Origin of the sequence: Arthrobacter sp. HY1533 (assembly GCF_027568515.1) — a bacterium.
In the GTDB taxonomy this organism is placed as follows: Bacteria; Actinomycetota; Actinomycetes; order Actinomycetales; family Micrococcaceae; genus Specibacter.
Genome location: NZ_JANKZF010000020.1, coordinates 1 through 57671, shown reverse-complemented (window position 1 = coordinate 57671; position 57671 = coordinate 1). Strand labels below are relative to the sequence as shown.

50 protein-coding genes (1 of these 50 running past the window's edge) are annotated in these 57671 nt (G+C 66.3%); 20 read left to right on the top strand and 30 right to left on the bottom strand.

All coding sequences use genetic code 11. From position 1 onward, the window contains the following. A protein-coding gene (gene trpD, locus PCK14_RS15005) for an anthranilate phosphoribosyltransferase (protein ID WP_269939314.1) crosses the window boundary here: on the bottom strand, positions 1-365 show its beginning. It extends 700 nt beyond the left edge of the window; the window shows 365 of its 1065 coding nt (coding positions 1-365); it begins with the start codon at positions 363-365; the stop codon falls past the left edge of the window. 186 nt (positions 366-551) lie between these two features. Here trpD and ctaE point away from each other — a divergent pair, with 186 nt between their 5' ends. The 4 genes from ctaE to qcrB all read left to right on the top strand — a co-directional run bounded on the left by ctaE (position 552) and on the right by qcrB (position 4864). Beyond that, entirely contained in the window at positions 552-1190 is a 639-nt protein-coding gene (gene ctaE, locus PCK14_RS15000) for an aa3-type cytochrome oxidase subunit III (RefSeq protein WP_442864739.1), read from the top strand. An 88-nt stretch (positions 1191-1278) separates the two neighbouring features. Beyond that, positions 1279-2067: a cytochrome bc1 complex diheme cytochrome c subunit gene (gene qcrC / locus PCK14_RS14995; RefSeq protein ID WP_269939312.1), complete on the top strand. Its 789-nt coding sequence runs from the start codon at positions 1279-1281 to the stop codon at positions 2065-2067. A 95-nt stretch (positions 2068-2162) separates the two neighbouring features. Continuing rightward, positions 2163-3191 carry a cytochrome bc1 complex Rieske iron-sulfur subunit gene (gene qcrA, locus PCK14_RS14990; RefSeq protein WP_269939311.1) on the top strand — a complete coding sequence of 343 codons (1029 nt, stop codon included), beginning with the start codon at positions 2163-2165 and terminating at the stop codon, positions 3189-3191. 2 nt (positions 3192-3193) lie between these two features. Next, a complete protein-coding gene (gene qcrB / locus PCK14_RS14985) occupies positions 3194-4864 on the top strand; it encodes a cytochrome bc1 complex cytochrome b subunit (protein ID WP_269939310.1) in 1671 nt (556 codons plus the stop codon). Between the two features lie 135 nt (positions 4865-4999). Here the strand turns inward: qcrB and PCK14_RS14980 are convergent, their stop codons facing one another. After that, on the bottom strand, positions 5000-5779 hold the full coding sequence (locus tag PCK14_RS14980; protein ID WP_269939309.1) for a GntR family transcriptional regulator: 780 nt from the start codon (positions 5777-5779) through the stop codon (positions 5000-5002). Positions 5780-5859: 80 nt separating this feature from the next. Between PCK14_RS14980 and PCK14_RS14975 the strand changes: the two genes are divergently transcribed. Next, positions 5860-6156, top strand: a complete 297-nt coding sequence (locus PCK14_RS14975) for an HPr family phosphocarrier protein (protein WP_269939308.1) — start codon at positions 5860-5862, stop codon at positions 6154-6156. 153 nt (positions 6157-6309) lie between these two features. Here PCK14_RS14975 and PCK14_RS14970 read toward each other — a convergent pair whose 3' ends face one another. From PCK14_RS14970 to PCK14_RS14950, 5 genes are all read right to left on the bottom strand, one after another. Further along, complete coding sequence (locus tag PCK14_RS14970) at positions 6310-6711, bottom strand: cytochrome c oxidase subunit 4 (RefSeq protein WP_269939307.1); 402 nt, start codon at positions 6709-6711, stop codon at positions 6310-6312. Continuing rightward, positions 6708-8414 carry an aa3-type cytochrome oxidase subunit I gene (gene ctaD / locus PCK14_RS14965; RefSeq protein ID WP_269939306.1) on the bottom strand — a complete coding sequence of 569 codons (1707 nt, stop codon included), beginning with the start codon at positions 8412-8414 and terminating at the stop codon, positions 6708-6710. Before ctaD ends, PCK14_RS14970 begins: the two co-directional genes overlap by 4 nt. A 14-nt stretch (positions 8415-8428) precedes the next feature. After that, positions 8429-9310, bottom strand: a complete 882-nt coding sequence (gene ctaC / locus PCK14_RS14960; protein WP_269939305.1) for an aa3-type cytochrome oxidase subunit II — start codon at positions 9308-9310, stop codon at positions 8429-8431. Positions 9311-9494: 184 nt separating this feature from the next. After that, positions 9495-9881 (bottom strand): HesB/IscA family protein, encoded by a 387-nt coding sequence (locus PCK14_RS14955; RefSeq protein ID WP_269939304.1) that lies wholly within the window; start codon positions 9879-9881, stop codon positions 9495-9497. A 95-nt stretch (positions 9882-9976) separates the two neighbouring features. Further along, positions 9977-11419, bottom strand: coding sequence for a dipeptidase (locus PCK14_RS14950; protein ID WP_269939303.1), 1443 nt, complete (start codon positions 11417-11419; stop codon positions 9977-9979). Between the two features lie 70 nt (positions 11420-11489). Between PCK14_RS14950 and PCK14_RS14945 the strand changes: the two genes are divergently transcribed. Together PCK14_RS14945 and PCK14_RS14940 are read left to right on the top strand one after the other, a co-directional pair. Further along, positions 11490-12110, top strand: a complete 621-nt coding sequence (locus tag PCK14_RS14945; RefSeq protein ID WP_269939302.1) for a DUF3043 domain-containing protein — start codon at positions 11490-11492, stop codon at positions 12108-12110. A gap of 100 nt (positions 12111-12210) precedes the next feature. After that, positions 12211-13215 (top strand): aldo/keto reductase family protein, encoded by a 1005-nt coding sequence (locus PCK14_RS14940; protein ID WP_269939301.1) that lies wholly within the window; start codon positions 12211-12213, stop codon positions 13213-13215. Between the two features lie 128 nt (positions 13216-13343). Here the strand turns inward: PCK14_RS14940 and PCK14_RS14935 are convergent, their stop codons facing one another. Then, on the bottom strand, positions 13344-14411 hold the full coding sequence (locus PCK14_RS14935; RefSeq protein WP_269939300.1) for a quinone-dependent dihydroorotate dehydrogenase: 1068 nt from the start codon (positions 14409-14411) through the stop codon (positions 13344-13346). 95 nt (positions 14412-14506) lie between these two features. Here PCK14_RS14935 and PCK14_RS14930 point away from each other — a divergent pair, with 95 nt between their 5' ends. Further along, positions 14507-16180 carry an FAD-binding dehydrogenase gene (locus PCK14_RS14930; protein WP_269939299.1) on the top strand — a complete coding sequence of 558 codons (1674 nt, stop codon included), beginning with the start codon at positions 14507-14509 and terminating at the stop codon, positions 16178-16180. Continuing rightward, positions 16177-17250, top strand: coding sequence for an alpha/beta hydrolase (locus PCK14_RS14925; RefSeq protein ID WP_269939298.1), 1074 nt, complete (start codon positions 16177-16179; stop codon positions 17248-17250). The genes PCK14_RS14930 and PCK14_RS14925 overlap by 4 nt, the downstream gene beginning before the upstream one ends. A 13-nt stretch (positions 17251-17263) precedes the next feature. On the opposite strand, the gene PCK14_RS14920 is transcribed toward PCK14_RS14925, so the two are convergent. From PCK14_RS14920 to leuA, 3 genes are all read right to left on the bottom strand, one after another. Next, positions 17264-18082, bottom strand: coding sequence for an isoprenyl transferase (locus PCK14_RS14920; protein ID WP_269939297.1), 819 nt, complete (start codon positions 18080-18082; stop codon positions 17264-17266). 5 nt (positions 18083-18087) lie between these two features. Further along, positions 18088-18840: a DNA repair protein RecO gene (gene recO, locus PCK14_RS14915; protein ID WP_269939296.1), complete on the bottom strand. Its 753-nt coding sequence runs from the start codon at positions 18838-18840 to the stop codon at positions 18088-18090. Positions 18841-18952: 112 nt separating this feature from the next. Continuing rightward, positions 18953-20695 (bottom strand): 2-isopropylmalate synthase, encoded by a 1743-nt coding sequence (gene leuA, locus PCK14_RS14910; RefSeq protein ID WP_269939295.1) that lies wholly within the window; start codon positions 20693-20695, stop codon positions 18953-18955. 242 nt (positions 20696-20937) lie between these two features. Here leuA and PCK14_RS14905 point away from each other — a divergent pair, with 242 nt between their 5' ends. Next, the gene (locus PCK14_RS14905; protein ID WP_269939294.1) at positions 20938-22902 is read left to right on the top strand and encodes a M13 family metallopeptidase; all 1965 of its coding nucleotides are present in this window, start codon (positions 20938-20940) and stop codon (positions 22900-22902) included. An 86-nt stretch (positions 22903-22988) separates the two neighbouring features. Here the strand turns inward: PCK14_RS14905 and PCK14_RS14900 are convergent, their stop codons facing one another. The 5 genes from PCK14_RS14900 to PCK14_RS14880 form a co-directional block, all read right to left on the bottom strand. Continuing rightward, the gene (locus PCK14_RS14900; protein WP_269939293.1) at positions 22989-24563 is read right to left on the bottom strand and encodes an LCP family protein; all 1575 of its coding nucleotides are present in this window, start codon (positions 24561-24563) and stop codon (positions 22989-22991) included. 156 nt (positions 24564-24719) lie between these two features. Beyond that, complete coding sequence (gene era, locus PCK14_RS14895; RefSeq protein ID WP_269939292.1) at positions 24720-25685, bottom strand: GTPase Era; 966 nt, start codon at positions 25683-25685, stop codon at positions 24720-24722. Beyond that, positions 25678-27009: a hemolysin family protein gene (locus PCK14_RS14890; RefSeq protein WP_269939291.1), complete on the bottom strand. Its 1332-nt coding sequence runs from the start codon at positions 27007-27009 to the stop codon at positions 25678-25680. The genes era and PCK14_RS14890 overlap by 8 nt, the downstream gene beginning before the upstream one ends. Next, positions 27006-27479: an rRNA maturation RNase YbeY gene (gene ybeY / locus PCK14_RS14885; protein ID WP_269939290.1), complete on the bottom strand. Its 474-nt coding sequence runs from the start codon at positions 27477-27479 to the stop codon at positions 27006-27008. Before ybeY ends, PCK14_RS14890 begins: the two co-directional genes overlap by 4 nt. Next, positions 27476-28549, bottom strand: a complete 1074-nt coding sequence (locus tag PCK14_RS14880) for a PhoH family protein (protein ID WP_269939289.1) — start codon at positions 28547-28549, stop codon at positions 27476-27478. Before PCK14_RS14880 ends, ybeY begins: the two co-directional genes overlap by 4 nt. A 313-nt stretch (positions 28550-28862) precedes the next feature. On the opposite strand from PCK14_RS14880, the gene PCK14_RS14875 reads away from it, so the two are divergent. Together PCK14_RS14875 and PCK14_RS14870 are read left to right on the top strand one after the other, a co-directional pair. Then, positions 28863-29900 (top strand): GerMN domain-containing protein, encoded by a 1038-nt coding sequence (locus tag PCK14_RS14875; RefSeq protein ID WP_269939288.1) that lies wholly within the window; start codon positions 28863-28865, stop codon positions 29898-29900. 174 nt (positions 29901-30074) lie between these two features. Next, positions 30075-30677: a dihydrofolate reductase family protein gene (locus tag PCK14_RS14870; protein WP_269939287.1), complete on the top strand. Its 603-nt coding sequence runs from the start codon at positions 30075-30077 to the stop codon at positions 30675-30677. 30 nt (positions 30678-30707) lie between these two features. On the opposite strand, the gene PCK14_RS14865 is transcribed toward PCK14_RS14870, so the two are convergent. From PCK14_RS14865 to hrcA, 3 genes are read right to left on the bottom strand one after another with little or no spacing between them, the layout of a single operon-like run. Beyond that, positions 30708-31484: a 16S rRNA (uracil(1498)-N(3))-methyltransferase gene (locus tag PCK14_RS14865; protein WP_269939286.1), complete on the bottom strand. Its 777-nt coding sequence runs from the start codon at positions 31482-31484 to the stop codon at positions 30708-30710. Positions 31485-31487: 3 nt separating this feature from the next. Beyond that, a complete protein-coding gene (gene dnaJ, locus PCK14_RS14860) occupies positions 31488-32624 on the bottom strand; it encodes a molecular chaperone DnaJ (protein ID WP_269939285.1) in 1137 nt (378 codons plus the stop codon). 34 nt (positions 32625-32658) lie between these two features. Continuing rightward, on the bottom strand, positions 32659-33672 hold the full coding sequence (gene hrcA / locus PCK14_RS14855; RefSeq protein WP_269939284.1) for a heat-inducible transcriptional repressor HrcA: 1014 nt from the start codon (positions 33670-33672) through the stop codon (positions 32659-32661). 208 nt (positions 33673-33880) lie between these two features. Here hrcA and PCK14_RS14850 point away from each other — a divergent pair, with 208 nt between their 5' ends. Continuing rightward, positions 33881-34729: a DUF3097 domain-containing protein gene (locus PCK14_RS14850; RefSeq protein ID WP_269939283.1), complete on the top strand. Its 849-nt coding sequence runs from the start codon at positions 33881-33883 to the stop codon at positions 34727-34729. 56 nt (positions 34730-34785) lie between these two features. Further along, the gene (locus tag PCK14_RS14845) at positions 34786-35172 is read left to right on the top strand and encodes a DUF4870 domain-containing protein (RefSeq protein ID WP_269939282.1); all 387 of its coding nucleotides are present in this window, start codon (positions 34786-34788) and stop codon (positions 35170-35172) included. Between the two features lie 62 nt (positions 35173-35234). Here PCK14_RS14845 and hemW read toward each other — a convergent pair whose 3' ends face one another. Both hemW and lepA read right to left on the bottom strand, forming a co-directional pair. Then, a complete protein-coding gene (hemW, locus tag PCK14_RS14840; RefSeq protein ID WP_269939281.1) occupies positions 35235-36464 on the bottom strand; it encodes a radical SAM family heme chaperone HemW in 1230 nt (409 codons plus the stop codon). Beyond that, positions 36461-38317, bottom strand: coding sequence for a translation elongation factor 4 (gene lepA / locus PCK14_RS14835; RefSeq protein WP_269939280.1), 1857 nt, complete (start codon positions 38315-38317; stop codon positions 36461-36463). Before lepA ends, hemW begins: the two co-directional genes overlap by 4 nt. 203 nt (positions 38318-38520) lie before the next feature. On the opposite strand from lepA, the gene PCK14_RS14830 reads away from it, so the two are divergent. Beyond that, entirely contained in the window at positions 38521-39096 is a 576-nt protein-coding gene (locus PCK14_RS14830; RefSeq protein WP_269939279.1) for a type II toxin-antitoxin system PemK/MazF family toxin, read from the top strand. Positions 39097-39275: 179 nt separating this feature from the next. Then, positions 39276-39536 (top strand): 30S ribosomal protein S20, encoded by a 261-nt coding sequence (gene rpsT, locus PCK14_RS14825; protein WP_269939278.1) that lies wholly within the window; start codon positions 39276-39278, stop codon positions 39534-39536. A 106-nt stretch (positions 39537-39642) separates the two neighbouring features. On the opposite strand, the gene holA is transcribed toward rpsT, so the two are convergent. From holA to PCK14_RS14785, 8 genes are all read right to left on the bottom strand, one after another. Next, the gene (gene holA, locus PCK14_RS14820) at positions 39643-40668 is read right to left on the bottom strand and encodes a DNA polymerase III subunit delta (protein ID WP_442864738.1); all 1026 of its coding nucleotides are present in this window, start codon (positions 40666-40668) and stop codon (positions 39643-39645) included. A 99-nt stretch (positions 40669-40767) separates the two neighbouring features. Beyond that, positions 40768-42426: a ComEC/Rec2 family competence protein gene (locus PCK14_RS14815; RefSeq protein WP_269939276.1), complete on the bottom strand. Its 1659-nt coding sequence runs from the start codon at positions 42424-42426 to the stop codon at positions 40768-40770. A gap of 125 nt (positions 42427-42551) precedes the next feature. Beyond that, a complete protein-coding gene (locus PCK14_RS14810) occupies positions 42552-43421 on the bottom strand; it encodes a ComEA family DNA-binding protein (RefSeq protein WP_269939275.1) in 870 nt (289 codons plus the stop codon). Between the two features lie 117 nt (positions 43422-43538). Next, positions 43539-44534 carry a DegV family protein gene (locus tag PCK14_RS14805; protein ID WP_269939274.1) on the bottom strand — a complete coding sequence of 332 codons (996 nt, stop codon included), beginning with the start codon at positions 44532-44534 and terminating at the stop codon, positions 43539-43541. A 93-nt stretch (positions 44535-44627) separates the two neighbouring features. Then, positions 44628-47132 carry a leucine--tRNA ligase gene (leuS, locus tag PCK14_RS14800; protein WP_442864741.1) on the bottom strand — a complete coding sequence of 835 codons (2505 nt, stop codon included), beginning with the start codon at positions 47130-47132 and terminating at the stop codon, positions 44628-44630. A gap of 240 nt (positions 47133-47372) precedes the next feature. After that, complete coding sequence (gene glpK / locus PCK14_RS14795; protein ID WP_269939272.1) at positions 47373-48887, bottom strand: glycerol kinase GlpK; 1515 nt, start codon at positions 48885-48887, stop codon at positions 47373-47375. Between the two features lie 52 nt (positions 48888-48939). Beyond that, positions 48940-49680, bottom strand: coding sequence for an MIP/aquaporin family protein (locus tag PCK14_RS14790; RefSeq protein ID WP_269939271.1), 741 nt, complete (start codon positions 49678-49680; stop codon positions 48940-48942). Positions 49681-49768: 88 nt separating this feature from the next. Then, entirely contained in the window at positions 49769-51499 is a 1731-nt protein-coding gene (locus PCK14_RS14785) for a glycerol-3-phosphate dehydrogenase/oxidase (protein WP_269939344.1), read from the bottom strand. Between the two features lie 212 nt (positions 51500-51711). Between PCK14_RS14785 and PCK14_RS14780 the strand changes: the two genes are divergently transcribed. The 4 genes from PCK14_RS14780 (at position 51712) to PCK14_RS14765 (ending at position 55629) form a co-directional block, all read left to right on the top strand. Next, positions 51712-52674 carry a sugar-binding transcriptional regulator gene (locus PCK14_RS14780; protein ID WP_333474364.1) on the top strand — a complete coding sequence of 321 codons (963 nt, stop codon included), beginning with the start codon at positions 51712-51714 and terminating at the stop codon, positions 52672-52674. 82 nt (positions 52675-52756) lie between these two features. After that, positions 52757-53590, top strand: a complete 834-nt coding sequence (locus PCK14_RS14775) for an aldo/keto reductase (RefSeq protein ID WP_269939269.1) — start codon at positions 52757-52759, stop codon at positions 53588-53590. A 6-nt stretch (positions 53591-53596) separates the two neighbouring features. After that, positions 53597-54523: an alpha/beta fold hydrolase gene (locus PCK14_RS14770; RefSeq protein ID WP_442864737.1), complete on the top strand. Its 927-nt coding sequence runs from the start codon at positions 53597-53599 to the stop codon at positions 54521-54523. Between the two features lie 53 nt (positions 54524-54576). After that, entirely contained in the window at positions 54577-55629 is a 1053-nt protein-coding gene (locus PCK14_RS14765; RefSeq protein WP_269939342.1) for a glycosyltransferase family 4 protein, read from the top strand. A 129-nt stretch (positions 55630-55758) separates the two neighbouring features. On the opposite strand, the gene PCK14_RS14760 is transcribed toward PCK14_RS14765, so the two are convergent. Further along, a partial coding sequence (locus PCK14_RS14760) for an HNH endonuclease signature motif containing protein (RefSeq protein WP_269939268.1) occupies positions 55759-57671 on the bottom strand: 1913 nt, incomplete at its 5' end.

The following is a 57671-nucleotide window of genomic DNA, read 5'->3' as shown; positions in this document are numbered from 1 at the left end:
TTGCCGTGCTTGACCACCGTGGCACCGGCACCGGCACACACGAGTGCCGCCATGGTGGAGATGTTCACGGTGTTCAGGCGGTCCCCGCCGGTCCCCACAATGTCCAGGGCATCGCCGGGCACATGCAGCGGGCGGGCGTTGGCAAGCATGGCCTCCACCAGGCCCGTCACCTCCGCCACGGTCTCCCCCTTGGCGCGCAGGGCAACAAGGAATCCGGCGATCTGAACGTCAGTTGCATTGCCGGCCATGATGGTGTTCATGGCCCACTCCGTTGACTCCTGGCTCAGGTCCTCCCCCGCGATCAGCGCGGCGATCAGGTTGGGCCAGGTGCGGGCGGCTGCGGGTGCGTTTTGGAGAGGATTCACCCTGTTGATGTTAGACGAAACAGCGCCCCGAACGGCCTTTGTGACCATTGACACGCGCACCGTGTTGTGCATACGCATCTGGGTTTAAGCTGTGAATCCGCCGGAATTTCGCAAGTTTGTAGAAAAAGATCCCGCAAACGGCATTTCGCATTGGGAACTCTGGCCGTTTATAGACATAATGTCTATGTGACAACTGCGACCCATGCCCCCAGTACCCCGGCGCATCCGACGCTGAACCGGCCGAACATGGTTTCTGTAGGAACCGTTGTTTGGCTGTCCAGCGAGCTGATGTTCTTTGCCGGCCTTTTTGCCATGTACTTCACCCTGCGTTCCACCACCGGTGGAATGTGGGCGGAAGAATCGGCCAAGCTGAACTTCCCGTTCGCCCTGGTTAACACCCTGATCCTGGTATCCAGCTCATTCAGCTGCCAGATGGGCGTGTTTGCCGCGGAGAACCTTCGGCCCCGCCGCACCGGGCGCCTCTTCGCGTTCTCCAAGTGGGGAATGACGGAGTGGTTCCTGTTGACGTTCGTTCTTGGTGCCATCTTCGTTGCCGGTCAGACGACCGAATACGTCATGCTGACCTCCGAGCACGTAACCCTGAACTCAAACCCCTATGGCTCTGCCTTCTACATGACCACCGGCTTCCACGGCCTGCACGTCATTGGCGGACTCATCGCATTCCTCCTCATCATTGGACGCGCCTACGCCGCCAAGAAGTTTGGACACTTCGAAGCCACCAGCGCGATCGTGACTTCTTACTACTGGCACTTCGTGGACGTCGTGTGGATCGGCCTCTTCCTGGTCATCTACGTGCTGAAGTAGGCTCCCGAAGCCTTCTTCCATCCCGGTAAGAATTAGCATTTGCGGCCCCTGTCAGGGGCTGCTGGATATAGATCAAAGGAACCACCAAGTGAAGGCACTTTCGCAGAAGCGACGTCATCCGCTGGCTGCACTAGCGTTGCTGGTGCTGGGGCTCATGCTGACAGGTGGGCTGTACGCCGTTGTCACAACCGTGAATGAGGCCAAGGCTGAGACCACCACCTACACGGCGCATGAAGTCGAGGAGGGCGAGAAGCTCTTCGTGGCCAACTGCGCCACCTGCCACGGCCTCGGCGCCAGCGGCACGGACGCAGGACCCTCCCTGGCCGGCGTCGGCGCTGCCGCCGTTGACTTCCAGGTCGGCACGGGCCGCATGCCCATGCAGATGCAGGGACCCCAGGCCAAGCAGAAGCCCAAGCAGTTCAACACCGAGCAGACCCGCCAGATGGCAGCCTATGTTGCCACCCTTGGCGACGGCCCGGCCCTGCCCGCCGAGGAATACCTCGACGGCAAGGGTGACGCCGCTGTTGGTGGCGAGCTGTTCCGCGTCAACTGCGCCATGTGCCACAATGCGGCAGCTGCCGGCGGCGCCCTGACCCGCGGCAAGTTTGCCCCGCCGCTGGACGGCGTCTCGGAGAGCCACATCTACAGCGCCATGGTCACGGGACCGCAGAACATGCCGGTCTTCAACGACGCGAACATCACCCCCGAGGGCAAGCGCGACATCATCACCTTCCTGAAGACCATTGAGAACCAGGGCGCACCTGGTGGAGCAAAGCTTGGCTCACTGGGACCCGTATCCGAGGGCCTGTTCCTCTGGACCGCCGTCCTGGGTGTCATCATCGGCTTCACCATCTGGCTGACGTCCCGCACCTCCTAGGCTTCAGAAAGCCGCAGATTTTGGCTGCCACGCAGCCGTGAAACATACATTACGACCCCGGGAACGTACCGGGATAAGAGAAGGATGAGGGGATTATGGGCAACCATAGTGACGGCACGCCGACAAGCTCGGACGCCGTAGCTAAGGCTGGTCGCGAAGAGGTGGACAAGTTCCAAGATCCGGGACTGCCTCCACATCGCCTGCGACTGGCCGATACCGACCCCAAGGCGGCCAAGCGTGCCGAACGCCAGGTGGCATGGCTATTTATCATTTCCATCGTGGGCACCCTGGTGTTCATGGTTGGCTACTTCGGTGTGCGCCTCGATGACACCATCGGCACCCTGCGCATCCAGAACACGCTTCTGGGCCTGGGCGTGGCATTTGCCATGCTGGGCATTGGCACGGGCATTGTGCACTGGGCCCGCGCCCTCATGCCTGACCACGAAGTTGCCGAGGAACGCCACGAGATCCGTTCCGAGGAAGACCGCCAGGCCGCCGTCAAGATCGTCGATGACATTCTCGACGAGACCGGCATCAAGCGCCGTCCGCTGATCCGCAACACCCTCATCGGAGCCGTTGCACTGGCCCCGCTGCCGGCAATTGCCATCTTCCGCGACCTGGGCCCGCTGCCCGGCGACGCCCTCCGCCACACCCTGTGGAAGGAAGGCGAGCGTCTGGCCCGCGACCCCGACGGAACACCCATCAAGGCCGCAGATGTCACCATCGGCTCCGCCTTCCACGTGATCCCCGAGTCGCTGAACGAGCTCGAGCACGGCAAGCTGAACGCGAAGGCCAAGGCAGTTGTCCTGCTCATGCGCCTGAACCCGGAAGACCTCAACCCCTCCGAGGGCCGCGAGGACTGGGGCTACAACGGCATCGTTGCCTACTCCAAGATCTGCACCCACGTGGGCTGCCCCGTTGCCCTCTACGAGCAGCAGACGCACCACCTGCTGTGCCCCTGCCACCAGTCGACCTTCGACCTGACGCAGGAGTGCAAGGTCATCTTCGGACCGGCCGTACGCCCCCTGCCGCAGCTGCCGATCACGGTTGACGCCGATGGCTACCTGGTCGCCCAGAGCGACTTCCACGAACCTGTCGGACCGAGCTTCTGGGAGCGTGGCTAATCATGAGCACTGCAACGCAAACACCGTTCGAACCCACCACCTCCACCGGACGCATCACCAATTTTGTTGATGAGCGCGTCGGCGGATCGGGCATGCTGCGGGAATTTGGCCGCAAGGTCTTCCCCGACCACTGGTCATTCATGTTCGGCGAGGTGGCACTGTACTCCTTCGTCATCCTGCTGCTCTCGGGCACCTTCCTGACGTTCTTCTTTGACCCGTCCATGGCGGAGACCCACTACGCAGGCCCGTACGTCCCGCTCAAGGGCGTGGAAATGTCCGTGGCCTACGACTCCGCACTGCGCATCTCCTTCGAGGTCCGCGGCGGCCTGTTCATGCGCCAGGTCCACCACTGGTCGGCACTGCTGTTCGTGGCCGCCGTGTCCGTGCACATGCTGCGCGTGTTCTTCACGGGTGCTTTCCGCAAGCCCCGCGAACTGAACTGGGTTGTGGGCGGCGTGCTGCTCATTCTCTCCATGGCTGCCGGCTTCACCGGCTACTCGCTCCCCGATGACCTGCTCTCCGGCAACGGCCTGCGCATCATCGACGGCGTGGTCAAGTCCATCCCCGTGGTTGGAACGTACATCTCGTTCTTCCTGTTCGGCGGAGAGTTCCCCGGCACCATGATCATCGGCCGCCTGTACATGATGCACATCATGCTGGTTCCGGCCCTGATCCTGCTCATGATTGCCATCCACCTGTTCATGGTGGTTGTCCACAAGCACACGCAGTACCCCGGCCCGGGCCGCAACGACCGCAACGTCGTCGGCTACCCGCTCGGCCCGGTCTACGCTGCAAAGGCCGGTGGCTTCTTCTTCATCGTCTTCGGCATCATCGCCTTCATCTCGGCGTTCTTCCAGATCAACCCGATCTGGAACTACGGCCCGTACGACCCCTCCCCCGTGTCCGCAGGCACCCAGCCTGACTGGTACATCGGTTGGGTTGACGGCGCCCTGCGCCTGATGCCGGGCTGGCTGTTCAACATCCCGATGGAATGGCACATCCCGTTCCCCTGGGGCGTCAACACGCTGACGTTCAACGTTCTGGGCCCGGCCCTGATCCCCGCAGGCCTGGTGTTCACGCTGCTGTTCACCTACCCCTGGATCGAAAGCTGGGTCACCCGCGACAACCGCGAGCACCACGTGCTGGACCGCCCGCGCAACGCACCGACACGCACCGCCATTGGTGTTGCCGGCTTCATCTTCTACTGCGTCATGTGGGCAGCTGCCAGCTCCGACCTGATCGCAACGCACTTTGAAGTCTCGCTCAATGACGTGACGTACTGGCTGCGTGCACTGTTCTTCATCGGCCCGATCGTCGGCTTCATCGTCACCAAGCGCGTGGCCCTGGCGCTGCAGCGCAAGGACCGCGAGATCGCCCTGCACGGCCGCGAGACGGGACGCATTGTGCGCCTGCCGCACGGTGAGTTCCAGGAAATCCACGCACAGGTGGACGACTACAAGCGCTACAAGCTTGTTGGCTACGAATCCCCCGTTGCCGAGGAAGGCATCCCGAACGAAAACGGGATCGTCACCCGGAAGGAAAAGCTGCGCTCCAAGCTCAGCGGATTCTTCTTCGAGGACCGCGTTGCCCCGGCATCGCCGTCCGAACTCGAGGCGGGCCACCACCACGAGGCAGTGGAGGCCGGCGAAGGCGACAAGGCCATCTCGCACTAGTCCCCACGCCCGAGGGCCCAGGTAGGACAAGCAAGCAAAAAGCCAGGAGGCGGTTCCCCACGGGGAGCCGCCTCCTGGCTTTTCTTGTGCCCTGCGGCCCGTCAGCGGGCTGCTGGCGGCCTGGCAGGCCCGGTACTAGTACATGCGCCTCGCGCGGACGCCGGGGCGCTGCAGGGGCACACGCAGCTTGTAGCGGTCGGCCCGGTAGAAGGACACCGAGTAGTCCACTGTGGAACGGGCCACGAAGGCGTGGCGTTCGGTGCGCAGGACGGGAGCCCCCATGTCCACCTTCAGCAGCCTGGCGATGGAGGGTGTTGCCGCATTGGCCTCGATGATGTCCTCGCCCCACTCGATGACAAGCCCGTACCGCTCCCCCAGGATGTTGTAGAGGGACGACGGCGGCCCCTCCTCCAGGATGCCGGGCACCCGCCAGGCGGGGATGAAGTTTTCATCGACGCTCATGGGCTCATCGTCGGCCAGCAGGAGTCGGCGCAGGCGGATGACGCCCTGGCCCTCGTCCAGCTGCAGTTCGCGGGCCAGGCGGGCCGTGGCGGGGATTTGTTCGAATGCCAGCGTCCGGGCGGAGGGGCGCATGCCGCGGCGGGCCATTTCCTCCGAGTAGGAGGTCAGCTTGAGTGTGACATCGAGCTTGGCGCGGGCCACAAAGGTGCCCACACCCACCACCCGCTCCAGGAGCTCCTCCTCCACGAGGGCCTCGACTGCATGGCGCAGGGTCATGCGGGCAACCCCGAACCGCTCCGCCATGTCGCGTTCGGACGGCAGCTGGCGCCCGGCCTTGCTGTGGTTTTGAATATAGTCTCGCAGCAGCTCCCGCAGCTGGATGTGCACGGAGACAGCCGAGTCCCGTTCGAGCTCGCCGGGGATGTCCGCGGCCGGGGGCACCAAATAGCCCATGAAACTCCTTTAGTTGACCGGTACCAGCCTAAAACACGACTACTCTCTATACAGAACATCTACGCACCTAGGAGTCAACCATGTACACCCGGAAAGCCACCGTGGCTGCCAGTGTCGGCCTGCACGCCCGGCCGGCCGCTGTCTTTGTCCGAGCAGTCAATCGGACCGGCTTGCCCGTGACCTTGGCCAAGGAAGGCTCCGAGCCCGTGGATGGCCGCTCGTTGCTGGCCGTCATGAGCGCCGACTTCCAGCACGGATCCGAGGTTGAGATTGGCGTGGCCGAATGCGGCGCGGGCGAGAGCGACATTTCAGCGGCCGTGGACGCCCTGGCGGAGCTGCTGGGCACGGACCTGGTGGATCCCTCAAAGGAGTCCTGAGAAAGAGGCCTCCGGGCCCCGCGCAGTCGATAAACTTCCGCGCAGGCCCGGGCACGGCAAAAGGGAGTGGCCCCCACCATTTGGTGGGGGCCACTCCCTTTTGCTTGTTGTCACCCCTTGCGGGCGACCGGGCCATGAAAGGCCCGGGTCTTGCTAGTGTGCGTGGTCTCCGCGGCTGTATTCGTAAACCCAGCCAACCAGTGCGATGACGGCCAGGCCGGCACCGAACATGAAGACCCACCAGCCCACGGCCAGGCCCAGGAAGCCTGCTGCGCAGGACAGGCCCAGAACCAGCGGCCACCAGCTCCAGGGGCTGAAGTGCCCCTGTTCGCCGGAGCCTTCGTGGACCTCGGCGTCGAGGCGGTCCTCGGGACGGGGGCCGACGCGGTTGCCGGTGTAGTACAGGTACACACCAACCATGAGGCACAGACCGGAGAGGAGGTACATGGCCAGGAAGCCAACGTGCTCACTCCAGTTCGACATGAAGCCGTAGACGGTGGCTACCGGGATGAAGAACAGTCCCGTCAGAAGGAACAGCCAGGATTCTACCTTCACTTCTGTGCTCCCTTCGAGGATGCGACTGCCGGTGCGGGCTGGTGGTGCGGGGCCAGCTCCGGGTGGTGGAGGTCCAGTGCCGGACGCTCCGAGCGGATGCGGGGCAGAGAGGTGAAGTTGTGACGCGGCGGCGGGCAGGAAGTTGCCCACTCCAGTGAGGCACCGAAGCCCCAGGGATCGTCAACTTCAACCTTCTTGCCGTTGCGCCAGGTGATGTACACGTTCCAGAACCACGGAATCATGGACGCGCCCAGGACGAACGAGGAGATGGTGGAGAACTGGTTCATCCAGGTGAAGTTGTCTTCCACCATGTAGTCGGCGTAGCGGCGCGGCATGCCCAGGACACCCAGCCAGTGCTGGATGAGGAAGGTGCCGTGGAAGCCCAGGAACAGGAGCCAGAAGTGGATCTTGCCGAGGCGTTCGTTGAGCATCCGACCCGTGAACTTGGGCCACCAGAAGTAGAAGCCGGCGAACATGGCGAACACCACGGTGCCGAACACCACGTAGTGGAAGTGTGCAACCACGAAGTAGGTGTCGGAGACGTGGAAGTCCAGCGGCGGCGAGGCCAGGATGATGCCTGTCAGGCCACCGAACAGGAAGGTGACAATGAAGCCCAGGCTCCAGAGCATGGGGGTTTCAAAGGTCAGCGAACCGCGCCACATGGTGCCAATCCAGTTGAAGAACTTCACACCGGTCGGAACCGCGATCAGCATCGTCATGAAGGAGAAGAACGGCAGCAGGACCTGGCCGGTGACGTACATGTGGTGTGCCCACACGGTCACGGACAGGGCAGCAATGGCGATCGTGGCGAAGACCAGGCCCTTGTAGCCGAAGATCGGCTTGCGGCTGAAGACCGGGAAGATCTCCGAGACGATGCCGAAGAACGGCAGGGCGATGATGTACACCTCGGGGTGGCCGAAGAACCAGAACAGGTGCTGCCACAGCATGGCACCGCCGTATTCGGCATCAAAGATGTGAGCGCCGAAGCGGCGGTCCGCACCCAGGGCGAACAGTGCTGCTGCCAGGGGCGGGAATGCCATGAGGACCAGGATGGCCGTGACCAGCGTGTTCCAGGTGAAGATCGGCATGCGCCACATGGTCATGCCGGGGGCACGCAGGCAGATGATGGTGGTGATGAAGTTGACGGCACCGAGGATGGTTCCGAAACCTGACAGAGCCAGGCCGAACACCCACAGGTCGCCACCGACGCCGGGGCTGAACGTGGTGTTCGACAGCGGGGCGTAGGCGAACCAGCCGAATGCCGCAGCACCCTGGGGGGTGATGAAGCCGGATACGGCGATGGTGCTGCCGAAGAGGAAGAACCAGAATGCCAGTGCGTTCAGTCGCGGGAACGCAACGTCGGGTGCACCGATCTGCAGGGGCATGATCACGTTGGCGAAGCCGGCGAACAGCGGTGTTGCAAACATGAGCAGCATGATGGTGCCGTGCATGGTGAACAGCTGGTTGTACTGGTCCTTGGTCTGCAGGATCTGCATACCGGGCTCAAAGAGTTCGGCCCTGATGATCAGCGCCATGACGCCGCCGAGGCAGAAGAAGATGAACGATGCGATCAGGTACATGTAGCCGATCGTCTTGTGGTCGGTTGAGGTGATCCAGTTGACGACGATGCGCCCCTTGGAGACCGGAACAACCTTAGGTGCAGCCGAATTCACTTCGGTTGCCGAGTACTCGAGTGTTGACACTTTCCTCTACCCCCCTACTTCTCAGTCGCCGCGTCGGCGGCGTTGGGATTGCGGTCGTACTCTTTGCCAATCGAGCCGGTCTGGCCCTTGGCCTTGAGTGCGGCCAGGTGTGCATCAAACTCGGCCTGCGTGACAACCTTGACGTTGAACAGCATCTCGGAGTGGTACTCGCCGCAAAGCTCGGCGCACTTGCCGTCGTACGTGCCCAGCGCCGTGGGCGTCAGGGTCATGTAGTTCGTCTTGCCGGGCAGCATGTCCTTCTTGTCAAGGAATGCGGGCACCCAGAAGGAGTGGATCACTTCGCGGGAGTTCAGCTGAAGCTCAACCGAGCGGTTGATGGGCAGGTACAGGGTGGGCAGCACCGACTTGTCGAACGGCTTGCCGTCCAGCTCTGCCTGCACGCCGACGTCGTAGACGGCGTCCTTTACGTCGTTGCCTTCAAGGTAGTTGAAGTCGAACGACCACTGCTTGGCGCGGACGTCGATGGTGACATCCGGGTTGTCCACGCGTGCGTTGATGGATTCCTGCTCCACGTTGGTGAAGTGGAAGAACACCAGCACCATGAACAACGGCACCAACACATAAAAAACCTCCAACGGGAGGTTGTAGCTGGTCTGGCGCGGGAAGCCCGTGGCGCCCTTGCGGCGACGGTACGCGATGATGCACCAGATGATCAGGGCCCAGGTGATGAGGCCAATGACCAGGACTGTGATCCAGGAATTAACCCATAGATCAATGATGCCAGCCGTGTGGTTGGTGGTTTCTGGCGTGGATGGCAACCAGCCATTCTTACTCTCTGCCGTACATCCTGACAAAGCTAACGCTCCGGCAATCGCCAACCCCGTGATCGGGATGACTTTTGCGCGTCGGCTGCCGGTTCGGTCCTGCGAACTCACAGACGGCCCTTCCTCTTGTTGCTTTGCTCCCGCGCGACTAGACGCAGCGGGAGCCAAATGGGTTTTACTACTCGATGTAGAGCTTACCGCCATGGCACGCAAAATGCGTACAAAACCCTCCGTGCGTCGGATGTACTTGAAGAAACATCCGAATAACAGCCCTACATCGAGCAGACCTAAGTATTTAGTGGAACGAATCGCCGCAGGCGCAAGAGCCTCCGGCGTTGGGGTTGTCGATGGTGAAACCCTGCTTTGAGATGGTGTCCTCAAAGTCGATGCTGGCACCGTCCAGGTAGGGAACGCTCATCTTGTCGATGACAACCTCGACGCCGTCGAAGTCGCGCACTGCGTCGCCGTCGAGCATGCGCTCGTCGAAGTACAGCTGGTAAATGAGGCCCGAGCAACCGCCGGGCTGGACTGCCACGCGCAGGCGCAGGTCGGTGCGTCCTTCCTGCTCAAGCAGGCTGCGGACCTTGCCCGCGGCAACGTCGCTGATCTGTACACCGTGGGTGGGCAGCTCAGCCTCTGCTACGGCAGTGGCAGTGGATTCTTCGTGGACATTTGCAGTCATGGCATTTCCTTACGTGGGGTACAACTACATGCTACTTCCCGCCCGGCAGGGGCGCTAACTTGTCTCAACCCCCCTGCCGGCGATTGTGTTCCCCGCTACACTGCGGGCAGTTCCAGGGCACCGGCATTGATGGCTGCCAGCAGCAGGGCCTGTGCCGTGACGGCCTTTTCAAAGTCGCCAAGGTGCAGCGACTCGTTGGCGCTGTGTGCACGGGAATCGGGGTCCTCCACGCCCGTGACAAGGATCTGGGCTTCCGGGAACGTCTCCTTCAGGTCCGCAATGAACGGAATGGATCCGCCCATTCCGGTCTCGACGGCAGCTACGCCCCAGGACTCCCCCAGCGCCCACATCGCGGCGCGGGCCGCCGGCGCGGACGTGTCGGTGGCGAAGGCCTGGCCGGCCTCGCCGGGCGTGAACACTGCCTGGGCACCAAACGGTGCGTGCGCCGCGACGTGGTCCGCCAGTGCGGCCATGGCCGCGGCCGGGTCCTGGCCGGGGGCCAGGCGCAGGCTGATCTTGGCCCGGGCCGAAGGCAGCAGGGTGTTGGAGCTCATTTCAACGCTGGGCATGTCCATGCCGATCACGGACAGGGCCGGCTGTGACCACAGCCGGGAGGCGATGGTGCCGCGCCCGGCCAGCTGCATACCCGCCAGCATGGCCGAATCGGCGCGGAAATCGGCCTCGGGGTATTCGACGTCGGACTCGTAGCTGGCCGCGAGGCCCTTGATGGCCACGGAGCCCTGATCGTCGTGGAAGGTGGCGATGAGGCGGGCCAGGATGGTGGGGGCATCCAGCAGCGGGCCGCCAAACATGCCCGAGTGGACGGCGTGGTCAGCGACCCGGACCTCCACGGTGCCGTCGACGAGGCCGCGCAGGCTGGTGGTCAGGGCGGGAATGCCGACCTTCCAGTTGGCGGAGTCGGCCACCACTATGACGTCGCCGGCCAGCAGCTCCCGGTGTTCCTTCAGGAAGGCGGCGAAGGTGGGCGAGCCTGCCTCCTCCTCCCCCTCAATGAAGAACGTCACGCCGATGCCCAGGTCAGCGCCGAGAATCTCGGTCACGGCCCGGAACGAGGCGATGTGGGCCATGATGCCGGCCTTGTCGTCGGCCGCACCACGGCCGTAGAGGCGCCCGTCGACCTCGGTGGCCTTGAAGGGCTCGGTGTTCCACAGCGCGGCGTCGCCCGGGGGCTGGACGTCATGGTGCGCGTACAGGACCACTGTGGGGCGGCCGGGAGCGGCGGCCTTGCGGGCAACAATGGCGGGACCGCCGGGGGTGCCGTCGTCCTTGGGTACGCGCAGGATCTGCACCTCGTCCAGGCCGGTGGAGCGGACCAGGGCGGCCACGGCGTCGGCGCTGCGGTCCAGGGCGCTGGGGTCGAAAGCCTCCCAGGCGATGCCGGGAATGGCCACGAGGTCCACGAGCTCGGCCACCGTGGCGGGGAAGTTGGCGGCCACGCTTTCACGCAGCTTGGAGGTGGGCAGGGAGGCGGCGTAGGGCGCGCCTGTTGCCGTTTCTGTGGGTTCGGGGGAAGTCATGCCACCCAGACTACCGCCGCATTTCGTGGCCCGGTCAAGGCCGGGACCCGGTTCGGGGTATCCTTTACGGGTGTTTGGACGCAAAAAAGAACAGGCCCCCGACCCGCAGCTGACGGCTGCTTCCGACGAGCAGATTGCCGGTACCCGTGACCCGCAGTCGGCCAAGGGCGTGCCCACGCCGTCGCGCAAGGCCCAGGAAGAGGCACGCAAGCGCCCCCTGGTCCCCAACGACCGTGCCGCAGCCAAGGTCGCAGCCCGCGACGCCCGCCGCGAGGAGCAGGCCCGCATGCGCCGCGCCCTGGACACCGGCGAGGAACGCTTCCTGCCGATCCGTGACAAGGGACCGCAGAAGCGCTTTGCCCGCGACTACGTGGACGCCCGCTTCAGCCTCGGCGAGTACGTCATGTTCGCCGCGCTGGCCATTGTGCTGCTGACAGTGGTCATCCCCGTGCGCAATGCCGACGGCAGCTCCAACGACTCCCAGCTGATCATCTTCGCCCTGTTCTGGGTCATGGTGGCGTTTGTGGCCGTGGACGTGTGGCTCATGGGCCGCAAGCTCAAGCGCGCCATCGCCGCCAAGTTCGGCTCCGTGGATCCCGGCGTCATTTGGTACGCGTGCATGCGTTCCATGCAGTTCCGCCGCCTGCGCCTGCCCAAGCCCATGGTGCGCCGCGGCGAGTGGCCCTCCTAGCCTGACCCGCCCGTTCCACACAACACCCCAGCGCAACACGCCGGCTGCCTCCTTCCAGGGAGGCGGCCGGCGTCGTGCTTTAAGTCACTAGGCTGTTTCTATGGAATACCGCTACCTTGGCCGCTCGGGCCTGAAAATCACTGAAATCACCTACGGCAACTGGCTCACGCACGGCTCCCAGGTGGAGAACGACGTCGCCACGGCGTGCGTGCGTGCCGCGCTCGACGCCGGCATCACCACCTTCGACACGGCCGACACCTACGCCAACGGCGCCGCCGAGACCGTCCTGGGCACCGCCCTGGCCTCCGAACACCGCGAATCACTTGAAGTCTTCACCAAGGTCTACTGGCCCGTGGGGCCCAAGGGACCCAACGACACAGGGCTTTCACGCAAGCACATCATGGAGGGCATCAACAACTCCCTGCGCCGCCTCAACATGGACTACGTTGACCTGTACCAGGCACACCGCTTCGACTACGAAACGCCCCTCGAGGAGACCATTGCGGCCTTCGCCGACGTGGTGCGCGCGGGCAAGGCCCTGTACATCGGCGTGTCGGAGTGGAACGCCCAGCAGCTGCGCGACGGCCAGGCGCTGGCCCGACAGGCCGGCTTCTCGCTGGTCTCCAACCAGCCCCAGTACTCGGCCCTGTGGCGCGTGATCGAGCCCGAGGTCATTCCGGCATCGGTGGAGCTGGGCATGTCCCAGGTGGTGTGGTCGCCCATGGCGCAGGGCGTGCTGAGCGGCAAGTACCTGCCCGGGGCTCCCCTGCCGACAGGATCCCGCGCCACGGATGAAAACGGCGGGGCGAACATGATCAGCGCGTTCCTGCAGGACGACATCCTCACGAACGTGCAGAAGCTGCGCCCCGTCGCCGACGAGCTGGGCCTGAGCATGGCCCAGCTGGCCGTCGCCTGGGTCCTGCAGAACGAAAACGTTGCCACCGCGATCGTGGGCGCCTCCCGCCCGGAGCAGGTTGCCGAGAACGTGAAGGCCTCAGGTGTCAAGATCCCGGCCGAGCTCATGGCCGCGGTCGACGCAGCCCTGGCCCCCTCCATGGTCAACGATCCAAGCAAGACGCAGAGCCCGCCCACCCGCGTGGCGTAGTCACCTACAGGGGCAGGCCCGCCATTTTTCCGGCGACTATCCGACACCACGGCCGCGGGCGGCCTTAGGCGTCTCCTTTACGTCGCCTACAAAAAATGCCGGCTCCTGCCCCTGTCTGCACGGGACCGTCATTTGCGCAGGGCGGCCAATTCCTTGTTGATGCGGGCCGCCCAGAAGGGGCCCTCGTACAGGAAGGCCGTGTAGCCCTGAACCAGGCTGGCGCCGGCGTCGAGGCGTTCCTGAACCTCGGCGCCTGTCTCCACGCCGCCAACGGAGATGAGCGTCAGCTCATCCCCCACTTTGGACTTGAGCTGCTTCAGGACCGCCAGCGAGCGGGCCTTCAGGGGTGCGCCGGAGAGGCCGCCGGCGCCCTTTTCCTCAACCATGGCGGAAGGGCTGGCCAGCCCGTCGCGGCTGATGGTGGTGTTGGTGCAGATGATGCCGTCGAGCTTGAGGTCCAGGGCCAGGGCGGCGACGTCGGCAACGTCCTCGTCGGCAAGGTCGGGGGCGATCTTCACCAGCAGCGGCACGTGGCGGCCGGCGGAGGCATCGGCGGCCTCGCGCACGCCGGCCAGGAGCGGGCGCAACGTGGCCACGTCCTGGAGCAGGCGCAGGCCCGGGGTGTTGGGCGAGCTGACGTTGACAACCATGTAGTCGGCCGACGGCGCCAGGGTGCGGGCGCTGACCAGGTAGTCCTCCAGCGCATCCTCCAGCTCAACCACCTTGGTCTTGCCAATGTTGACGCCCACCACGGGGCGCACACCCGGGTAGGTCTTGCCCAGTTCCACCAGCGCATCTTTCAGGCGCGGGGCCACGGCGGCGGCGCCGTCGTTGTTGAAGCCCATGCGGTTGATCACGGCACGGTCCTCAACGAGGCGGAACAGGCGCGGCTGCGGGTTGCCGGGCTGGGACTGGCCGGTGATGGTGCCCACCTCAACGTGGCCGAAGCCCAGGTTGGCCAGGGCGTTGATGCCCTTGCCCTCCTTGTCGAATCCTGCCGCGAGGCCAAAGGGTGTGGGGAAGGTCAGGCCGAGCGCCTCGGTCTGCAATGACGCCGGCGGCGTGAACATGCGGCGCAGCACGGCACCGGCACCCACGGCATGGATCGCCTTGATCATGGAAAAACCGATCTTGTGCGCCCGTTCGGCGTCCATCCAGGAAAAACAGAGCCGGAAAACTGTGGGGTAAATTCGCATACCCCTAGTTTTCCGGTTCCGCAGCGCATCTGCAAAACGCGCCACCCTGGCGGACATGCCCGGCCGGGGCTGGCGCGGGGCGCTAGCATGGCCTCATGGAGAGCAATGGTGGCGGCACATGGGCGCGGGCGGACGTTGTTGTGGTGGGGGCCGGGCTTGCGGGGCTGGTCAGTGCGGCCGAGGCGTACAACGCCGGGCGCACGGTGCTCATCCTGGACCAGGAACCGGAGGCCTCCCTGGGCGGCCAGGCCCACTGGTCCTTCGGCGGCCTGTTCCTGGTGGACTCCCCCGAGCAGCGCCGCCTGGGCGTGAAGGACTCCGCACAGCTCGCACTGTCCGACTGGCTTGGCTCGGCGGCCTTTGACCGGCCCGAGGATGAGTGGCCGCGCCGCTGGGCAGAGGCCTATGTTGACTTTGCCGCCGGGGAGAAGCGGGCGTGGCTGCATGCCCTCGGGGTTCGTTTCTTCCCCCTGGTGCAGTGGGCCGAACGCGGTGGCTACGACGCCCAGGGCCACGGCAATTCAGTGCCCCGTTTCCACGTTGTGTGGGGCACGGGGCCGGGCATTGTGGCCCCCTTCCTGGCCAAGGTGCGCGAGGGCGTGGCCGCCGGCCGGGTCCAGCTGGCATTCCGGCACCGCGCCACGGAGCTGGCGTTCGACGGCGGCACCGTCACGGGGGTGCGCGGGCAGCTATTGGAGGCATCCGCCGTCGATCGCGGCCAGGCGAGCAGCCGGGAGGTGGCAGGCGAGTTTTCCGTGGCGGCCGGTGCCGTCATTGTCACCACGGGCGGCATTGGCGGCAACCACGCCATGGTGCGCGAGCAGTGGCCAGGCGGCACCGGGCCGGCCACCATGCTCACGGGTGTGCCCGCCTCGGTGGACGGCGAGTTCCAGCAGGCCGTGGCGAGGGCAGGCGGCACCCTCATCAACACCGACCGCATGTGGCACTACCCGGAAGGAATCAGCAACCCGGAACCTGTGTGGCCCAACCACGGCATCCGCATCCTGTCAGGGCCCTCGCCGCTGTGGCTGGACGCCACCGGCAGCAGGCTCCCCGTACCGCTCTTCCCGGGCTTCGATTCCCTCGGCACGCTGCGCCACCTGGAGACCACGGGGCACGACCATTCGTGGATGGTGCTGAACAAGACCATCATCAGCAAGGAGTTCGCACTGTCGGGATCGGAACAAAACCCGGACCTCACAGGTAAGGACGTGAAGCTGCTGGCCAAGCGGGCGCTTCCGGGGGCCACGGGGCCCGTGCAGAAGTTCATCGACCACGGCGCCGACTTTGTCCAGGCCGAGACGGCGCAGGAACTTGGCGCCAAGATGAATGCCCTGGTTGGCTCCAGCCTCATCGACCCGGAGGGCCTGCACCAGACCATTGTGGCCCGGGACCGGCAGGTGGAAAGCGGGCTGGGCAAGGACACCCAGCTCAATGCCATCCGCGAGGCCCGCCGCTTTGCCACGGACAAGCTCATGCGGGTGGTGCCCCCGCACCCCATGCTGGCCCCGGAACACGGCCCGCTCATTGCCGTGCGGCTGACCACTCTGACCCGCAAGAGCCTTGGCGGGCTGGCCACCGACTTGAACGGCCGCGTCCTGGACGTGGCCGGCAATCCCCTGCCCGGACTCTATGCTGCCGGTGAGGCTGCCGGCTTTGGCGGCGGCGGCATGCACGGCCACCGGTCCCTGGAGGGGACGTTCCTGGGCGGCTGCCTGTTCTCGGGACGCGCAGCCGGACGCAATGCAGCGGCGGCAACCAGCACGTGAGCACCCGTCGACCGCGGTGGACCGCCGACATCCTGGGCCCCGACTACCAGGCACTGGCACTTGTGATCCCGCCCCGGGCCGAGCCCGCACATCCGGAACCCGCCAGGCAGGGCGCCACGGCAGCGCCCGACGCCCAGGCGCCACCGGCAACCCCCTGGCGCGCCACGCTGGTGCGGCACCGGCCACGCACGGCACAGGCCGCGGAAACCACCACCGCCCTGCCGCCGGTGCTGTTCATCCACGGCTGGAGCGACTACTTCTACAACACGGGCCTGGCCGAATTCTTCACGGGACGCGGGCACCCCTTCTACGCCATCGACCTGCACAACCACGGCCGCAGCCTGGATTCGCCCGAACTGGGCGGCTATGTGGCCGATTTGGCCGACTACGACGCCGAGATCCTCGCCGCGCACCAGGTCATCTCCGCGGAACACGGAGCCCCCGGCCCGCCGTCAGGCGCCGGCAGCAGCGTCCCCGTCATCCTGGTGGGGCATTCCACCGGCGGCCTCATCGCAACATTGTGGGCACACCACAATCCGGGGATGGTCAGCCACCTGGTGCTGAACAGCCCGTGGCTGGAAATCCAGGGCGGCGCCGCCATCAGGCGGGCGGCCACTCCCCTGGTCCAGCTCGCCGACCTGCGCCCCCTCATGCGCATGCGCGTGCCCGAGCGCTCCTTCTACTGGCGCGGCATCAGCGACGAGGCCTACGGCGAGTGGCCCGTGGACAAGGCCCTGCGCCCACCCAAGGCCTTCCCTGTCCGGGCAGGCTGGATGAAGGCCATCCTGGCAGCGCAGCAGGAAGTGGCCACGGGGCTGAAGCTGCCCATGCCGGTTCTGGTCCTGCTCTCCGGGAAAAGCATGCTGGGGCCGGTGTGGAGCCAGCAGATGCTCCGGGCAGACGTGGTCCTGGATGTCCGTTCACTGGCCCTGCGCACCCTGTCACTGGGAGACAGCGTGACCCTGGAGCGGGTCGACGGCGCCCTCCACGAGGTGTTCCTCTCCAGCCGGCCGGTGCGCGAGGATGCCTACGCACGGCTGGGACGCTGGCTTCGGGGCTACGTGGATTGAGCGGCCAGGCCGGCTATTGGGCAGCGGCGGCCGCGTCAACCGCGCCGCCGTAGCGCCGGTCGCGGCGCGCGTATTCATCCACGGCCGCCCACAACGTCCGGCGGTCCACATCCGGCCACATGGTGTTCATGAAAACGAACTCGGCGTAGGCGGACTGCCACAGCAGGAAGTTGGACAGCCGCTGCTCTCCGCTGGAGCGCAGGAACAAGTCCACATCCGGCATGTCCGGCTGGTACATGTACTTCTGCAGCGTCTTTTCATTGACGCCCCTGGGGCTGAGCCGCCCGGCGGCCACGTCGGACGCCAGGGCCGAGACGGCGTCGGCAATCTCCGCCCGGCCGCCATAATTCACGCACATGGTCAAGGTGATGGTGTCATTGTCCTTGGTGTGTTCCTGCGCCGTTTCCAGCTCCTTGATGACCGATCCCCACAGCCGGGGCTTGCGCCCGGCCCAGCGGATCCGCACGCCCCAGGCGTCGAGCTGGTCGCGCTGGCGGCGCAGCACATCCTTGTTGAAACCCATGAGGAAACGGATTTCCTCGGGTGAACGCTTCCAGTTTTCCGTGGAGAACGCGTACACGCTCACGTGCTTGATGCCCATCTCGATGGCGCCGGCCATGACATCCAGCAGGGCAGGCTCGCCGGCCTTGTGCCCCTCGATGCGCGGCAGCCCCCGCTGGTTGGCCCAGCGCCCGTTGCCGTCCATGACGATCGCCACGTGGCTGGGGATGAGTTCTGCGGGGATGTCCGGCATGGTCTCCCCCGAGGGGTGCGGCCACGGTGCCACGACCGGGGATTTGCTGCTTTTTCGGCTGCTGCGTTGGACGGCCATTGTTTTTACACACGCTCCACAAGTTTCAGGGAACGCACTGTGCGTTCCAAATGCCATTGCACATATCCTGCCACCAGGCCGGCTGCTTCACGGCGGTGGATGTTGAGGGAGGCATCTGCCCCGGCCCAGTTGGCGCTGAGCAGGTGCGCCAGAAGTTCCATGGTCTCCGGCGCCGGTGCCGGGGAACCAGGGGGCCTGCAGTTGTGGCACACGGCCCCGCCAAGCGACGCGTTGAACGCGCCGTGCGGACCGGGCTCGCCGCAGCGGGCGCAGTCGGAGAAACTGGGCGCCCAGCCGGCAATGGAAACTGCCCGCAGCAGGTACGAGTCCAGGATCAGTCCGGGCGCGTGCACCCCGCGGCTCAAGGCGGACAGCGCGCCCACCAGAAGCATGTAGTGCTGGCCCGAGGTCTCGCCGTCGGTGTCGGTGAGGCTTCCGGCGGTTTCGGTCATGGCCGCGGCCACCACATAGCGGTCGTAGTTGGCGGCAATGGCGTCCCCGTAGCTGGCCTTGGCCACGGCCTGGGTGATGATGTCCAGGGTCCTGCCCTTGACCAACTGCAGGTCGGCCACCATGAAGGGTTCCAGCCGGGCGCCGAACTTGCTGCTGGTGCGGCGCACGCCCTTGGCCACGGCACGGAGCTGGCCATGCCGGCGTGTCAGCAGCGTGATGATCCGGTCTGCCTCGCCCAGCTTGTGGGTGCGCAGCACCACGGCATCATCGCGGTAGGTGCGGGCGGCAAACGATTGGTTGGACACCCCTTCATTGTTTCACCTTTGCCGCGGCAGCGTGCCCTGCGGCTCACCGTTTTGGCGCGGGATGCACAACACCCCGGCACCAATGGGTGCCGGGGTGTTGTGGGAGCAGCGATCAGGCTGCCTGGGAATCCCGGATGGCGCGGTTCACGGCGGAGACCACTGCCTTCAGCGAGGATGTGGCCGTGTTGGTGTCGATGCCAACACCCCACAGCACGCGCTCCCCCACGGCGCATTCAACGAATGCTGCTGCACGGGCGTCGCCGCCCTCGGACAGGGCGTGTTCGGAGTAGTCCAGGACGCGCACGTCCATGCCGTCCTCGGACAGGATGCCCAGCAGGGCCGCGATGGGGCCGTTGCCGGTGCCGGTGCGGGTGTGCGCCGTGCCGTCGATCATGAGCTTGGCGGTCAACGTCACCTCGCCGTCGTCGTCGGTTGAGGTGGTGAAGGAACCGATGCGGTAGCGGCCCCACTGTTCCTGCTCGCCCTCGGCCGGCAGGTACTCATCCTTGAAGATGGTCCACAGCGCGGCCGCACTGACCTCGCCGCCCACGGTGTCGGTGCGCTGCTGGATGACGCCGGAGAATTCGATCTGGGCGCGGCGCGGCAAGTCCAGGCTGTGCTCGTTCTTGAGCAGGTAGGCCACGCCGCCCTTGCCGGACTGCGAGTTCACGCGGATCACGGCCTCGTAGCTGCGGCCCAGGTCCTTCGGGTCCACGGGCAGGTAGGGCACGGCCCAGGTGTGCTGGTCAACAGTGGTGCCCGCGGCGGCGGCGTCAACCTCCATGGCCTCAAAGCCCTTCTTGATGGCATCCTGGTGTGAGCCGGAGAAGGCCGTGAACACCAGGTCGCCACCGTAGGGGGACCGCTCGGGGACGGGCAGCTGGTTGCAGTACTCCACGGTGCGACGGATCTCGTCAATGTCGGAGAAGTCGATCATGGGGTCGATGCCCTGCGTGAACAGGTTCAGGCCCAGGGTCACCAGGTCCACGTTGCCTGTGCGCTCACCGTTGCCGAACAGGCAGCCCTCGATGCGGTCAGCGCCGGCCAGGTAGCCCAGCTCGGCGGCGGCAACGCCTGTGCCGCGGTCGTTGTGCGGGTGCAGGGACAAGATGATGCCCTCGCGGGGGTGCAGGTTCCGGCTCATCCACTCGATGGAGTCGGCGTAGACGTTGGGCGTTGCCATCTCCACAGTGGCCGGCAGGTTCAGGATGACCTGGTTGTCGGCGGAGGCCTCGAAGATGTCGGCGATGGCGTTGCACACGCGCAGCGCGTATTCGGGCTCGGTGCCCGTGAATGACTCCGGCGAGTATTCGTAGGTGATCTTCGTGTCGACGAGGGTTTCCTCGTACTTCTTGCACAGGCGCGCACCCTGCAGGGCAATGTCCAGGATGCCGTCCTCGTCCTGGTTGAACACGACCCGGCGCTGCAGCACGGAGGTGGAGTTGTACAGGTGGACGATTGCCGTCTTGGCGCCCACGAGGGACTCGTAGGTCCGCTCGATCAGGTGCTCGCGGGCCTGGGTCAGGACCTGGATGGTGACGTCGTCCGGGATGTGGCCACCCTCGATGAGCTGGCGGACAAAGTCAAAGTCGGTCTGGGATGCGGAGGGGAAGCCGACCTCAATTTCCTTGAAGCCCATCTTGACCAGCAGCTGGAACATTTTCAGCTTGCGGCCCGGGCTCATGGGGTCGATCAGGGCCTGGTTTCCGTCGCGCAGGTCCACGGCGCACCAGCGCGGGGCCTCGGTGATGACCTTGTCGGGCCAGGTGCGGTCAGGCAGGCTGACATTGATCTGGTCCTGGAAGGGAATGTAGCGGTGGACGGGCATTCCAGAGGGCTTTTGCGCATTTCGCATTGGGGTGACCTTAATGTTTTCAATGGTGGGAGGCCGGCCGGGCAACACAAACACCGCAGCGAGGGTGGCCTGTCCATTGATTAATTCAAAGGGTCTAGGCCTCGCCGCGGCAGCTAAGAAGAAGCATTCCAGTGCGCACATTTTTACCCTAGCACGGCACGTAGGATGATGGTGAACCAACTCACTCCCGCTCCAGCATGTGGACCGGGGACCGCTGAAACACTGAAGGGGAAACGATCCACTTGACCCATTCCGGCATCAACCTGAGCAACATCGACCCAGACACCCGGGCGCAGGACGACCTCTATGAGCACGTCAACGGCGCCTGGCTCGCAGCGGAGGTCATTCCCGAGGACAGGGCCGTGACAGGCTCCTTCACAGCACTGCGCGACGACGCCGAGGCCGCCGTGAAGGCCATCATCGAACATGCCGGCACGGAGGCGGGCAACCCCGATGCGGCCAACCCCGTGCTGTCGGCCGAGATCGGCGCCCTGTACGCCGGCTTCATGGACGAGGACGCCATCGAGGCCGCCGGGGCGGCTCCGCTGGCAGGGAAGCTGGAGGCCATTGCCGGCGCCGGCAGCATCGAGGCGCTCGTGGGCATCATGGGCGAGCTGGACCGCGACGGCGGCAGCACACTGTTCGGCGCCTACGTCAACAACGACGCCGGCAACCCGGACCGCGCCCTGTTCCACCTTTTCCAGGCGGGCCTTGGCCTGCCCGACGAGTCCTACTACCGCGAGGAAAAGTTCGAGCCCATCCGCACCGCCTACGTGGCGCATGTGCAGGCCATGCTGGAACTGGCCGGCGTGCCCGATGCCGCGGCCAAGGCGCCGCGCATCATGGAGCTTGAAACACAGATCGCGGCAACCCACCTGGACAAGGTTTCGCTGCGCGATCCGCAAAAGACCTACAACCTCATGGACCGCAGCGCCGTGCTGGAATTGTTGCCAGCACTGGGGCACTGGCTGGACGCCCTGGGCATCACGGAAGCACAAACGGCCGAGATTGTGGTGGCAACACCTGAGTTCTTCACGGGCCAGCAGGAGCTGCTGGTTCCTGAGCGCCTGGAGGACTGGCAGGCCTGGCTGGCGCTGCGCACTATTTCCAGCATGGCCCCGTACCTGTCCCGCGACTTTGTGGACACCAACTTTGCCTTCTACGGCACCACGCTCAGCGGCACGCCCTCAATCCGGGAGCGCTGGAAGCGCGGCGTGGCCCTCGTGGAGGGCGTGTTGGGCGAGGCCGTGGGCCAGCTGTACGTGGCCAAGCACTTCCCCGAGACCCACAAGGCCCACATGGAGGCGCTGGTCGCAAACCTCATCGAGGCCTACCGCGCCAGCATCAACGGCCTGGGCTGGATGGGCAGCGAAACCAAGGAGCGTGCGCTTGAGAAGCTCGACGCGTTCACGCCCAAGATCGGCTACCCGGCCAAGTGGCGCGACTACTCGGCCCTGGAAATTGTTGACGGGGACCTGCTGGGCAACATTGAGCGCAGCAACGCCTTCGAGCTGGCCCGCCAGTTGGCCAAGATCGGCGCCCCCATTGACCGCGACGAATGGCTCATGACCCCGCAGACGGTCAACGCCTACTACAACCCTGTCATGAACGAGGTTGTCTTCCCGGCCGCCATCCTGCAGCCGCCGTTCTTCGACGCCGAGGCCGACGACGCCGCAAACTACGGCGGCATTGGCGCCGTGATCGGCCACGAGATTGGCCACGGCTTCGACGACCAGGGTTCCCAGTTCGACGGCACGGGCGCCCTGCGCAACTGGTGGACGGACGCGGACCGGGCGGCTTTCGAGGAACTGACCGCCAAGCTGGTGGAGCAGTACAGCGCCCTGTCCCCCACGGCCGCCCCGGAGGAGAAGGTCAACGGCGAGCTGACGCTCGGTGAGAACATTGGCGACCTCGGCGGGCTGGCGATTGGCTTCAAGGCCTACCAGCTCAGCCTCAACGGGGCCGAGCCCGCTGTCATCGACGGCTTGACCGGCGCACAGCGCTTCTTCTTCTCCTGGGCAGAATGTTGGCGGACCCAGATCCGGCCGGCAGAAGCCGTGCGCCGCCTGGCCATTGATCCCCACTCCCCCGCGGAACTGCGCTGCAACGCCGTTGCCAGCAACCTTGACGCCTACCACGATGCCTTCGGCACCACGCCGGCGGACAAGATGTGGCGAGAGCCTGCCGAGCGTGTGAGCATCTGGTAGCTCCCAGGCCAACAAACAAAGGTGCGGCCCCCGCGGAGAAATCCGCAGGGGCCGCACCTTTTTTGCGCCCGACCGGGCCTGCCCGGCTAGCGCGGGTAGTAGTCCGGATTCACCTTCAGGCACTGGTTGGCCTGGTCGGCGGTGCTGGCGACAATGTCCTTGGGCACCGTCACTGTGCCATACGCCGTGCCGGATGCCCAGTCCGTGCCGACCACCAGGCTGATCCCAGTCACGGCGGGGTCTTCCTTGACGGCAGTGGCCGGCAGCTTGAACAGGGCCGCGATGTCGGCGGCGACGTCGGCCATGTTGGGACCGTACAGCAACTGGGTTTTGTTCTGCGCAGCAACGTCGCCCGCCTGCCATGAGTTGGTGAAGCCTGCGGTGGCCAGCCCCTGGAGCAGTTCGATGGAACGGCCAACCACGGCGGAGGCATTGGTCACGGACACCGACTGCAGGGCCTTGTCATAGGCCGGCAGCGACGGCGCCTCGGTGGTGGGTGCAGCGGCCGACGACGGGCCCGGCGTGCCGGGCGTGGCGGCCGGGGTTGTGGCAGGCGTCCCTGTGAGTGACTTGTCGTTGCGCAGGGCCGCGAAGAACTGCCCGGCTTCGGGTTCCTTGAGTTGCACCCGGTTGTTGTCTGCCACATAGGCCTCGGTGGGCACCGTGACGAAGGCCACGTTGGCGAGGTCAATCTTGGCCAGTCGGTTGGCAATGCCCACCATGGCAGGGATGTTGGCCAGGTCGCTGTCAATCGTGAGGTTCTTCGTCACCACGTCGGCCAGGTTGTACAGCTTGGGCAGGTTGGTCAGCGTGCCCTCGCTCTTGACCTTGCGGACCATGGAAGCCAGGAAGTACTGCTGCGCCTGGATGCGTGCCAGGTCGCTGGCGTCACCGAAGGAGTGGCGGGTGCGCAGGAACGCCAGGGCCTGTTCGCCCGCAACCAGGCTCTTGCCGGCCGGCAGCACCAGGTGTGAACCGTCAAAGTCATCCACGGAATGGTCAACACAGACCTCCACGCCGCCCAGCGCCGTGGACAGTTCCTTGACGGCCGTGAAGTCGGCCAGCATGAAGTGGTCAATGGTCAGGCCCGTGATGTCATTGATGGCCGAAACCGTGCAGCCGGGGCCGGCCGCCAGGGCCGCGTTCAGCTGGCCGGCCGGTGAACCGTGGACAATCTCCCCTCCTGCGGCGGGCGTGCAGTCCGGGATGGGGACAATGAGGTCGCGCGGGAAGCTCGTGACGGACACGCGGCTGTTGTCGGCCGAGATGTCCATGAGCAGCATGACGTCGGACTGTCCTTCGCCCGTGGAGTCCTCGGCCGTGCCGTATTGGCTGTTGGCACCGTCACGCGTGTCCGTGCCCAGGATGAGGATCTGCAGCGACCCGGTGTCGACGTCGGGCTTGTTCGAGGACTTGTTGCCCACCCCGGCAGTCAGCGGCGCCGTGGTGACGTTGTTCTGCAATCGATAAATCAGGAGCCCGGCCGTTCCTATGCCCAGCACCAGGACGGCGGCCATGGCCAACGCCGTGATGCGCAGCCACAGCGGGGCCTTGCGGGGCGCCTTGAAGTGCCTCCCGACCGGCTCATCCCCCGTGCGGGGACGGCTGCGGGAGGTCTTGGGGCCCGCAGGGGACCCCTTTTCGGCGCGGCGACGCCCCATGTACAAACCTTTCGATAAGGAACAAAGACTTTCAAGATCTTAGCGGCGAAGACTGGGAAGTTCCCACAAGCCACATACTTTTGGACAGGCCAGGCGGCAGAATGCCGCCCGCGGGATGCCTCGGTGGCGTCCCGCGGGCGGTCTCCCCGCTGCCGGCTAGAAGCCGAGCTTGACCAGCTGCTTGGGGTCGCGCTGCCAGTCCTTGGCAACCTTGACGTGCAGGTCCAGGTAAATCTTGGTGCCCAGGAGCGCCTCAATTCCCTTGCGTGCGTTGGTGCCCACCTCGCGGAGCCGGGCACCGCCCTTGCCGATGATGATGGCCTTCTGCGAGGGGCGCTCCACGTACAGGTTGACGCGGACGTCCAACAGTTCGTGGCCTTCCGTGCGCCCTTCACGGGGCACAATTTCCTCCACAACAACTGCCAGGGAGTGCGGCAACTCGTCGCGGACGCCTTCCAGGGCGGCTTCGCGGATGAGCTCGGCAACCATGACGGCCTCGGGCTCATCCGTCAGCTCGCCGTCGGGGTACAGCGCCGGCGAGAGCGGAAGGTGGCGGGACAGGACACTGCCCAGCGTTTCCACCTGGAAATCCTCAACGGCGGAGACGGGCACCACGTCGGCGAAGCCCTTCTCCCCCATGACCTCGCGGCCCAGCTTTTCGACGGCGATGAGCTGGTCGGTGACGGCCTGGCGGTCCACGGTGTCGGTCTTGGTCACAATGGCCACGACGGGCTTGTTGCCCACCTGGGCCAGCTGCGTGGCGATGAAGCGGTCACCGGGGCCGATCTTCTCGTTGGCGGGCAGGCAGAAGCCAATCACGTCAACCTCGGAGAGGGTGTCGGCGACGAGGTCGTTCAGGCGCTTGCCCAGCAGGGTGCGGGGGCGGTGCAGCCCCGGGGTGTCCACCAGGATCAGCTGGTATTCGTCGCGGTGGACGATTCCGCGGATGGTGTGGCGGGTGGTCTGCGGCTTGGCGGAGGTGATGGCCACCTTTTGGCCCACCAGTGCGTTGGTCAGCGTGGACTTGCCGGCGTTGGGCCGTCCTGCCAGCACAGCGAAGCCGGCACGGAACCCCTCACCCTTGTCCTGGATGACGCCGGGCTTGCGTAGTGACTTACTCATGATTGCTCCTGTGCTGCTGATCGGTGGTGCTGGCAGGGGTGCTGCCGGTGTGGCTATTGTCATTGTCGGCTTGTTCCACGGCACTGGCAATGACGTGGCTGACGCGGTTTCGGGACGGTTCCATGCGTTCGGCCTCCAGCAGGATGCCGTTGGCCTCCACTCGGCTTCCGACGGCGGGAATCTTGCCCAGGTGCTTGGCCAGGAAGCCGCCCACGGTGTCGACCTCGTCGTCGTCAATGTCCTTGCCGAACAGCTCGCCCAGTGCGTCAACGGCCATGCGGGCCCGGATCCGGTACCGCCCGCCGCCCAGGTTTTGCACATCGGGGGCCACGAGGTCGTATTCATCGGCGATCTCGCCGACGATTTCCTCGATGAGGTCCTCCAGGGTCACAAGCCCGGCCGTTCCGCCGTACTCGTCCACCACGATGGCCACGTGGGTGGATTCGCGCTGAAGTTCCTTCAGGAGGTCATCCACGGGCTTCGACTCGGGCACGTAGCGCACGGTGCGGGCCAGCTGGTTCAGCTGCGGCCGGGCCTCCCCTTCGGACAGGCGGTGCAGCGTGGCCACAACGTCCTTGAGGTAGAGGATGCCCTGGATGTTGTCGGCGCTGCCGCCGATGACGGGGATGCGGGAGAATCCGGTGCCCAGGAACGTTTCCAGCGCGTCCTCGAGGGTGTCCTCGGCATCGACGCTGACAATGTCGGTGCGCGGGACCATGACGGCGCGCACCATGGTTTCGCCGAGGTCGAACACGCTGTGGATCAGCTCCGCCTCGTTGTCTTCGATCATGTCCGACTCGCTGGCGCGGTCAACAAACTCGCGGAACTCCTCTTCGCTGACAAAGGCGTCGTCGCCGGCGGGCGCGTCCTTGGCAATGGCCGCGCCGAAGGCCACCAGCCATTCCGGGATGGGGCCCAGGATGCGGCGCAGGAAATGTACAAGCCCGGCCGAGCGCCCCACCAGGGAGGCTGCGTGCATGCGCCCCAGCCGGCGCGGCGAGACGCCCACCAGCATGAAGCCGAGCACTGCCATGATGACGGTGGCCAGGAGCCCGGCAACCCATTCGTTGCCCAGCAGCCCCGTGAGGAAGATGGCGACCGCAACGGCGGCGGCCATCTCGAACCAGACACGCCAAAAGCGCAGGGCGTTCAGGTGCTGGGTGGGTTCGTCAAGGACTTTTTGCAGGGTGCGCGCGCGTGCATGCGCGGCAATGCTCTCGGCGTCGTGGCGGGGGAAAAAGCTCAGGGCCGACTCGACGGCGGCCAGAAACGCTGCCACGGCCGTGAAGAGAATCCCCATGGCCGGCAGCAAAACGAGCGTCACTGCATTGTCTCCCGCGGGGCTTCACGGCCCAGGAAGCTGGAGAGGAGTTCACGCTGAATGCCGAACATCTCTTCCTTTTCCTCGGGTTCTGCGTGGTCGTAGCCCATGAGGTGGAGCATGCCGTGCGTGGTGAGCAGCAGGAGCTCCTCCTCCATGGAGTGGCCGGCCGTTTCGGCCTGCTGCTGGGCCACCACTGGGCACAGCACAATGTCGCCCAGCAGGCCCACGGCTGCCGGCATGGATGCCGTGCCGGGGCGCAGCTCGTCCATGGGGAATGACAGCACGTCGGTGGGGCCGGGCTCATCCATCCATTCGATGTGGAGTTTTTCCATGGTTTCCAGGTCGGAGAGAATCACGGAGACTTCCGTCTGGGGGTGCAGGTACATGGCGGAAAGGATGTGCCTGATGAGCCGCACGAGCTCTTCCTGGCGTACCTCCACACCTGATTCGTTGTTGATTTCAATGCTCATCGGGAGGTGCTTTCCTTGGGTGTTGTGGGGCTGGGGTGTGTTTCGTCCCAGTTGTTGTAGGCGCTGACAATGGCCCCGACGAGTCGGTGCCGGACCACGTCGGTGGCGTCCAGGATGGAGAAGTGGATGTCATCGACGTCCTGGAGGATTTCACGCACCACGCGCAGCCCTGACCGGGTTCCGGTGGGCAGGTCAACCTGGGTGATGTCGCCGGTGACCACGATCTTTGAGCCGAAGCCCAGTCGGGTCAGGAACATCTTCATCTGTTCCGGCGTGGTGTTTTGGGCCTCGTCCAGGATGATGAAGGCGTCGTTGAGGGTCCGCCCGCGCATGTACGCCAGCGGGGCCACTTCGATGGTGCCGGCCGCCATGAGGCGCGGAATTGATTCCGGGTCCATCATGTCGTGCAGGGCGTCGTAGAGCGGGCGCAGGTAGGGGTCGATCTTGTCGTTGAGGGTGCCCGGCAAAAAGCCCAGGCGTTCGCCGGCCTCGACGGCGGGGCGGGTCAGGATGATGCGGCTGACTTCCTTGTGCTGCAAAGCCTGGACGGCCTTGGCCATGGCCAGGTACGTCTTGCCCGTGCCGGCGGGCCCGATGCCGAACACCACAGTGTTGCGGTCGATCGAGTCGACGTAGTCCTTCTGGTTGGCCGTCTTGGGCCTGATGGTGCGGCCGCGGCTGGAGAGGATGTCGTAGCTGAGGATGTCCACCACGGAGGTTTCGGGGCGCGCCCTGAGCATGGCGGTGAGCTGCTCCCAGATGGATGCCGTCATGGGTGTGTGGCGGGCGGCCATGCCGCGGGCCTCTTCCATGAGGTGCATTATGCGCGGCACCACGGCTGCCGGACCCGTGATGGTCAGGACGTTGCCGCGGGCCAGGAAACTTACCCCGGGATAGAGGCCCTCAACGATGCGAAGGCCCTCGTCCTCGGCGCCCAGGGCCGCGACCATTTGCTCGGTCGAGCCAAAATGCACGACCTCGGTGCGTGTGCCGTCGACTGAATGCGGGAAGTGCCGCCCCGGGCCCTCATCGGGCTCTCCGTCGTGGCGGTTCGCTGCTGTCTCTGCCATAAGTATCGGCCGCTGCGGCCTGAAATCGCTCCTCGGTTTGCCGGTGGTTTTCACCGGGACTGGCCAATTGTATTGGCGTTTGAACTTCCTTAACCCCAATTCTAGTGCACCGCTCCGGGCGCGGCCCATATACCGGTTACGCCACCAGCGCATCTTGGTGCCACATGTTGGAGGCAAGTGTTTCGATACGGTTTCAGTTCTCCGTTGGGGGGCCGATTCCGGGGCCTGCGGCAGGGCCGCTGTGCCAAGCTGGTGTTCGTTCAAAGTCTTGTGGGGATGCTTTGGCGTTTCAAGGACCCATTGTGTTCCGGCCATGGCCGGACCCCTCGACCAGGAAAAGCGAGTGCCCCGCCCCATGCCTGCCACCAATTCCGCATCGACTCGGCGCCCCGGCGCCGCCTCAGGTGCGTGCAGCAGGAAGGGCCGCACCCTGGCCCGGCTGCTTTTGGTGGACAAGATTGCCATTGCCGGGCTGTCGGCGGCCCTGGTCCTGGCCGGCTGCACGGCGCTGGGCCCGAAAGAGCCCGACGCGAGCATGCCGGCCACCGATGCCACCAGCTCCAGTGCCCTCGTGACCAGCGCACCGCTGGAAACAGCCATGTCATCCCAGACGCTCCCGGTGTATTGGCTGGGGCGCAGCAATGACGATGTGTTCCTGTACCGCGAATTTTTCCCGGCACAGACGGCGGACGAGCCGATCGTCGCAGCCCTGCGGAACATGATGGGCAGCAAGCCCGATGACCCCGACTACTTCTCGTTCTGGAACAGCCCCACCCGCCTGGGTGCCTCCATTTCGGCAAAGAACGTGATCACTGTGGATGTCTCCGCCGATGCCTTTGGCCAAAAGGTGGACGCGGGCATCGCCGAACGCTCCGTGGCCCAGTTGGTTTACACGGCCACGGCTGCCGCCGCCATGGCCGGGCTGGTTGACACCGCCACCTCAATCCAGGTTTCCGTGCTGGTTGACGGACACACCGGGTACAACGCCTTTGGCCATGTGCCCCTGGACAAGCCCATGACCCGCAACCCGGCCTACGTGGCGCCGGTCTGGATCATCGACCCCTCGGAGGGCTCGGTCTACAACTCGCTGCCGCTGAAGGTCCACGGGCAGGCCGTCTCCCCCACCGGCACGCTGGCCTGGTCCCTGGCGACCATGGAGGGCAGCAGGGTGGGCGAGCAGTACCTGGACGGCACCGCCACGATTGCCGACGGCCCCGGCCAGCTCGGCACCTTCGCCTTCAACCTGGTGCCGCCCCCGGGCCGCTACCAGCTTTCGGTCTACATCTCCGATCCCAGCACCCCGGGCCAGCGGCTTGGCGTGGACACGAAGACCGTCAATATAGCCAAATAGGACAGGCGCGCGCCCTGTCCTGGACTGGGTTGCCCGGCTAGCATCATAGGTGAAGCACGGCTGGATGTTCAGCATGTCTGAGGAGAACAAGGCCGAGGTGGACGCTATCCTCGACGCCGCGTTGAGGATGGTGTGTGCCAGACCCCATCATTGACCACGGCCCAGGAGGTCACCGTGTCGGCATCAGTGCTCTACATGTCAATGTCCCTGGACGGCTACATCGCCGGGCCCCGTGACGAACCGGGCAATCCCGGCGGTGACGGTTTCATGCGGCTGCACGAATGGTATGGCTTTCCCCCGGACGGCGAGGCTGGCCCCAACGTGCGTCCGGTCCGGCAGGACGGCTGGAACAGCCACTTCATCGACGAGGGCAATGCCACCGGGGCAGTGCTCGCAGGCCGGCGCACAGTCGAGCAGGTGGACCACTGGGGCGGCGACCACCACGGCGTCCCGATTTTTGTGCCCAGCCACCGACCACCGGGCCCAACCGTGGCAAACTACCCGCTGGTGACGTATGTGGCTGACGGGATCGCCAGTGCCATGGAACAGGCCAAGAACGCCGCCGGGGACCGGGACGTCATGGTGCATGGCGCCTACACCGCGCAAAGAGCACTGGAGGCCGGTGTGCTGGACGAGTTGCAAATCCACCACGTCCCCGTGCTGTTTGGCGGGGGCCGGCGGCTCTTCGACGTGTTGCCCTCCCGCATTGAGCTGGAGGTCATGCGTGTCATTGATTCCCCGGAAGCCACGCACATCCGGTATCGCGTGCTTCATTGAACCCCCACGGGTTCACGCCACAGCGGGCGGCTAGGACCAGCGGCCCAGCTCCTGGTTCAACAGGACCACGGCGGCGGGACCGGCTGTGGATGAGCGCAGCACGTGGTGGCCCAGCAGGGCCATGCGTGCGCCGGCCGCCACGAAGGCGTCCACCTCGGCGGGGCTGATGCCGCCCTCGGGGCCCACAATCATGACCACATCCAGCGGTCCGGGCTTGGCGGGCTGTGTGGCCTGCCAGTTGCGGGCTACCACGGCCAGTGCATCGTGTGCGTCCTCGTGCAGGATGAGGGCGAGGTCGGCCGCTGCAATGCGTTCGCACACGGCGGCCGTCCCGGCCGCCAGGGCGCCGACGCCGGGAATCGTGGCACGGCGGGCCTGTTTGGCGGCCGCGGCCACCACCTGGCGCCACTTCTCCGGGCCCTTGAGTGCCTTCTCCATCTTCCACCGGACTATGGAGCGTTCGGACTGCCACGGCACCACGGCGTCGATCCCGAGTTCCGTGGCCATTTCAATGGCCAACTCGTCCCGGTCGCCCTTGGCCAGCGCCTGCACAAGTGTCAGGGCCACGGCGGGGGCGGCTTCCCGGACCACCTCAACGACCTCGACCTCCAGGACTCCCTTGCCGGCCCCGGCGACGGAGCAGACCAAGCGCAGCCCGCCGCCGTCGCACACGTCAACCGGCTCACCCTCGGAGAGGCGCTTGACTGTTGTGGCATGGCGGCCTTCAGCCCCGTCAAGGGAAAAGTGCGCGCCCGGGACGAGCCCGGCCAGCTGATCGGTGGCGGCGTAGAAGACCGGGTTGCTCATGGCCTAGAAGCTGCCGAACTTGTCCCGGAGGCGGGCAAACATGCCGCCGCTCGTGACGAGCTTGCCTTCGCTGAACGTCTCCCCGCGCAGTGCGGCCAGCTGCTTGAGCAGGGCTTCCTGCTCGGCGTCGGGCTTGGTGGGGGTCTCCACGTGGATGTGGACCTTCAGGTCGCCACGGCCGGCACCCCGCAGGTGCGTCACGCCGAGGTTGCGCAGGTTGACCACTTCGCCGGCCTGGGTGCCCGGCTTGATGCTGATGGGCTGCTCGCCGTCGAAGGTTTCAAAGGTCAGCTCGGTGCCGAGCGCGGCCGCCGTCATGGGGACGCTGAGCGTGGCGTGGAGGTCGTCGCCCTCGCGCAGGAATGCGGGGTCGTTGTTGACCTTCATCTCAACGTAGAGGTCGCCGGCAGGTCCGCCGGCGGGGCCGGCCTCGCCCTGGCCGCCCAGTTGGATGCGGGTTCCGGTGCTGACGCCGGCCGGGACCTTGATGGTCAGTGAGCGGCGGTTGCGCACGCGGCCCTCGCCCATGCATTCGTTGCAGGGGTCCACGATCATGGTGCCAAAGCCCTGGCAGGAGTTGCAGGTGGCCATGGTCATGACGTTGCCCAGGATGGAGCGCATGGGGCGCTGGATCTGGCCGTTGCCGTGGCAGACATCGCAGGTGGTGGGGTGGGTGCCGGGGCGGCAGCAGCTGCCGTCGCACGTGGGGCACGTAATGGCGGTGTCGATTTCCAGCTTCTTGTTGACGCCGAACACGGCCTCGCGCAGCTCGATTCGGACGGTGATGAGTGCGTCCTGGCCGCGCCGGGTGCGCGATGCGGGGCCGCGGCCGCCGCCTCCCCCGCCGCCACCGAAGAACGTCTCGAAGATGTCCTGGAAGGCAAAGCCGTCGCCGCCGTAGCCGCCACCGCCGCCGCCATTGTCGTTGCCGTTTTCATTGCCGGTGGTGTCGTAGACACGGCGCTTCTGCGGGTCCGAGAGCACCTCGTAGGCGTGCGTGACGGCCTTGAAGCGGTCCTGCGCGTCGGGGGCGTCGTTGACGTCCGGGTGCAGCTTGCGGGCAAGCTTGCGGTAGGCCTTCTTGATTTCCTCGGCCGTTGCGTCGCGGGAGACGCCCAGTGCGTCGTAGTGGTTGCTCAAAGTGCTGCTCTCTTTACGTGGATCTGGCGGCCGGTCAGCCGGCCAAAATTCGGGACAGGTACTGCGCCACTGCGCGCACGCTGGACATGGTGTTGGGGTAGTCCATCCGGGTGGGGCCGACAACCCCGAGCTTGGCGGTCTCGCCGGGGCCATAGCTGGTGGCCACGACGGAGGCCTCGGACAGGGAGTCGTGGGGGTTTTCGCGGCCGATGACGACTGCCATCCCCAGGGAGTCCTGCGCCATGGCCTCCAGGAGGCGCAGCAGCACCACCTGTTCCTCCAGGGCATCCAGGACGGGTCCGATGCTGAGCGGGAAGTCGTTGTTGGAGCGGGCCAGGTTGGCCGTGCCCGCCATGACTATCCGGTCGTCCCGGGCATGCCGCGCCAGCAGGGCCAGGCCCTGGGCCAGCCGCGCCGCGGGGCCCTGCACATCCGGCGGCACCGTGGCCGGCAGGCCGGCTGCGGCCTCGGCCAGCTGCGACACGGCCAGCCCGCTGATCCCGGCCAGGAACACCTGGCGCAGGCCTGCAAGGGCGGCGTCGTCCACGGAGGCCCCAATGTCGATCACCGTCTGCTCCACCTTGCCCGAGGCAAGGATCAGCACCACCAGGACCTGGCGTGCGGCGAGGGAGACAAACTCAATGTGGCGCACAGTGGCCGTGGCCGAACGCGGATACTGCACCACGGCCACCTGGTTGGTCAGGTGGGCCAGGGCGCGGACCGTGCGTTCCAGGACGTCGTCCAGGTTGGTGGAGCCCTCCAGCAGGACGGAAATGGCACGCCGTTCGGCCGCGGACAGTGGCTTCACGCTGGACAGCTGGTCAACGAAGAGCCTGTAGCCCTTGTCGGTGGGGATCCGCCCGGAGCTGGTGTGCGGGGCCGCAATGAGCCCCTCTTCCTCCAGGGCTGCCATGTCGTTGCGGATCGTGGCACTGGAGACGCCCAGGTGGTGCCGCTCCACCAGGGCCTTGGAGCCGACAGGTTCACGCGTGTGCACATAGTCTTCAACTATGGCCCGAAGAACCTCAAGCTTCCGCGGTTCACTCATGCCCGGCACCTCCTTCAATGGCCCTGAAAATCATTGGCACTCTACCCAATCAAGTGCTAAGTCTATTACTTTTTCCCGCGCCCGTGCTTGGCGGGCCTGCCGGGCAAATGCCCGGTTTCCGGGCCCTGCACCGGCTACCATGGGTTTTCACCCACGCTGCGTTCGCCAAGAGCGTTGCCTGCCGCCGCAAAAGAATGAGGGATTTCACGTGCACTACAGCCAATGGGGACCTGCGGACCTCAGCGCGCCGGCCCCGCGGGTCCTGCGCAAGGTCGAGGCCCGGACGGGCCTGGTGGTCGAAGACGTCCAGACTGGCTGGGTGGGGGCAATTGTCCGCTTGGAAAAGTCCGGCGGCATGCACATTGTGGAACTGGCCGACCGCCGGGACAAGGTGCGGGCGTTCCCGCTGGGCTTCGGTTTCCTGCTGGAGGGCGAACCCGTGGAGCTCGTGGCGCCCACCGTGGCCGCGGCCAAAAAGTCCACCCGCACCGCCTCCGGTTCCGTGAAGGTCGAGGGCGCCAGGGCCAGGGTGGCCAAGGCCAGCCGCATCTGGGTTGAGGGCAAGCACGACGCCGAGCTCGTCGAGAAGGTCTGGGGAGACGACCTCCGTGTGGAGGGCATCGTGGTGGAACCGCTGCGGGGCATTGACGACCTCGCCGCCGCCGTGGCCGATTTCTCCCCCGGCCCCAGCCGGCGCCTGGGCATCCTGGTGGACCACCTGGTGCCGGGCTCGAAGGAAACGCGCATTGTGGCGAATCTCATGAACACGCCCGGCGTGCGGGGGCATGTCCTGGTGGTGGGACACCCCTACGTGGATGTGTGGCAGGCCATCAAGCCCGCCACCCTGGGCATTCCGGCCTGGCCGGTGGTGCCCCGATCCATGGAGTGGAAGCTGGGAATCCTGAAGGCATTCGGCTGGCCACACACCACGGCGGAGGACATTGGGCTTGGCTGGCAGCGGCTGCTTTCGCGGGTCAATTCCTACTCGGACCTGGAGCCTTCGCTGCTGGGGCGTGTCGAAGAGGTCATTGATTTCCTCACGGCCCCCGTATCCTAGAAGCGGGGCTGCAGCAGCGTGTCCCGCAGTCCCGCTTGTTGAAAGGCCATATCACAGTGAGTTCTCCGGTAAACCAGGGCGCATCCCAGCCCCCGCTCACCCCGTCCGAGGACAAGCAGTGGGCATTCATTGCGCATTGTGGCGGAATCCTCGGCTGCATCCCCTCACTGGTGATCTACAAGGTGATGGGCCCGCGCGGCCGATTCACGGCCCAGGAGTCCCTCGAGGCCCTGAACTTCACCCTGCCGCCCACGGTGGTTGCCGTGGCGCTGAACATCCTGGCCGCGATCTTCGCGTTCATCGCCCCCGGGGTCGGCACCATGTTCTCGCTGCTGGCCCTGCTGCTCTGGGCCTTCCTGACGGTCTTCTCCGTCATTGCCGCCGTGCGCGTCAACCGCGGCCAGCCGTACCGCTACGCCCTGAACCTGCGCCTGATCAAGTAGGCATTGAGCTGCGCGGAGCGCACGCAAACGGGGGCGGCAATTATGCCGCCCCCGTTCATCGCTTAATCCAGTAGCGCCCGAGTCACGGCGTCGCCCAGCAGGCGGCCCTTGAGCGTGAGCACCAGGGTGCCGGCAAAGGCCTTGACCGGGTCAACGAGCTCCTGTGCAATGAGCCCGGCAACGGCCTTGCGGGCACCCGGTTCCAGGGTGTCGATGGCCAGCCCCTCGGCAAGGCGCGAGGTCAGCATGATGCGTTCCAGCTCCCGGGTCTGGGCATCGAGTGTTTCGCGCCCCGCGGCAGGCGATTCGCCCTTGTCCAGCCGGTTGGCGTAGGCCGTGGGGTGCTTGACGTTCCACCAGCGCACGCCGCCCATGTGCGAGTGCGCGCCGGGGCCGATGCCCCACCAGTCGTCCCCGCGCCAGTAGGCCAGGTTGTGCCGGCTGGCATCTTCCGGGGTGCGCGACCAGTTGCTGACCTCGTACCAGGACAGCCCGGCCTCGGCGAACAGCCTGTCCGCCAGTTCGTATTTGGTGGCGTGGTCGTCGTCGTCAATGTTGGGCACCTGGCCGCGGCGGATCTGTGCTGCCAGCTTGGTTCCCTCCTCGACAATGAGCGAGTAGGCGGAGATGTGGTCCGGCTCGTAGCCCAGTGCCGTCCGCACGGACGTCTCCCAGTCCGCGATTGACTCCCCCGGGGTGCCGTAGATCAAGTCCACGCTCACGTTCAGCCCGGCCTCGCGCGCCCAGGCCACGGCCTGGGGCACCTTTTCGGGGTTGTGGGTGCGGTCCAGGACCTTGAGTACGTGCGGCACGGCCGATTGCATGCCGAAGGAGACGCGGGTGAAGCCGCCGTCCTTCAATTCCTGCAGCGACTCGCGCGTGACGGAGTCCGGGTTGGCCTCGGTGGTGACCTCGGCGCCTGGCTCAATCCCCCAAAGCCCGACGGCGGCACCCAGGATGCGGGTGAGGTCGCCGGCGGGCAGCAGCGTGGGCGTGCCGCCGCCGAAGAAGACAGTGCTGAGCTTGCGCGCGGGCAGGCCGGAGGCTTCCATGGCACGGGCGGCGAACTCGACCTCGCGCACGGCTGTTTCGGCGTAGGCATCCTGGGATGCCCCGCCGCCCAGCTCGGTGGCTGTGTAGGTGTTGAAGTCGCAGTAGCCGCAGCGCACGGCGCAAAACGGAATGTGCGCATACAGGCTGAACTTGCGCGACCCCGCACCGACGGCAGCCTGCGCAGGCAGGATGCCGTCGGCCGGGGCCGGGTCGCCAAGGGGAAGAGCGGAGGGTGTCACTTCTTGGACTTGTCCTTGGGCGCTTCCGCGGTTGTCAGCGCCGCAATGAACGCTTCCTGCGGGACCTCAACGCGGCCCACCATCTTCATGCGCTTCTTGCCTTCCTTCTGCTTCTCCAGCAGCTTGCGCTTGCGGGAGATGTCGCCGCCGTAGCACTTGGCCAGGACGTCCTTGCGGATGGCGCGAATGCTTTCGCGGGCAATGATGCGGGCACCGATGGCGGCCTGGATGGGCACCTCGAACTGCTGGCGGGGAATGAGCTCGCGCAGCTTGCCGGTCATCATGACACCGTAGGCGTAAGCCTTGTCGCGGTGCGTGATGGCGCTGAAAGCGTCAACCTGCTCGCCCTGGAGCAGGATGTCGACCTTGACCAGGTCGGCGACCTGGTCGCCGTCGGCCTTCCAGTCCAGCGAACCGTAACCGCGGGTCTTGGACTTCAAGATGTCGAAGAAGTCGAACACAATCTCGGCCAGGGGCAGGCGGTAGCGGATCTCCACCCGGTCCTCGGAGAGGTAGTCCATGCCGCCGAGGATGCCGCGCCGGGTCTGGCACAGCTCCATGATGGCGCCAACAAATTCGGTGGGGGCCAGGATGGTGGCGGCAACCATGGGTTCACGTACTTCGGCGATCTTGCCCGAGGGGTATTCGCTGGGGTTGGTCACGTGGACAACCTTCTTGTCCTCCAGCGTGACCTCGTACTCCACGTTGGGGGCCGTGGAGATCAGGTCCAGGTTGTGCTCGCGCTCCAGGCGCTCACGGGTGATTTCCAGGTGCAGCAGGCCCAGGAAGCCCACGCGGAAGCCAAAGCCCAGGGCGGCGGAGGTTTCCGGCTCGTAGACCAGGGCGGCGTCGTTGAGCATGAGCTTTTCGAGGGCATCACGCAGCACCGGGTAGTCGGTGCCGTCCATGGGGTACAGGCCGGAGAAGACCATGGGCTTGGCGTCGTGGTAGCCGGCAAGCGCCTCGGTGGCGGGCTTGTTGAAGGTGGTGACGGTGTCGCCGACCTTTGACAGGCGCACATCCTTCACACCCGTGATCAAGTAACCAACCTCACCCACGCCCAGGCCCTTGGAAGGCTTGGGCTCCGGGGAGCTGACACCGATTTCCAGAAGTTCGTGCGTTGCCCGGGTGGACATCATCTGGATCTTCTCGCGCGGGCTCAGGCTGCCGTCGATGACACGGACGTAGGTGACCACGCCGCGGTAGGTGTCGTAGACGGAGTCGAAGATCATGGCGCGGGCAGGGGCGTCGGGGTCGCCGACGGGTGCCGGCAGTTCGCGCACGATCTGGTCCAGGAGTTCCTCGACGCCGGCGCCGGTCTTGCCCGAAACCATCAGCACGTCTTCAGGCTTGCCACCGATCAGGTTGGCAAGTTCAGCGGCGTACTTCTCGGGCTGGGCGGCCGGAAGGTCGATCTTGTTCAGGACCGGAATGATCGTGAGGTTGTTCTCCATGGCCAGGTACAGGTTGGCCAGGGTCTGGGCCTCAATGCCCTGCGCGGCGTCCACCAGCAGGATGGCGCCTTCGCAGGCTGCCAGGGAGCGTGAAACCTCGTAGGTGAAGTCAACGTGGCCCGGGGTGTCGATCATGTTCAGGCAGTATGAGGTGCCGTCGACTTCCCACGGGATGCGCACTGCCTGGGACTTGATCGTGATGCCGCGCTCACGCTCAATGTCCATGCGGTCAAGGTACTGGGCCTTCATGTCGCGCTGCTGGACCACACCCGTCAGCTGGAGCATCCGGTCGGCCAGGGTGGACTTGCCGTGGTCGATGTGGGCGATGATGCAGAAGTTCCTGATGATCGCCGGATCGGTCGCGGCGGGCACCGGTGCGGTGCGGGCCATGGGTGACACTGGGGTTCCTTACTGTTGCACGGGCATGGACGTTGCGCCGTCGCGCATGCACGCTAAGGACACTCATTGCCAACAAGTCTCCCACGTTTGGGTGCTGGCACAGAACTGGCATGCCGGGGCAAGGCACGGTGGTTGGCGACCCGCAGCCATGGCCGTGGCGGCCCGCACGGGAAATGTCCGCTCCGTTCGCTACCCTGTAAACCATGGCTTCCACATCCGAGCGTATTTTCGGCCTGCTGCGTTCCCTGGCAGGGGCATTGTTCAACCCGGGCAAGTCCGCCCCGCCCAAGGGCAGGCCAGGCACAGGCACGCAGTCGCGCCCGGCGTCGCGCCCAGGTACGCGTCCGACGTCGAACGGCCCCGTCACGGGGCTCAGCGCTCCATACCCGGGCGACTTCACGGGCACCTCCACCGTGGCCTACTCACCCAGGCCCGACGGCGTCGCAGACCCCGGTGAGATTGTGTGGACCTGGGTTCCCTACGAGGAGGACTACAGCCAGGGCAAGGACCGCCCCGTCCTCATTGTGGGGCGCTCGGGCAAGCGCCTGCTGGCGCTCATGCTCACGAGCAAGGACCACAGCAACGACCGGCGCGGCGACAACGACTACGTGGACATTGGCACGGGCCCCTGGGACCGGCAGGGACGTCCCAGCGAGGTGAAACTGGACCGGATCCTGCAGGTCAACCCGGCCGACATGCGCCGCGAGGGTTCGGTGCTGGATGCGAGGCGTTTTGCCTCCGTGGCGACGGGGTTGAGAAGCCGACACGGCTGGAAGTGATTTTTGGGGTGCCCGCGCCCTGATCTGGTAAACTTGATCCTTGTGTGTATCCGTGCAGGTCGGCGGATGCAACAGCTTGGCCAGACGTTCACCATAATTCGAGCATCCCCACGCCGCTGTCGACGGCCAAGCTACGCCCTCTACGACCGAATTTACGTATCAAAAGAGAGTTATACAACGTGGCTAATATCAAGTCCCAGAAGAAGCGCATCCTGACCAACGAAAAGGCTCGCGTACGCAACCTTTCCGTCCGTTCAGGCGTCAAGACTGCTGTCCGTGCAGTAAACACGGCAGTGGCCGCAGGCGACAAGGATGCAGCTGTGGCAGCACTGGTGAATGCCGGCCGCAAGCTGGACAAGGCTGTCAGCAAGGGCGTCCTGCACGCCAACAACGCTGCCAACCGCAAGTCGGCCATCTCCAAGAAGGTTAACGCCCTCTAAGGGAAGCTGACCCGCTTCGCAACTCAAACCTTGGGCCCCGCCATTTGGCGGGGCCCAAGGTGTTTAACGGCAGCTGTGGCCGGGCCGGATCCGGCCGCGGGCCGGCTCAGCGGCGGGCGGCCGTGGCGATCACGGTGACGGCACGCTCGACCGCGTAGACCGGGTCCTTGGCCTCACCCTTGACCTGGGCGTCGGCCTCGGCCAGGACCTTGATGGCTGTGGCCAGCGCGGGCCCCGTCCAGTGCCCGGCATCGCGGCGGGCGGCATCGACCTGCCACGGCGACATGCCCAGGTCTCGGGCCAGCTGGGCCGAGCTGCCACGGGCCGAGAACACCTTGGCCACCTGCCGGACCTTCATGGCCAGCGCCCCCACGAGCGGCACCGGGTCAACACCCGTGGCCAGCGCGTGGCGCAGCGTGGACAGCGCAACAGGGCCGTTGCCTGCCAGCGCGGCGTCGGCCACGCGGAAGGCAGTGGCCTCCACCCGTCCGCCGTAGTACTTGTCCACGTCGTCGCTGCTGACCATGCCTGTGGTGTCGGAGATGAGCTGGGAGCAGGCGGCTGCCAACTCCGAAAGGCTGGCCCCAACGGCGGCCACGAGGGCGCGGACGGCCGCAGCGTCGATCCGGCGCTTGTTGAGGGAGAACTCCGCACTGACAAACTGGGCCTTCTCGGCGTCCTTCTTCAGCGGCTGGCATTCCACTCGGGGTGCACCGAGGGCCTTGAGGGCGTCCAAAAGCTTCTTGCCGCGGGTTCCGCCGGCGTGGCTGAGCAGCAGCATGGTGTCGGGGGCAGGGTCCTTGATGTACGACAGCACGTCCTGCAGGAAGTCGTCGTTCATGGCGGCCAGCCCGGATGCCTCGATGAGCTTGGGCTCGCTGAACAGGGAGGGGCTGGCGATCATGCCCAGCTGCCCGGGCGAATAGTTCGAGGCGTCGAGCGTTGTCAGTTCCAGCTCGGGATTCTGTGCCCGCAACTTGCGCCGGACATCGTCGGTGGCGCGGCTGGCCAGGAAGTCCTCCGGGCCGAACAAGAGCACCACGGGGGCCAAGGGAACATCGCGCCAGTCGGCACCGCCCGTGGACCCCTGGGAAGCGCGGGGTGCCGGCGTCACGGCTTGATTCCTGTCCATGCAATATTCACAGCATCCACTTTGCCATCCCCAACCACTATTCCCAACCCGCGCCGCAGCCTCCGCACCGCCTTCCATTCCCCGCGCCCGGCACCGCGTTCACATCCGGAGCACAGCGGAGGTCCACCAGGCAGCCACAGCTGCAGCGATGAGCACGGCAAGCCCAAAGCCGTGGCGCCGCCAGCGGGCCGGCACCCGCGACAGCAGCCAGGCCGCTGCCGCCGCGGCACGCTCCCGTTCCACGATCGCGGCCAGGGCCGTGAGCACCGAAGCGTTCAGCAGCGCCATGAGCACCACGCCCGGCGCTCCCCCGGGCCAAGGCATGCTTGCACCGGGCAGATTGGCCATGTTTCTTGCCACAACGGCCACCCACCAAGAACCCGCACCGCTGGCCGCCGCACACAAACCTGCCAGCGGCGGGGCCACCGCGGCAATGGCCATGCCCAGTGTCCCCACAGTGGTCACGAGCGCCACAACGGGAGCTGCCAGCATGTTGGCGGGAATCGTGTAGGGCGTAAAGCGCGCCTGGAGCAGCACGATGACGGGCGCACAGAACAGCTGGGCGGCCAGCGGGATGGCCACCGCCTGGGCCAGCCACAGCGGCAGCAGGGCAGCCAGCCAGGTGGCGCAGCGGCGCCCCACCAGGTGAATGCCGAGTGTTGCCAGGACCGAGAGAATGAACGCATAGTCAGCGGCCAGCCAGGGGTCCGCCAGCAGCAGCACCACGATGCTGGCGGACAGCAGCGCTCCCACGCGCCGGGGACGCCCACCCACAACGGCCAGGGCCCCGATGGCCCCCATGACCGCCGCCCGCAGCACGCTGGGGTCCGGCCCCACCACCAAGACAAAGCCCAGCAGACCGGCCAGTGATCCGGCCAAGGCGAGGACGCGCGGCGCCCGCAGCGACCGCAGCAGCAACAGCAATGAGGCCAGGACCAGCGAACAGTTCGCCCCGCTGACGGCCGTCAGATGTGTCAGTCCCACAGTCTTCATGGCGTCCTCCAGCGTGGGATCCAGGCCGTCGCGTTGGCCCATGACCATCCCGGGCAGCAGGCCAGCCACGTCGTGCGAACGCCCGGCCCACACGGCCTCAACCGAGCTGGTCCAGGAGCTGCGCACGGTGGCCACGGCGCGGCTGCCGGCGCCCGTGGCCGGAACAATGTTCTGCGGGACAGTGGTCGGGCGGAGCACCCCGGCCGGCGATCCGCCCGCAGGGGAAGCCTGGACGTTGCCCGCCGTGGTTGCCGTCTCGCCCCGCCGGAGCACCGCCCACTCCGCGCCGGCGATGACCCTGATGGCAACACTTCCCGTCATGGCCCTGCCGTTGGCCGTGGCCCACACAATACGCCCGTCAAAGGCCACCTGTCCCTGACCATGGCCGGCCGAGAGCGTGCGCGGGGCCGAGCCAACCTCCAGCGTGAGCACCAGGTCCCTGCCCTGCGCCACAGCCTGCGCCAGGGGCGACGCTCCCGCGCTCCAGCCCCGCAGAGCCACTGAGAGGAGGACGGCCAGGACGCAGGCAGCGGCGAACAGGGCCGTGGGCGCAGCCGCGGAAAGTGCCCGACGCCGGCGCACGGCAGCCGCCGCGCCCAGGGCGGCGAAGAACATCACAGCTCCGCCCAGGAGAGCGGGCCCGGCCATTGAACCCGGCAGCGCGGCCGAGATGGCGGCCGCAGCCCACGTGGCGGCCGCCGCGGGCACGAGCCGGACATCCGGACGCCGCCGCTCAAGCTGGCCGGTCCGGGCCTCCTGCGCCATCGCCACACTGTTCCGCAAAGTCCGCCCGCGCTCGCGCAACCGCTCAGCCGCAGGACGCCTTGGCGCCGAAGTCGGCTCCCCCACGGCGGCCCGGGCAAATCTGGCCCACCGCGGTTCCCTAACCCTCATGAAACCACCACCAGCCCGCTGAGCCCGGCCAGGAGCTTTGTTCCAATGCCGGCCACGGCCGACAATCCCTCGACCGAGGCAAACGGCCCGTGCTCCGTCCGCCAGGCAACAATGCGCCCGGCAAGGACGGGGCCGACACCCGGCAGTTCCTCCAGTTCCGCCGCCGATGCCGTGTTGACGTTGACCGGTCCCTGTGCCGAGGAGCCCGGCGGGCCGCCCTGGCCGGCGGCAGGCGGAGCCCCGGCAGAATTTCCGCCTCCGGCGGCTGCCTGCTCCTTGGTGGGGACAAAGACCTGGATGCCGTCGGACAAGGGGGCTGCAAGGTTCAGGGCGGAGAGTTCTGCCACTGGCAGGGCTCCCCCGGCAGCATCAACGGCCTGGAACACCCGGCTGCCGGCAGCCAGCTTGTATATTCCCGCATGGGCGACGGCGCCGGCCACGTGCACCACCAGGATGCCCGCCACCGGAGTTGCCCCGGGAGGGCCCGCGCCCGCGGTAGCTGCCGCCGCAGCCCAGGACGGCCCCGGAGCCGGTGCAGCGGCCTTGGTGCCGGGAGGTTCCGATGCCGCCAGCGGCGGGACAGTCACCCGTCCCGCCGCACCCAGCTCGGCAGAAGCACCCTGGACACCGGCAGATTCGATCCAGAGCACACCGAAGGCCGCGGCCAACATGGCCAGCACCACGACCAGGGCACGCAGGGATACAACCCAGCGCGGACTCTGCCCGCCGGTGGCGCGTGGATGGGCAATCTGCGGGCGTGCGTGGAGGGCCCGGCCTGACCGTGCGGCCTCAAAGCCGTCCCAGCCGCCGTCCGGCCGGACTGCCCTGCCCGCGCCCCGGCGCAGGCCCCTGCGATTGCTGCCCATGACCCAACGCTAGGGCCGGAGGAACCCGCACCGCCCGCCAAAGGGGCAATCTGTGGCTGGCTAGGGCTCTTGCCCCACCTGTGGGGGAACTGGTCATCCGGCGCCGCCTGTGGCCTGCTAGGGCTCCTGCCCCACCTGTGGGGGAACCAATGCACCGGCGACCACCACGACCAGCACACCAAGGCCGGCATGCGCGGCGAGGACGGCCGGGAGCCGGGTCAGGGTCGCATCGGCTAGGCCGGGCGCCCGCGCCTGCAGGGAGCTGCCCAGCGCCTTGGCCTGGGCCTCGTTGCCGAAGTGGTGAACGCTGACCTGGGTGGCGGAGGCGCCCCGCGAGGCGATCTCGGCAGCGGCCAGCTCCTCCAACCGGGCTACTGCCTTGGCTGCCGTGCGGACCTTTTCCAGCGGCACCACGGCGCCGTCGCGGATGCCCAGGATGGGCTTGATGTCGAGCACGGTGCCAAGCCAGGAGGAGGCCAGGCTGATGCGCCCGCCCCGCCGGAGCTGTTCCAGGCTGGGCACATAGAAGTAGATGACAGTTCCGGCCACGGCTGCGTTCGCCGCGGCAATGACGTCTTCGGCGCTCTTCCCGGCCAGTGCCGCCGCGATGGCCGACTGCACACCCCTGCCCTGCCCCATGCCCACGGTGCCGGTGTCCACCACGTGGACGGGGATGGTGGCGCGTCCGGCGGCCAGCGACGCGGAGTCGTGTGTTCCGGAGAGCTTGCTGGAGATGTGGAGCGAGACGACGGCGTCATATCCGGCAGCCGCGGCCGCCCGGTAGGCGCGGTCGAACTGGCCGGGCGACGGCCGGGAGGTCTTGACCGAGGTGCCCGAGGCCAGGGCGAGGGAGATGTGGGACTCCAGCTCGGCGTCGTCGTCGGAAAAGACGTTCTCGCCAATGATGACGGGCATGGAGACAACACGCAGCAGCCCGCCCTCGGCGCAGCTGCGCACCCATTCCGGGGGCAGGGCGGCGGCCGAGTCGGTCACAACGGCAACTGTGGGGCGGGGCTGGGCAGTGGCTGCCCCGGGCACGGCGGCGTCGGCCCGGGGCCGCAGCCGCTGGAGCTGCTGGCGCAGCCAGGACAATGCCGGGGGTGTTTCGCTCATGCCCGCCTCCCTTTCAAAGTCCGTGCAAACGCACAGTGCCTCCCGCCCCCGGACGGGAGAGGAAGGCACTGTGCAGCGATGGCCCTGCTCCGCTTAGGCGGGAACGATATTGACCAGCTTAGGCGCACGCACGATCACGGTGCGGATGCCGCGGCCGTCAAGTGCCTTCTGGACGGTCGCCGAGGCCAGCGCCAGCTCACGAAGATCGTCCTCGGAGATGTCCGGGGACACCTCGAGGCGGTCCTTGAGCTTGCCCTGGATCTGGACGATGGCCGTGACGCTCTGCTGCACCAGCAGGGATTCGTCGACGGCGGGGAAGCCTGCGTTGGCCACCGAGGCCGGGTGGCCCAGTGCGTTCCACATGTCCTCGGCCGTGTACGGCGCGAAGAGGCTCAGGATGACGGCCACGGTTTCGGCTGCCTCGCGAACGGCGGGGTCGGCGGGACCGGCTCCGGAGTCGATGACCTTGCGCGTGGCGTTGACGAGTTCCATGAGCTTGGCGACCACAACGTTGAACTTGTGGCCTTCCAGCAGGGCCTTGGCCTCGTGCACGGTCCGGTGCGAGAGCGAGCGCAGGGCGGCGTCGCCGGCGGCCGGGTCGGTGCCCGGTTCGCTGGCCACGTCGTTGCCCAGGCGCCAGGCGCGGGCCAGGAACTTCGCGGAGCCGGCCGGCGAAACATCCGCCCAGTCGACGTCGTCCTCCGGCGGGCCGGCAAAGACCATGGTGAGGCGGATGGCGTCCACGCCGTACTTGTCCAGCTGCTGGCCCAGGTCAACACCGTTGCCCAGGGACTTGCTCATGGCCTTGCCGCCGTTGAGCACCTGGCCCTGGTTCAGCAGTGCGCTGAAGGGCTCGGTGGCTTCGAGCAGGCCGAGGTCGTGGATGACCTTGGTGAAGAAGCGGGCGTAGAGCAGGTGCAAGATGGCGTGCTCCACGCCGCCCACGTACTGGCCCACGGGCATCCAGTCGTTGACCTTGGCCGGGTCAAACGGGCCTTCGGTGAACTGCGGGGAAACGAAGCGCAGGAAGTACCAGGAGGAGTCCACGAACGTGTCCATGGTGTCGGTGTCGCGCTTGGCGGGCTTGCCACAGGACGGGCAGTCCACATTGACCCACTCGGCAGCTGCGGCCAGCGGGGAGGTGCCCTTCGGGGACAGGTCTTCGCCGCGCAGGTTGTCCGGCAGGCGCACGGGCAGCTGGTCATCCGGAACAGGCACTTCGCCACAGTCGGCGCAGTGGATGATCGGGATGGGCGTGCCCCAGAAACGCTGGCGGGAGAGCAGCCAGTCGCGCAGGCGGAAGTTCACGAACTTCTTGCCGGTGCCCAGCTTTTCCAGGATTTCAATGGCGGCCGGGATGCCCTCGGACTTCGAGAGGCCGTTCAGCTCGCCGGAGTTGATCAGGGTGCCCTCGCCGGTGGTGGCGGTGCCGGTCTCAGCGGGGTCTTCCATGCCGGTGTCCAGGACGGCGCGGACGGGCAGACCGAAGGCCTTGGCGAAGTCCAGGTCGCGCTGGTCGTGGGCGGGGACGGCCATGATGGCGCCCGTGCCGTAGTCGGCCAGCACGTAGTCGGCGGCCCAGACAGGCAGCTTTTCGCCGGTCAGCGGGTTGACCGCGTAGCGGCCGGTGAACACGCCGGTCTTGGGGCGTTCGGTGGACTGGCGCTCGATGTCGCTCAGCGCCTTGACCTGCTCGCGGTATTCGCTCAGGGCCTCGGCGTGCTCGGCCGTGACCAAGTCCAGTGCCAGCGGTGCGTCGGCGGCAACAACGAAGAACGTTGCACCGTAGAGGGTGTCCGGGCGCGTGGTGAAGACCGTCAGCTCCTGCTGTGCCTTCTCCTCGCCGGCTGCCTCGATCACGAAGGTGACGTGGGCGCCCTCGGAGCGGCCGATCCAGTTCTTCTGCATGGCCAGCACGCGGTCCGGCCAGTGGCCGCGCAGCGCGTCCATGTCATCCAGCAGGCGGTCGGCGTAGTCGGTGATCTTGAAGTACCACTGGTTCAGGGACTTCTTGGTCACGATGGTGCCGCAGCGCTCACAGGCGCCGTTGACGACCTGCTCGTTGGCCAGCACTGTCTGGTCCTTGGGGCACCAGTTGACGGGAGAGTTCTTCCGGTACGCCAGGCCGCGCTCGTGGAAGCGCTTGAACAGCCACTGCGTCCAGCGGTAGTACTCGGGGTCTGAGGTCTGCAGCCGGCGCGACCAGTCCACGGAGATGGCGTAGCGCTTGAAGGAGCCGGCCTGCGTGTCAATGTTGGCGTACGTCCACTCGCTGGGGTGGGCGTTGTGCTTGATCGCGGCGTTCTCGGCGGGCAGGCCAAAGGAGTCCCAGCCGATCGGGTGCAGCACGTCATAGCCCAGCTGGCGCCAGTAGCGGGAGACCACGTCTCCCATGGCGAAGGCCTCGGCGTGGCCCATGTGGAGGTCGCCCGAGGGGTACGGGAACATGTCAAGGACGTAGCGGCGTTCCTTGGATCCGTCGTCAAGCGGGGTGAAGACCTTAAGCTCGTCCCAGATGTCCGGCCATTTGGCTTCCATCGAGGCGAAATTGTAGACGACCTCTTTGCTGTTCTCTTCAGTCTGGGACTGCACGCTCACGTACCCTGCCTTTTCATTCATCATTGGCTTGTTGTTCCTTCTGTCCCCGTACACACAAAAGCCCCTCGACTCAGCAAGGGGCGGCCGCAATGGTGGTTGCGGCTAGGGAAGAAGGAGGAAGTTATGCACCCTCCCACTTTAGCGCATTGGGCACGCATGCCCGCCGCCGTGCCGCAGTGGGAAAAGCACGACGGCGGGACGCCTCCTTGGGAGGGCCCCGCCGTCGCACATTTTCATCCCCTAGAGGACGTCCTCGTCAACCCAGTCCATGGACTTGGTGACGGCCTTCTTCCACAGGCGCATCTGGCGGTCGCGCTCGGCGGCATCCATCTGCGGCTCCCAGCGCTTGTCCTCGGCCCAGTTGGAGGACAGCTCGCCCAGGCCGTTCCAGAAGCCCACGGCCAGGCCGGCCGCGTAGGCTGCGCCGAGCGCCGTGGTTTCGGTGACCTTGGGGCGGATCACCGGAACGCCCAGGATGTCGGCCTGGAACTGCATGAGGGCATCGTTGGCGACCATGCCGCCGTCGACCTTCAGCTCGGTCAGGTCAACGCCGGAGTCTGCGTTGACGGCGTCAAGCACCTCGCGGGTCTGGAAAGCCGTGGCTTCCAGGGCTGCCCGGGCAATGTGGTTCTTGTTCACAAAGCGGGTCAGGCCCACGATGGCGCCGCGGGCGTCTGCACGCCAGTACGGGGCGAAGAGGCCGGAGAATGCCGGGACGATGTACACGCCGCCGTTGTTCTCGACCGCTGCGGCCAGTGTCTCAACTTCCGGCGCGGACTGGATCATGCCGATGTTGTCGCGCAGCCACTGGATGAGCGAGCCTGTGACGGCGATGGAGCCTTCCAGTGCGTAGTGCGGTGCGGCGTCGCCGAGCTTGTAGCCCAGCGTGGTCAGCAGCCCGTTCTTTGAGTGGACGATTTCCTCGCCCGTGTTGAAGATGAGGAAGCAGCCCGTGCCGTAGGTGTTCTTGGCCTCGCCGGCTTCGAAGGCCGCCTGGCCGAACGTTGCCGCCTGCTGGTCGCCCAGGATGCCGGCAACCGGGACCTCGCGCAGCAGCTGTGAGGTGTGGACGTGGCCGTAGACCTCGGAGGAGGACTTGATGGCGGGCATCATGGACTTCGGCACGCCGAACACGGCCAGGATTTCCTCGTCCCAGGACAGGGTTTCCAGGTCCATGAACATGGTGCGGGAAGCGTTGGTGACGTCGGTGATGTGCACGCCGCCGTCGGTGCCGCCGGTCAGGTTCCAGGTGACCCAGCTGTCCGTGTTGCCGAACAGGAGGTCGCCGGCTTCAGCCTTGGCGCGGGCGCCTTCAACGTTGTCCAGGATCCACTTGATCTTGGTGCCGGAGAAGTAGGTGGCCAGCGGCAGGCCCACCTTGGCCTTGAAACGCTCCACGCCGCCGTCGGCCGCAAGCTCGTCCACGATGGACTGGGTGCGGGTGTCCTGCCACACGATCGCGTTGTAGACCGGGACACCGGTGTTCTTGTCCCAGACCACGGCTGTTTCGCGCTGGTTGGTGATCCCCACGCCCACGATGTCGTGGCGGGTCAGGTTCGCCTGGGCCAGGGCGGTGCCAATGACCTCGCGGGTGTTGTTCCAGATCTCGGCGGCGTCGTGCTCGACCCAGCCGGCCTTGGGGAAAATCTGCTCGTGCTCGAGCTGGCCGGTGGAGACAATGTTGCCGTCGTGGTCGAAGACGATGGCACGGCTGCTGGTGGTTCCCTGGTCAATGGCAATTACATACTGAGACATCATTGTTTCCTTTTGTTGTATGCGAAAGAAAGCTGCAGTTAGGCGGAAAGGACTACTTGACCAGCAGCGGCATCCACTGCGAGCACAGGCCGGCCAGGACACCGCCGATGACGGGTCCAACCACCGGAACCCAGGCGTAGCTCCAGTCGCTGGAGCCCTTGCCCTTGATGGGCAGCAGTGCGTGGGCGATACGGGGGCCCAGGTCACGGGCGGGGTTGATGGCGTAGCCCGTGGGCCCACCGAGTGAGGCGCCGATGCCGACGACCAGGAGTGCAACGGCCAGCGGGCCGAGCTGGTTGGGCTGGTTGCCGAACATGAGGATCACGAAAACGAGGACGAAGGTGCCGATGATTTCCGTGACGACGTTCCAGCCGTAGTTGCGGATGGCCGGGCCGGTGGAGAAGACGCCGAGCTTGGTGGCGGCGTCGGGCTCTGCATCGAAGTGCTGCTTGTACGCGAGCCAGCAGACCACGGCACCAAGGAAGGCACCGAGGAACTCACCGCCGAAGTAGGTGAAGATGGAGGCGCCGTCCACGGGAACGCCCGGGACGAATTCAGTGGCGCCGCTGGAGACAATGCCCAGCGTGACGGCCGGGTTCAGGTGTGCCCCGGACTTGGCTGCGACGAAGACACCGGCCATGACGGCCAGGCCCCAGCCCCAGTTGACCAGCAGGAAGCCGCCGGCATTTCCCTTGGTTCCCTTGAGCGCGACGTTGGCAACAACACCGCAACCCAGCAGGGTAAGCATTAGGGTTCCCATCACTTCGGACAGGAACACAATTCCTAGAGACATCTTTGACTCCTATTGCTTGGTTTGTTCATGGAAGGGCCCGCCCCGTCTGGGCGGGCCCACTTGAGCCCCTCTTTTGCCCCAGGGGGCTTCAGGCAATCAAGCTCTGCACCTGGACGCCGTGGAAGCGGTCCAGAATTTCAATGCTGTGGCTGATCTCCTCAGCCACGCGTGCCTCGTTCCATCCCAGCGGGCCTGCCAGTGCGGCGGCGGTCTCGGCGAGCAGTTCGCTCGTGACCAGGCCGCGGAAGGCCAGGGAGGTGCGGCGGATCATGACGTCAATGAGGTGGCCGATCTGTTCGTGCTCCACCATGAAGGCAACCTCGCGGTCGCTCAGTTCGCGGGTGGAGTCGAACACGGTGTCCTTGCCCTCGGCGAGGTAGGCCAGCACCTTCTCGGCGCGGGTGCCGTAGCGGGTCAGCAGCACGCCGGCACGGGCGGCGTCGACGGACTCGGCCGTGTGGGAGGCGATCCAGGCCTCGACGCCGGCGTCGGTGGCCGGGAAGTTGGCGCCGCCGCCGATGGGCAGCTTGGCCGTGGACGTCTTGCGCGGTGACCCCAGGATGGACAGGACCTCGCTGCTCATGTGCTCGGACAGGGCGCGGAACGTGGTCCACTTGCCACCCACGAGGCTGAGCACGGGCACGGAGGCGCCGGCGATGGTGCGGTCGGCACGCTCGATGCGGTAGTCGCGGGAGACAAAGCCGGGGGCCGTCTCATCGTGGCGGGGCAGCGGGCGCACGCCGGAGAAGCTGTACACGATGTCCTCGCGGGTGACCAGGATGTTCGGGAACACGTGGCCCACGAGGTCGAAGAAGTAGTCGATCTCCTCTTCCGTGCACACGGCGTCCTTGGTCATGTCTGCGTTGACGTCGGTGGTGCCCACCAGGACGCGGTCGCCCATGGGGTAGATCAGCACGATGCGGCCGTCGGTGTGCTCGAAGAAGATCTCCCGGCCGTTGCAGGCTGCCAGCAGCCCCGGGTGGTCCAGGACGATGTGTGAGCCCTTGGTGCCGCCCATGAAGCGGGTGCCGGCACCCATGGCGGTGTTGGTCATGTCCACCCAGGCGCCGGTGGTGTTGACAATGACGTCTGCGGTGAACGTGAACGTCTCGCCCGTGAGCTGGTCGGTGAGTTCGACGCCGTCGTCCTTGACCGCGGTCAGGGCAACATAGTTGGTGGCGCGGGCCTGTGATTCCCCGGTGGCGGCCTTGCCGGCCTTTTCGCCGTCCTGGAGGACGTCAAGGGTCAGTCGCTCGGGGTTGTGCACCGAGGCGTCGTAGTAGGTTGCGGCGTACTTGATGCCGGGGTGCAGCTGGGGCAGCTCGGCCAGGGCCTTCTTGCGACCCTTGAAGTCGTGGCGGGGAACCGTGCCACCGTCGCGGGAGAAGGCATCGTAGAGGGTCAGGCCGATCTTGATCAGGAAGGCGCCGCGCTCCTGGGGCTTGCCTTGCTTGTGCGTCAGGAACCGCATGGGGGCGCTGAGGATGCCGGAGAAGGTGCTGAAGATCGGAATGGTGGTCTGCAGCGGCTTGACGTAGTGCGGGGCGATCTTGAGCAGGCCGTTGCGCTCAACCACTGATTCCTTGACCAGGCGGAACTCGCCGTTTTCGAGGTAGCGGATGCCGCCGTGGATCATGTGGGAGGAGGCCCCGGATGCGCCCTGGCAGTAGTCGCCGCGTTCCACGAGCGCCACGTCAATGCCCTGCAGGGCCAGGTCGCGGAACGTGCCGACGCCGTTGATGCCGCCGCCGATGATCAGGACACGCGCGTTGGGGCGTTCCTTGAGTGCTTCAACCTGGGTCCGCACCACGGGCTGCACTGCCTGTGGTTCTTCGTTCTTGCCGCCGCTGCCTAGGATTCCCACAATCGACCTCTTCAAGTCCTGTTGCTGTGCGCATTGCGCGCCTGTTCCCATTATTGTTTGAATAGTTGGGAAATATAGTCAACTGCTTTGCACGAACGTGCAGAAAGGGCCGGGTTACCGTGCCAACAAAGCGGACAAGGCAGCAGGACGCGCTCCGGGCTGCACAAATGTACTACTTGCAGGACCAGACCATGGACGCCATTGCCCGCGAGCTGCGCACCTCCCGGTCCACGGTTTCCAGGCTTCTCTCCACGGCCCGCGAGACCGGCCTGGTGCAGATTCAGATCAAGACGCCTTCGGACCGCGCCCCCGAGCTGGAGCGGGTGATCCGCCGCCGCCACAAGGTCGATGTGCACGTTGTCCCCGTCTCCGACATGCTCAACGAGGTGGAGGTTTTGGAGCGCGTGAGCATGCAGGCCGCGCGCACCATTGGCCCGCTCGTGGACTCCAACGCGGTGGTGGGTGTGGCCTGGGGCTCCACCGTCAGCACCGTCAGCAGGCACCTGACCCGCAAGACCACCCACGGCACCACGATTGTCCAGCTCAACGGTGCCGGCAACACGCAGACCTCCGGCATCACGTACGCCTCGGAGATCATCCGCCGCTTTGGCACCGCCTACGGCGCCAAGGTGGAGCAGTTTCCCGTGCCTGCCTTCTTTGACCAGGCCGAGACCAAGGCGATGATGTGGCAGGAGCGCAGTGTCCGGCGCATCCTTGACCTGCAGGAACGCATGACCATCGCCATCTTCGGTGTGGGTTCCATGGACGCCGAAATCCCCAGCCACGTCTACTCCGGCGGCTATCTGGATTCCACCGACCTGGACGCGCTCGAGGCCAGCGGCGTTGCGGGCGACGTGGCAACTGTGTTCTTCCGCTCGGACGGCAGCGACGACGGCATTGTGCTCAACTCACGCTCCAGCGGACCCAGCCTGGACAGCCTGCGCAAGGTCCGGCGTCGTATTTGCGTGGTGTCCGGGCGGCGCAAGATTACCGGACTGCGCGGCGCCCTGGCGGCAGGGCTCGCCACCGATCTAATCCTGGACGAGACCACCGCCCGCGAGCTGGTGGAACAGGACAGCCAGGCCTCGGACCCCATCTTCGGGCTGCTCAACGGCCTGGACGGGCTGTAGCGGAGCTGTTGCGGCGCTGTTGCTGCCCTGCAGGCCGCGCGGCACTGCGCCCGGGGCCGCGCCAATGGGTAAAGTCGTGGGTATGCAACGCTCCCCCAAACACACATTGAACAACGGTGCCGAGATCGACGTCCTGGGCTACGGCGTCTACAAGGTCCCCGCGGAGGACTGCGCCGACCTGGTCTCCACCGCCCTGGACACCGGCTACCGCACGGTGGATACCGCCGCCCTGTACGCCAATGAGGAGGGCGTGGGAGCGGCCATCCGCGGCGCCGTTGCCGCCGGCACACCCCGGGAGGAACTTTTCGTCACCTCAAAGGTGTGGAACACCGACCACGGCTACGACGCCACGCTTGCCGCATTTGAGACCTCAATGGACAAGCTGGGGCTCGACTACCTCGACATGTACCTGATCCACTGGCCGTGCCCGGACCAAGACCTTTTCATCCCCACGTACAAGGCCCTGGAAACCCTCTACAGCGAGGGCCGCGTGCGCGCCATCGGCGTGAGCAACTTTGAACAGGAGCACCTGGCCAAGCTGCTGGATGCCACCGACGTGGTGCCGGCCGTCAACCAGGTGGAGCTGCACCCGTGGCTGCCGCAGACCGAACTGCGCGCCCTGCACGCATCGCTCGGCATCGCCACCCAAGCATGGAGCCCGCTGGCCCGCGGCCAAATCCTGGACGAGCCCGCGCTGCTTGAACTCGCCGCCACCCACGGCCGCACCGTGGCACAGATCGTGCTGCGCTGGCATGTGCAGTCAGGGCACCTGGTGATCCCCAAGGCCAGCTCGCCGCGCCGAATCCAGGAAAACCTGCACATCTTTGATTTCACCCTGGACGCCGCCGAGATGGGGCGCATCGACGCCCTTGAGAGCGGCCGCCGCTCCGGTTCCGACCCCAAACTGATGAAGTAGGGCGGCGTGAAGAAAAGCATTGCGGCGCCCGGCTCGCCCATCGCCGTCGACCTGGCAGACCGGGAAAGCGCCCACATCCTCGACGTTTCTGGCACACCGGTGCATTACTGGGAGTACTCCCCCGTTTCCGGTGTTTCCACCGGCTCCCGAACCATCGTCATGGTGCACGGCTTCCGCGGCGACCACCACGGCCTGGAACGAGTGGTGGAACTGCTGCCGCAGCACCGCATCATCATGGCCGACCTTCCCGGTTTCGGCGATTCGCCCGCCTTCGTTTCCGGCAAGCACGACATCCCCGGCTATGGCGCCTTCCTGGGATCCTTCCTTGGCGCCCTGGACCTGGGTCCGGGGACGGTGCTGCTGGGGCACTCTTTCGGTTCCATCGTGACGAGCCACTTTGTCGCGGCCAACCCGGGGCGGGTTTTCCCGCTCATCCTGGTGAACCCCATCGCTTCGCCCGCACTCGAGGGCCCCAAGGGGATCATGACCAAGCTGGCCGTGTTCTACTATTGGGCCTCGGCACGGCTGCCCGCCGGGCTGGGCAACGCCCTCCTGCGCAGCAAACTCATTGTCCGGGTCATGAGCGTAACCATGGCCAAGACCCGCGACCCCGACTTGCTCGAATTCATCCACGGCCAGCATCACGCCTACTTCAGCGGCTTCGCCAACCGCGACATGCTGCTGGAATCCTTCCAGGCGTCGGTGGGCGGAACCGTCCGCGAAGTCGCCGCTCGGCTGGCGCTGCCAACGCTCCTGATCGCCGGCGCTGAGGATGAGATCGCCACCCTGCCCCACCAGCACAAGCTGCTTGAGCTGCTGCCCGACGGCGAACTCGTGGTCATCGACAAGGTGGGCCACCTGATCCACTACGAGACACCCGAGCCCGCTGCAGCAGCCATCAACGACTTCCTCGAAAGGCACCCCGCCCCGTGAGCCAAGCAACCCCCAGCGGCCAGCCCCAACCCCAGGGCCGGCCGAAGATCGTCATGGACGCCCGCTTCACCCGCATGGACCACCACGACGGGATCAGCCGCTACGGCGCAAGCCTCATGGCCGCCGTCGCCCCCTATGCCGACGTCACCATGCTGATCCACGACGAGCGCCAGCTGGCACTCCTGCCCGACCTGCCCTGGGTGAAGATCAACTCACCGCTCTCCCCCATGGAGCTGTTTGTGGCCCGGCACGTGAACAAGCTGGGCGCCGAGCTGGTGTTCTGCCCCATGCAGACCATGGGCAGCTGGGGGCGGAAGTACCCGCTGGTGCTGACCCTGCACGACCTCATCTACTACGAGCACCCGGCCCCTCCCGGCTTCCTGCCGGCGCCCGTGCGCGTGCTGTGGCGGCTGTACCACAAGGCGTATTGGCCGCAACGGGTGCTGCTCAACCGGGCCGACACCGTGGCCACGATCAGCCAGACCACCTTGGGCCTCATGCGCAGGCACCGGCTCACGAAGCGTCCCATCCGGATCGTCGGCAATGCACCCCAGGGTTCGCGCACGCCGCGCGATGCCTCGGTGGCCCCGGAAAAGTCGCTGGCCTACATGGGCTCGTTCATGCCCTACAAGAACGTGGAAACCCTGATCCGCGGCATGGCCACCCTGCCCGATTTCACCCTCAACCTGCTCAGCCGCATCACGCCGGAGCGCCGCGCCGAACTAGAGGTGCTGGTGCCCGCTGGCGCCTCAGTGGTTTTCCACAATGGGGTCACCGATGCAGAGTACGACGAACTTCTGCTGCGCACCACGGCCCTTGTCACGCTGTCCAAGGCGGAGGGCTATGGCCTGCCGCTGGTTGAAGCCATGGCATTGGGGACTCCCGTCGTGGTGGCCGACACCGAGATTTTCCGGGAGGTTGGCGGGACGGCAGCGCAGTACGTGCCTGCCGATTCGCCTGAAGCTTTCGCGGCCGCCGTCCGGGCCTTGGAGTCTCCTGCAGACTGGGCTGCAAGGTCGACGGCGTCCGTTTCGCAGGCGGCCACGTTCAGCTGGGATGACTCAGCCCGTGAGCTGCTGGCGATTGCCCGGGAGCTGCGCGGCTAGCGCTTTTTCTGTTGGGCAATTTGCCGTTTGAACCATCGGCATCGGAGCGGTACTGCAATGTGCAGGACCGCCGCGATGCTTTTGAGGTTGGCTTGGTGCTGTGTCGGGTGGCTGCTGGATTCGGCCGTTTCAGGTGTCCGCGGCGTCCGGGGTGCCGTTCTGCCCGTCCTGCTGGAGTGCCTTGGTGATGTGGTTTTTGAGCCATTTGGGGTAGGCGGGGCGTGGGTGTTCTGTGTTCTGGGGTGGGTGGTAGTTGCCTGAGGGTGAGATCCAGCCGATGCGCCCGTCCTGGCAGGGCTTGGGCGTCCAGCCGGGCAGGCGGATTCCGGTGCGCCAGGGCTCGGCGATCCGGCGTGCTGTCCCGTGCCGGTTCTTGTCGTCCTTGAAGTGCTTGAGCCGGTGGTGGTGGGCGCAGGCCGGGCGCAGATTCCCCGGCGTGGTCTTCCCGCCCTGGGCGAAGGCCTTGACGTGGTCGAGGTCGGTGAGCAGGACCGGGTTGGTGCAGTTGGGGAAGTAGCAGCCCCCGGCCAGCGCTTGCAGCACGGCTTTCTCGGCGTCGCGCAGTGTGTAGCGTTCTGGTTCCAAAGGCAGCGCTTCCCCGCTGATCGGGTCCGTAAGCACCCGCAGGAACGTGGAGGAGGAGGCCAGCAGTTTCCGGGCGATGCCCATCGGCACGGGCCCGGCATGTACATCGTCGAGTTCGGCGGGTTCGTCCGTGAGGCCCAGCAATCCCAGGACCGGGACTGTCACGATGACCAGGGCCTTGGGCAGCGGCGGATCGGTGAGCACCACGTTGTTGGCCAAGTCGGCCAGTTGTTGCAGGTACTCGGCCTGGGGGTGTTCGAGGATGCCGTCCACGACCCCGTCCACCCAGCCGGATCCGTCCCCGACCACCACCCCGGCCACCGGAGCCTCCTCCCCGGCGGTGTCAGTGCCCTCGCCAGGGCCGCCTGCGGGCAGGATTGTCCCCTCGAGCGGGGTCCCGGCATCAGCGGCTGCGCCCTCCGCCACTTGAGGAAGGGTGGGCTGCGGGTCTGGGCGGGCGTGTTGCCAGGGTGGTTCTTCGTCCGTCACGGTGACCCCGAAGGCAGACTTCTGCCCAAACACCACATCCCCGCTGGCCGGGTCATTGCCGCATTCACGACCGGTGCCGGTGGCGGCGGTGTCCCCTGGCGGGTGCTGCCCGGCGGGGAAGAAGCTGGAACCGGCCTGGGCCCTCGCGCCCGCAGCGTCCGGGCCGGGATGATCGAAAGCCCCGCGCGGACCGAACGTGACGGGCGAACCGCCTGGGCCGGGGCCGGCCCGGAAACCATTGAAGCCGTTGCCGGCGCCGGCGCTAGTGCCGGGGCCCGGGCTGGTGGTGTTGGTGGTGGTGTACTGGGTGGTGGTGGGTGGTTCCTGGCCCAGGAGCAGGATTGCGGCGACGTCGGCCCGGAGCTGTTCCAGGGTCCGGTACTCCCGCATATCCTCCCCGCTCCCGCCACGGGCGTCGGCGGCGCGTTGGGCTTCGGCGGCGTTGGCCTTGATCGCACGGGCGGCCCGGGTGCAATGGACCATGATCGCGTTCGCCGCGAGCGTGGGCAGATGCAGGCTCAACCAGCTCATCCCGTCCCGCCCCGGTTCCACCCCGATCCGCCGGGACCTAAACGCCTCCGCCGTGCGGGTGCCCAGGGACGCCGGGAACAAGGACTCCCGGGCCCGGCAGGCCTTGGCAGCAAACACCCCCGCCGTGGTCCCCACCGCCAAACGCAGCAAGCGCTGCTCAAAATCCTCCACGTCGCTCTCGGTGACCGAGGGGGTTTCGGCCAGGGTCTCCAGCTCGGCCAGGACCGTGCACACATGCCGCCAGGACAGCGCCCCGGATACCAGTGCTTCCCGGGTGACGGGCCGCTGCTGCAGCGCCACCGCCCGATGGCCCAGGGCTGCGGCGGTGCGTTCGGCAATGCCCAACACCACCGCGATTTCCGCCACGCACCCGGATTCCGCGTTCACCCGCTGCCCCGCGTCCAGCTTGTACACCACCGCCTCCACCGACGCCGCGC

Excerpts from the sequence above, each read along its gene's own strand:
- era (WP_269939292.1), bottom strand. The coding sequence starts at position 25,685 with ATGAGTAAGTCACTACGCAAGCCCGGCGTCATCCAGGACAAGGGTGAG.
- PCK14_RS14880 (WP_269939289.1), bottom strand. The coding sequence starts at position 28,549 with ATGGCAGAGACAGCAGCGAACCGCCACGACGGAGAGCCCGATGAGGGC.
- PCK14_RS14980 (WP_269939309.1), bottom strand. The coding sequence starts at position 5,779 with ATGGGCTATTTGGTGCCCCCGGCCGCGGACATCCCCGGCGAGCTCGAA.
- glpK (WP_269939272.1), bottom strand. The coding sequence starts at position 48,887 with ATGTCTCAGTATGTAATTGCCATTGACCAGGGAACCACCAGCAGCCGT.
- PCK14_RS14810 (WP_269939275.1), bottom strand. The coding sequence starts at position 43,421 with ATGGGCAGCAATCGCAGGGGCCTGCGCCGGGGCGCGGGCAGGGCAGTC.
- PCK14_RS14935 (WP_269939300.1), bottom strand. The coding sequence starts at position 14,411 with ATGCGAATTTACCCCACAGTTTTCCGGCTCTGTTTTTCCTGGATGGAC.
- ybeY (WP_269939290.1), bottom strand. The coding sequence starts at position 27,479 with ATGAGCATTGAAATCAACAACGAATCAGGTGTGGAGGTACGCCAGGAA.
- PCK14_RS14875 (WP_269939288.1), top strand. The coding sequence starts at position 28,863 with ATGGCCGGACCCCTCGACCAGGAAAAGCGAGTGCCCCGCCCCATGCCT.
- PCK14_RS14775 (WP_269939269.1), top strand. The coding sequence starts at position 52,757 with ATGCAACGCTCCCCCAAACACACATTGAACAACGGTGCCGAGATCGAC.
- hrcA (WP_269939284.1), bottom strand. The coding sequence starts at position 33,672 with ATGAGTGAACCGCGGAAGCTTGAGGTTCTTCGGGCCATAGTTGAAGAC.
- PCK14_RS14955 (WP_269939304.1), bottom strand. The coding sequence starts at position 9,881 with ATGACTGCAAATGTCCACGAAGAATCCACTGCCACTGCCGTAGCAGAG.
- PCK14_RS14780 (WP_333474364.1), top strand. The coding sequence starts at position 51,712 with ATGTACTACTTGCAGGACCAGACCATGGACGCCATTGCCCGCGAGCTG.
- PCK14_RS14815 (WP_269939276.1), bottom strand. The coding sequence starts at position 42,426 with ATGGCGCAGGAGGCCCGGACCGGCCAGCTTGAGCGGCGGCGTCCGGAT.
- PCK14_RS14975 (WP_269939308.1), top strand. The coding sequence starts at position 5,860 with ATGTACACCCGGAAAGCCACCGTGGCTGCCAGTGTCGGCCTGCACGCC.
- PCK14_RS14765 (WP_269939342.1), top strand. The coding sequence starts at position 54,577 with ATGGACGCCCGCTTCACCCGCATGGACCACCACGACGGGATCAGCCGC.
- holA (WP_442864738.1), bottom strand. The coding sequence starts at position 40,668 with ATGGACAGGAATCAAGCCGTGACGCCGGCACCCCGCGCTTCCCAGGGG.
- PCK14_RS14940 (WP_269939301.1), top strand. The coding sequence starts at position 12,211 with ATGGAATACCGCTACCTTGGCCGCTCGGGCCTGAAAATCACTGAAATC.
- PCK14_RS14930 (WP_269939299.1), top strand. The coding sequence starts at position 14,507 with ATGGAGAGCAATGGTGGCGGCACATGGGCGCGGGCGGACGTTGTTGTG.
- PCK14_RS14900 (WP_269939293.1), bottom strand. The coding sequence starts at position 24,563 with ATGGGGCGTCGCCGCGCCGAAAAGGGGTCCCCTGCGGGCCCCAAGACC.
- PCK14_RS14830 (WP_269939279.1), top strand. The coding sequence starts at position 38,521 with ATGGCTTCCACATCCGAGCGTATTTTCGGCCTGCTGCGTTCCCTGGCA.
- PCK14_RS14950 (WP_269939303.1), bottom strand. The coding sequence starts at position 11,419 with ATGACTTCCCCCGAACCCACAGAAACGGCAACAGGCGCGCCCTACGCC.
- PCK14_RS14920 (WP_269939297.1), bottom strand. The coding sequence starts at position 18,082 with ATGGCCGTCCAACGCAGCAGCCGAAAAAGCAGCAAATCCCCGGTCGTG.
- PCK14_RS14805 (WP_269939274.1), bottom strand. The coding sequence starts at position 44,534 with ATGAGCGAAACACCCCCGGCATTGTCCTGGCTGCGCCAGCAGCTCCAG.
- qcrB (WP_269939310.1), top strand. The coding sequence starts at position 3,194 with ATGAGCACTGCAACGCAAACACCGTTCGAACCCACCACCTCCACCGGA.
- leuA (WP_269939295.1), bottom strand. The coding sequence starts at position 20,695 with ATGCGAAATGCGCAAAAGCCCTCTGGAATGCCCGTCCACCGCTACATT.
- PCK14_RS14865 (WP_269939286.1), bottom strand. The coding sequence starts at position 31,484 with ATGAGCAACCCGGTCTTCTACGCCGCCACCGATCAGCTGGCCGGGCTC.
- PCK14_RS14790 (WP_269939271.1), bottom strand. The coding sequence starts at position 49,680 with ATGTCTCTAGGAATTGTGTTCCTGTCCGAAGTGATGGGAACCCTAATG.
- qcrA (WP_269939311.1), top strand. The coding sequence starts at position 2,163 with ATGGGCAACCATAGTGACGGCACGCCGACAAGCTCGGACGCCGTAGCT.